Source organism: Maribellus sp. YY47 (genome assembly GCF_023111095.1).
In the GTDB taxonomy this organism is placed as follows: domain Bacteria; phylum Bacteroidota; class Bacteroidia; order Bacteroidales; family Prolixibacteraceae; genus Draconibacterium.
The window spans coordinates 124,843-182,513 of the sequence record NZ_JALGYW010000010.1 but is presented as its reverse complement, the minus strand read 5'-3'; the positions used below and the strand labels follow the sequence as shown (position 1 = coordinate 182,513).

The 57,671-nt window shown below is 43.7% G+C and carries 45 protein-coding genes, 2 tRNA genes and 1 other RNA gene (1 of these 48 running past the window's edge); 32 read left to right on the top strand and 16 right to left on the bottom strand.

The window, feature by feature from the left end; translation table 11 throughout:
* Positions 1 to 209 precede the first annotated feature (209 nt).
* The 3 genes from MR764_RS10390 to MR764_RS10380 all read right to left on the bottom strand — a co-directional run bounded on the left by MR764_RS10390 (position 210) and on the right by MR764_RS10380 (position 5,076).
* A complete protein-coding gene (locus MR764_RS10390) occupies positions 210 to 1,865 on the bottom strand; it encodes an AMP-binding protein (protein WP_247979348.1) in 1,656 nt (551 codons plus the stop codon).
* Positions 1,866 to 1,880: 15 nt separating this feature from the next.
* Positions 1,881 to 2,435 carry a cupin domain-containing protein gene (locus tag MR764_RS10385; RefSeq protein ID WP_247979347.1) on the bottom strand — a complete coding sequence of 185 codons (555 nt, stop codon included), beginning with the start codon at positions 2,433 to 2,435 and terminating at the stop codon, positions 1,881 to 1,883.
* Between the two features lie 1,096 nt (positions 2,436 to 3,531).
* Positions 3,532 to 5,076, bottom strand: coding sequence for an ADP-ribosylglycohydrolase family protein (locus tag MR764_RS10380; protein WP_247979346.1), 1,545 nt, complete (start codon positions 5,074 to 5,076; stop codon positions 3,532 to 3,534).
* A gap of 1,105 nt (positions 5,077 to 6,181) precedes the next feature.
* Between MR764_RS10380 and MR764_RS10375 the strand changes: the two genes are divergently transcribed.
* The 15 genes from MR764_RS10375 to MR764_RS10305 all read left to right on the top strand — a co-directional run bounded on the left by MR764_RS10375 (position 6,182) and on the right by MR764_RS10305 (position 21,638).
* Positions 6,182 to 6,598, top strand: coding sequence for a PaaI family thioesterase (locus MR764_RS10375; RefSeq protein WP_247979345.1), 417 nt, complete (start codon positions 6,182 to 6,184; stop codon positions 6,596 to 6,598).
* Positions 6,598 to 7,728 carry a chorismate-binding protein gene (locus tag MR764_RS10370; protein ID WP_247979344.1) on the top strand — a complete coding sequence of 377 codons (1,131 nt, stop codon included), beginning with the start codon at positions 6,598 to 6,600 and terminating at the stop codon, positions 7,726 to 7,728. The genes MR764_RS10375 and MR764_RS10370 overlap by 1 nt, the downstream gene beginning before the upstream one ends.
* Entirely contained in the window at positions 7,729 to 9,393 is a 1,665-nt protein-coding gene (gene menD, locus MR764_RS10365; RefSeq protein ID WP_247979343.1) for a 2-succinyl-5-enolpyruvyl-6-hydroxy-3-cyclohexene-1-carboxylic-acid synthase, read from the top strand.
* A gap of 15 nt (positions 9,394 to 9,408) precedes the next feature.
* Positions 9,409 to 10,230, top strand: coding sequence for a 1,4-dihydroxy-2-naphthoyl-CoA synthase (gene menB / locus MR764_RS10360; protein ID WP_247979342.1), 822 nt, complete (start codon positions 9,409 to 9,411; stop codon positions 10,228 to 10,230).
* A 5-nt stretch (positions 10,231 to 10,235) separates the two neighbouring features.
* Positions 10,236 to 11,129 (top strand): 1,4-dihydroxy-2-naphthoate polyprenyltransferase, encoded by an 894-nt coding sequence (locus MR764_RS10355; protein WP_247979341.1) that lies wholly within the window; start codon positions 10,236 to 10,238, stop codon positions 11,127 to 11,129.
* Positions 11,129 to 12,184, top strand: coding sequence for an o-succinylbenzoate synthase (locus MR764_RS10350; RefSeq protein WP_247979340.1), 1,056 nt, complete (start codon positions 11,129 to 11,131; stop codon positions 12,182 to 12,184). The genes MR764_RS10355 and MR764_RS10350 overlap by 1 nt, the downstream gene beginning before the upstream one ends.
* A 164-nt stretch (positions 12,185 to 12,348) precedes the next feature.
* Positions 12,349 to 13,422 carry an AMP-binding protein gene (locus MR764_RS10345; protein ID WP_247979339.1) on the top strand — a complete coding sequence of 358 codons (1,074 nt, stop codon included), beginning with the start codon at positions 12,349 to 12,351 and terminating at the stop codon, positions 13,420 to 13,422.
* 589 nt (positions 13,423 to 14,011) lie between these two features.
* Positions 14,012 to 14,662, top strand: a complete 651-nt coding sequence (locus MR764_RS10340; RefSeq protein ID WP_247979338.1) for a DUF1080 domain-containing protein — start codon at positions 14,012 to 14,014, stop codon at positions 14,660 to 14,662.
* 560 nt (positions 14,663 to 15,222) lie between these two features.
* Positions 15,223 to 16,125 carry an EamA family transporter gene (locus MR764_RS10335; RefSeq protein WP_247979337.1) on the top strand — a complete coding sequence of 301 codons (903 nt, stop codon included), beginning with the start codon at positions 15,223 to 15,225 and terminating at the stop codon, positions 16,123 to 16,125.
* Positions 16,126 to 16,256: 131 nt separating this feature from the next.
* A complete protein-coding gene (locus MR764_RS10330) occupies positions 16,257 to 17,564 on the top strand; it encodes an alpha-L-fucosidase (RefSeq protein ID WP_247979336.1) in 1,308 nt (435 codons plus the stop codon).
* A 542-nt stretch (positions 17,565 to 18,106) separates the two neighbouring features.
* Entirely contained in the window at positions 18,107 to 18,667 is a 561-nt protein-coding gene (locus MR764_RS10325) for a sigma-70 family RNA polymerase sigma factor (protein ID WP_247979335.1), read from the top strand.
* Between the two features lie 26 nt (positions 18,668 to 18,693).
* Entirely contained in the window at positions 18,694 to 19,227 is a 534-nt protein-coding gene (locus tag MR764_RS10320; protein ID WP_247979334.1) for a hypothetical protein, read from the top strand.
* A 76-nt stretch (positions 19,228 to 19,303) separates the two neighbouring features.
* Positions 19,304 to 19,807 carry a DUF4252 domain-containing protein gene (locus MR764_RS10315; protein WP_247979333.1) on the top strand — a complete coding sequence of 168 codons (504 nt, stop codon included), beginning with the start codon at positions 19,304 to 19,306 and terminating at the stop codon, positions 19,805 to 19,807.
* Between the two features lie 106 nt (positions 19,808 to 19,913).
* Positions 19,914 to 20,684, top strand: coding sequence for a DUF432 domain-containing protein (locus MR764_RS10310; RefSeq protein WP_247979332.1), 771 nt, complete (start codon positions 19,914 to 19,916; stop codon positions 20,682 to 20,684).
* Between the two features lie 108 nt (positions 20,685 to 20,792).
* The gene (locus MR764_RS10305) at positions 20,793 to 21,638 is read left to right on the top strand and encodes a mechanosensitive ion channel family protein (protein WP_247979331.1); all 846 of its coding nucleotides are present in this window, start codon (positions 20,793 to 20,795) and stop codon (positions 21,636 to 21,638) included.
* Between the two features lie 548 nt (positions 21,639 to 22,186).
* On the opposite strand, the gene MR764_RS10300 is transcribed toward MR764_RS10305, so the two are convergent.
* On the bottom strand, positions 22,187 to 24,307 hold the full coding sequence (locus MR764_RS10300; RefSeq protein ID WP_247979330.1) for a M3 family metallopeptidase: 2,121 nt from the start codon (positions 24,305 to 24,307) through the stop codon (positions 22,187 to 22,189).
* Positions 24,308 to 24,530: 223 nt separating this feature from the next.
* Here MR764_RS10300 and pheT point away from each other — a divergent pair, with 223 nt between their 5' ends.
* The 14 genes from pheT to MR764_RS10230 all read left to right on the top strand — a co-directional run bounded on the left by pheT (position 24,531) and on the right by MR764_RS10230 (position 39,371).
* Complete coding sequence (gene pheT, locus MR764_RS10295) at positions 24,531 to 26,981, top strand: phenylalanine--tRNA ligase subunit beta (protein WP_247979329.1); 2,451 nt, start codon at positions 24,531 to 24,533, stop codon at positions 26,979 to 26,981.
* Positions 26,982 to 27,010: 29 nt separating this feature from the next.
* Entirely contained in the window at positions 27,011 to 27,241 is a 231-nt protein-coding gene (locus MR764_RS10290; RefSeq protein ID WP_247979328.1) for a hypothetical protein, read from the top strand.
* Positions 27,242 to 27,287: 46 nt separating this feature from the next.
* A complete protein-coding gene (locus tag MR764_RS10285) occupies positions 27,288 to 27,608 on the top strand; it encodes a type II toxin-antitoxin system PemK/MazF family toxin (RefSeq protein WP_247979327.1) in 321 nt (106 codons plus the stop codon).
* A 2-nt stretch (positions 27,609 to 27,610) separates the two neighbouring features.
* Positions 27,611 to 28,540: a DMT family transporter gene (locus tag MR764_RS10280; protein ID WP_247979326.1), complete on the top strand. Its 930-nt coding sequence runs from the start codon at positions 27,611 to 27,613 to the stop codon at positions 28,538 to 28,540.
* Positions 28,541 to 28,579: 39 nt separating this feature from the next.
* Positions 28,580 to 29,590, top strand: a complete 1,011-nt coding sequence (locus MR764_RS10275) for a phosphotriesterase (protein ID WP_247979325.1) — start codon at positions 28,580 to 28,582, stop codon at positions 29,588 to 29,590.
* Positions 29,591 to 29,763: 173 nt separating this feature from the next.
* Positions 29,764 to 30,633 carry a universal stress protein gene (locus MR764_RS10270; RefSeq protein ID WP_247979324.1) on the top strand — a complete coding sequence of 290 codons (870 nt, stop codon included), beginning with the start codon at positions 29,764 to 29,766 and terminating at the stop codon, positions 30,631 to 30,633.
* A gap of 22 nt (positions 30,634 to 30,655) precedes the next feature.
* The gene (locus tag MR764_RS10265) at positions 30,656 to 31,324 is read left to right on the top strand and encodes a V-type ATP synthase subunit E (protein ID WP_247979323.1); all 669 of its coding nucleotides are present in this window, start codon (positions 30,656 to 30,658) and stop codon (positions 31,322 to 31,324) included.
* A gap of 41 nt (positions 31,325 to 31,365) precedes the next feature.
* On the top strand, positions 31,366 to 32,220 hold the full coding sequence (locus tag MR764_RS10260) for a DUF2764 family protein (protein ID WP_247979322.1): 855 nt from the start codon (positions 31,366 to 31,368) through the stop codon (positions 32,218 to 32,220).
* Between the two features lie 6 nt (positions 32,221 to 32,226).
* Positions 32,227 to 33,999: a V-type ATP synthase subunit A gene (locus MR764_RS10255; RefSeq protein ID WP_247979321.1), complete on the top strand. Its 1,773-nt coding sequence runs from the start codon at positions 32,227 to 32,229 to the stop codon at positions 33,997 to 33,999.
* Positions 34,000 to 34,008: 9 nt separating this feature from the next.
* Positions 34,009 to 35,343, top strand: coding sequence for a V-type ATP synthase subunit B (locus tag MR764_RS10250; RefSeq protein WP_247979320.1), 1,335 nt, complete (start codon positions 34,009 to 34,011; stop codon positions 35,341 to 35,343).
* A 5-nt stretch (positions 35,344 to 35,348) separates the two neighbouring features.
* Positions 35,349 to 36,467, top strand: coding sequence for a universal stress protein (locus tag MR764_RS10245; protein ID WP_247979319.1), 1,119 nt, complete (start codon positions 35,349 to 35,351; stop codon positions 36,465 to 36,467).
* Between the two features lie 18 nt (positions 36,468 to 36,485).
* On the top strand, positions 36,486 to 37,091 hold the full coding sequence (locus tag MR764_RS10240; protein ID WP_247979318.1) for a V-type ATP synthase subunit D: 606 nt from the start codon (positions 36,486 to 36,488) through the stop codon (positions 37,089 to 37,091).
* Positions 37,088 to 38,878, top strand: coding sequence for a V-type ATPase 116kDa subunit family protein (locus tag MR764_RS10235; protein WP_247979317.1), 1,791 nt, complete (start codon positions 37,088 to 37,090; stop codon positions 38,876 to 38,878). The genes MR764_RS10240 and MR764_RS10235 overlap by 4 nt, the downstream gene beginning before the upstream one ends.
* Before the next feature lie 37 nt (positions 38,879 to 38,915).
* Entirely contained in the window at positions 38,916 to 39,371 is a 456-nt protein-coding gene (locus tag MR764_RS10230; protein ID WP_247979316.1) for a V-type ATP synthase subunit K, read from the top strand.
* A 141-nt stretch (positions 39,372 to 39,512) separates the two neighbouring features.
* On the opposite strand, the gene MR764_RS10225 is transcribed toward MR764_RS10230, so the two are convergent.
* The 8 genes from MR764_RS10225 to MR764_RS10190 form a co-directional block, all read right to left on the bottom strand.
* A complete protein-coding gene (locus MR764_RS10225) occupies positions 39,513 to 39,764 on the bottom strand; it encodes a GIY-YIG nuclease family protein (protein ID WP_247979356.1) in 252 nt (83 codons plus the stop codon).
* 41 nt (positions 39,765 to 39,805) lie between these two features.
* Positions 39,806 to 39,879: transfer RNA gene (locus tag MR764_RS10220), tRNA-Asp, on the bottom strand.
* Positions 39,880 to 39,909: 30 nt separating this feature from the next.
* A tRNA-Asp gene (locus tag MR764_RS10215) sits at positions 39,910 to 39,983 on the bottom strand.
* A 141-nt stretch (positions 39,984 to 40,124) separates the two neighbouring features.
* Positions 40,125 to 41,042 carry a metallophosphoesterase gene (locus MR764_RS10210; protein WP_247979315.1) on the bottom strand — a complete coding sequence of 306 codons (918 nt, stop codon included), beginning with the start codon at positions 41,040 to 41,042 and terminating at the stop codon, positions 40,125 to 40,127.
* 90 nt (positions 41,043 to 41,132) lie between these two features.
* Complete coding sequence (locus MR764_RS10205; protein WP_247979314.1) at positions 41,133 to 42,815, bottom strand: sodium:solute symporter; 1,683 nt, start codon at positions 42,813 to 42,815, stop codon at positions 41,133 to 41,135.
* Positions 42,816 to 43,175: 360 nt separating this feature from the next.
* Positions 43,176 to 44,429: an MFS transporter gene (locus MR764_RS10200; protein ID WP_247979313.1), complete on the bottom strand. Its 1,254-nt coding sequence runs from the start codon at positions 44,427 to 44,429 to the stop codon at positions 43,176 to 43,178.
* Positions 44,430 to 44,862: 433 nt separating this feature from the next.
* Complete coding sequence (locus tag MR764_RS10195) at positions 44,863 to 46,152, bottom strand: galactokinase family protein (RefSeq protein WP_247979312.1); 1,290 nt, start codon at positions 46,150 to 46,152, stop codon at positions 44,863 to 44,865.
* Positions 46,153 to 46,200: 48 nt separating this feature from the next.
* Positions 46,201 to 47,208, bottom strand: a complete 1,008-nt coding sequence (locus tag MR764_RS10190) for a GntR family transcriptional regulator (protein ID WP_282189190.1) — start codon at positions 47,206 to 47,208, stop codon at positions 46,201 to 46,203.
* A gap of 162 nt (positions 47,209 to 47,370) precedes the next feature.
* On the opposite strand from MR764_RS10190, the gene MR764_RS10185 reads away from it, so the two are divergent.
* The 3 genes from MR764_RS10185 (at position 47,371) to ssrA (ending at position 50,894) form a co-directional block, all read left to right on the top strand.
* Positions 47,371 to 48,411, top strand: coding sequence for an aldose epimerase family protein (locus MR764_RS10185; RefSeq protein WP_247979310.1), 1,041 nt, complete (start codon positions 47,371 to 47,373; stop codon positions 48,409 to 48,411).
* Between the two features lie 93 nt (positions 48,412 to 48,504).
* Complete coding sequence (locus tag MR764_RS10180) at positions 48,505 to 50,409, top strand: AMP-binding protein (protein ID WP_247979309.1); 1,905 nt, start codon at positions 48,505 to 48,507, stop codon at positions 50,407 to 50,409.
* A gap of 90 nt (positions 50,410 to 50,499) precedes the next feature.
* Positions 50,500 to 50,894: a transfer-messenger RNA gene (ssrA, locus tag MR764_RS10175) on the top strand.
* Between the two features lie 505 nt (positions 50,895 to 51,399).
* On the opposite strand, the gene MR764_RS10170 is transcribed toward ssrA, so the two are convergent.
* The 4 genes in view from MR764_RS10170 to MR764_RS10155 are tightly spaced (at most 37 nt apart) and all read right to left on the bottom strand, a layout consistent with a single transcriptional unit that may run on beyond the window.
* Positions 51,400 to 53,211: a hypothetical protein gene (locus MR764_RS10170; RefSeq protein ID WP_247979308.1), complete on the bottom strand. Its 1,812-nt coding sequence runs from the start codon at positions 53,209 to 53,211 to the stop codon at positions 51,400 to 51,402.
* A gap of 19 nt (positions 53,212 to 53,230) precedes the next feature.
* Positions 53,231 to 55,126: a DUF4998 domain-containing protein gene (locus tag MR764_RS10165; RefSeq protein WP_247979307.1), complete on the bottom strand. Its 1,896-nt coding sequence runs from the start codon at positions 55,124 to 55,126 to the stop codon at positions 53,231 to 53,233.
* A 20-nt stretch (positions 55,127 to 55,146) separates the two neighbouring features.
* Positions 55,147 to 56,469: a DUF4959 domain-containing protein gene (locus tag MR764_RS10160; protein ID WP_247979306.1), complete on the bottom strand. Its 1,323-nt coding sequence runs from the start codon at positions 56,467 to 56,469 to the stop codon at positions 55,147 to 55,149.
* Positions 56,470 to 56,506: 37 nt separating this feature from the next.
* Positions 56,507 to 57,671: the 3' portion of a RagB/SusD family nutrient uptake outer membrane protein gene (locus tag MR764_RS10155; protein ID WP_247979305.1), read on the bottom strand. It continues 830 nt past the right edge of the window; 1,165 of the gene's 1,995 nt are visible here — the last part of the coding sequence; its start codon lies off the right edge, out of view; its stop codon occupies positions 56,507 to 56,509.

Sequence of the window (57,671 nt, the reverse complement as noted above, 5' to 3'; positions counted from 1 at the left end):
TGTGCGGGCTGGTCAAAAATCCGTCAGTCGGGCTAAGCCGCAACTTTGAAAACACGCCAAGGTTATTTTTGACAAGATTTTTGCTTTCTTTTCATCGACTGGAAAAGAAAGAGCCCGTCTGGCTTGAAGACAAAAACGACACTTCAGGGATAGTTTCCACCGAAATGTCGTTTTGAATATTTTGCGTTGGTGTTACAACACCGTCGTTTCTATTTATGATCGCGTGCGCGGATTTCCACCCGGCGGATCTTGCCGCTGATGGTTTTGGGCAGCTCGTCGACAAATTCAATTACCCGCGGGTATTTGTAGGGCGCTGTCACCTGTTTTACATGGTCCTGCAGTTCCTGTGCCAGCGCGTCGCCAGCCTGGTCCTTGTATTCCTTGGCGAGCACCACGGTAGCTTTTACCACCTGTCCGCGAATTTCGTCGGGAACACCGGTAATGGCACATTCCACCACGGCAGGGTGAGTCATCAGGGCGCTTTCTACTTCAAACGGCCCGATGCGGTAGCCCGAGCTTTTGATCACATCGTCGGCACGGCCCACAAACCAGAAATAGCCGTCCTCGTCTTTCCAGGCCAGGTCGCCGGTATAGTAAATCCCTTCTAACATGGCTTCGTTGGTAAGTTGCTGGTTCCGGTAATAGCCGTTAAACAGCCCGGCCGGGTATTTTTTGTCGTAGCGGATCACAATCTGCCCCTGCTCGCCGGCTTCTGCCTCACGTCCGTCGGGCGTAAGCAGTTCGACCTCGTAATGCGGATTGGGCAAGCCCATCGAACCGGGTTTGGGTTCCACCCACGGCGATGTAAACACCGACAGCGTGGTTTCGCTTTGTCCGTAGCCTTCGCGCAGTTTGATGCCCGTTAACTGGAAAAAGCGGTTGTACACCTCAGGATTCAGCGCCTCCCCGGCAATGGTGCACCATTCGAGCGCCGATAAATCGTAATGACTCAGGTCTTCGCGGATCAGAAAGCGGAATATGGTTGGCGGCGCACACAACGAAGTCACCTGGTGTTTCGAAAGCACTTCGAGGATCGCCGAGGGTGTAAATTTCTCGTGGTCGTACACAAAAACCGTCGCTCCCACCAGCCACTGACCATAGAGTTTTCCCCAGACAGCTTTGAGCCAGCCCGTGTCGGCAATGGTAAGGTGGATACTGTTTTCGTGCAGGTTTTGCCAGTATTTTGCGGTAACAATGTGCGCCAGCGGATAAACACTGTCGAGCAGCACCATTTTCGGATCGCCGGTGGTTCCCGAAGTAAAACTCACAATAATCGGGTCACTGTTTTTGGTGGGTTCTGCCGGACGTTCAAAAGGTTGGGCCTTTTTAATTCCCTGCTGAAAATCGTCCCAGCCTTCGGGAACAATCGGGCCAATTGAAATCCGGTGTTTCACCGAGGGCGATTGCGGCATGGCATCGTCTACATGACCGAGAATGAGTTCGTCTCCGTCGCAAACAATGGCTTTTATGGTAGCCGCGTTGGTCCGGTAAACCATGTCTTTTTTAGTGAGCAGGTGCGTGGCCGGAATAATTACCGCCCCGATCTTGTGCAGCGCAATAATGGTAAACCAGAACTCCACCCTGCGTTTCAGAATGGCCATTACCATGTCGCCTTTGCCGATTCCGAGCGACGAAAAATACCCCGCCGTACAGTCGGTAATTTCCTTTAGTTCGCCAAAGGTAAAACTGCGGCATTCGCCCTGATCGTTGGTCCAGAGCAGCGCCCTTTTGTGCGGGTTCTGTGCCGCCCATCCGTCGACCACATCGTATGCAAAATTGAAATCTTCGGGGATAATCAGTTCATAATTGGCCTTAAAGTCTTCAAAATCCTTAAAGGTCGTCTGTTTTAAATACTTCTCAATCATGTAGCATCCTTTTATTTAAAAAATAGTGGCGAGAAACCGCACTGTTTTTCCGTCAAGCGCCTTCATTCCATGAGGCTGGGTGGCATCGAAATACAAACTGTCGCCTTCGTTCAGCACCAGCTCGTGCCCGCCCACACTCAGGAGCATTCTTCCCTCCAGCACAAAATCCAGTTCCTGTCCGTTATGGCTGTTCAAATGCATCGGTTTTTCCTCCTCCTCCGGTTCGACGGTAACAATAAAAGGATCGGCTTTTCGCCCTATAAAACCGGCAGCAAGCGCCTGGTATTTATAGGCTTTCGAGCGTTCAATGGCCGGCCCCTGCCCCGCCCGGGTCAGAAAATACGATTTCATATTGGGCTCGTCGCCAAACAACAAAGCCGTTAACCCTACGCGGTATTTTTTCGACACATTTTGCAGCACGCCAATCGGAATATCGGTCTTCCCACTTTCGTACCCCAGGTAGTCTTCCACCGAAATATTACAGGTGGCAGCCATTTCTTCCACCGGGATATCCAGCACTTCGCGCAAGCCACTTAAGCGTAATGCGATCTCGCGAATCTGTTCGTTCATAATGGTTTTTTGTATTTGATTCGTTTCGGGCAAAGGTACTTGTTTTGCCCAAAAAAGGGACGTTCAGCCCTGAAGATATCTCCTGTTTTTGCAAAATTATGAAACGACCATGACGAAGATTAGCCACAAACAAGTATAATTAAAATCAGGGGAGTTACATCGAATGCAAATGAACTAAACAATTTTGATGAGATGAAAAGAAGCGGGGAGCAGGGAGCGGGGAGCGGAGAGCGGAGAGCACAGAGCGAAGAGCGGAGAGCGGAGAGCAGGGAGCAGGGAGCGAAGAGTCACTGATCATTGGTCAGCAGGTGGCAATCTATATCAATCTAATTCAATCCTCTCAATCCTTCTTCTCCAATGCCGAAATGCTTTAATGCGAAAATGCGAGAATGGGCTTCGGGCGGCGAGTCATTGGGCATTGGTCATTAGTCAGCAGGTGTCAATCTGTATCAATCTAATTCAATCCTCTCAATCCTTCTTCTCTGAACTCTGAAGTTTGAACTTTGAACAATCAATCCTTCAGAAACAATGCAGAAATGCTTTAATGCGAAAATGCGAGAATGGGCTTCGGGCGGCGAGTCATTGGTCAATAGTCATTGGTCACTGGAAATTCAATCTGCTCTGTCTATCCAATCTTTCTGTCCTTCAATCCTTCAGTCCCTCAATCTCATCATTCCTTCCATCCTTCTTCTCCAATGCGAAAATGCGAGAATGGGCTTCAAGCCGCGGGCAATTATGAAACAGCAAGAATGTCATCTCCATAAAACTCCATTCACATGACTAAGAAAAACCAACCGAATCGGGAGGATTCAAATGTTTGTAGCCGAATCATGAAACTAGCAAATTCGACTCCAGCCGGAGTCGTATGACAGCCATATATTTAAAACTATAAACATTTGATACCGCCGGTATCCGAAAACAATTCTCCTTTTCTTTTCGTGAAAAATTTGAAAATGCTCCCCCCTAAATAAAACCGAGCTTTAACCACCTCCCCTTCCCATCGGTTGACGAGTCAGGGTCGCACACCTCGTCGAAGCCGGATTGAGCCGGATTGCTTCTCCCGAGTGCTCGGGATCGCAATGACTGTTACCTTCTATTATTTACCTGTTTCGGCTGCTGGCGTTGAAGAATAGACGATCAGATCGTTCACATCTACACGGTAGTCGTCAGCAGGATTTTTCAGCGTGATCGACACCGTATGTTTTCCTTCCGGAAGCTGGTATTTCCAGGCTACTTCGTGGCGGCGTTTCGAGAAATTGGTGGGCATCACAAAGCTTTCGGCTTCTCCCCCGTCGATACGCATTTCCAGTTCCAGCACCTGGTCTTCCCGGTCTTTCTCTTTTTGTGCCGATCCGGTCAGTGCAAAACCATTGCCGCTGAATTCAATTTCCACTTCCGTATTGCCGCCGGTAAGTTGTTTCCCTATCCATTCGCGCGATACCGGGAAATGACCTTCAAAACCGGTTTCCAGCTGTACCGGTTTTATTTCCTGAAAAGCAACAGTAATGTTCTCGCCGTCTACTTTTCCGCCGTTTTCGGCCAGCACCTGTAACGCGTGTTTGGTTCCTATTTCATACACATCGTTTAGCGACATGGTGGTGTATTTGAAATCCATATCCTCCACCGGAGCAAGCGCCTTTTTCCATTCGTCAGGAATGTTGGCATACCCGATCATCGTGCCAAGAATACCGCCTGCACTGGCCGGGTTACAATCCGAGTCCTGTCCGCAGCGCGTTGAAACGTCGAGCGTTTTTGTATAATCGCCTTCACCGTACAGCAGGCCAACCACGATGTAAGCCGCATTGATCTTCGCGTCGATGTTAAACGGACGAAACACACCATCGGGGCAGCCAATGTCTGTCGACCATTTTTTCTCCACCTCGTTCCAGGTTTGGTGCCAGTCGTCGGGAAACTGCGCGTGCCACTGGATTACATCGTTAATACATTGGTAAAACTGCGACTGCTCGGGTATTGCTTTTAAAGCTTCGTTCACCACGTAATTCACATCGTCCGAAACAAATGCGAGCGAATACATGGCCGCCACATACACACCACCGTACCAGCCATCGCCGTAATTCATAATGTGCCCTATCTTATCGCAGATCTCCGAAGCCGTGTTCACCATTCCCGGCGCCATTAACCCGGCAAAATCGGCCTCAATCTGGAAATCGATATCATCGGAATGCGGATTGTTCAACCAATGACCCGACTCGGGTGGCATAATTCCGTTAAGAATATTGTAACGGGCAGCCTGATTGGCATGCCACAGCATATAATCAGCATTGGCAAAGGCCTCCGCATGCGAGGCAGCAGGAGCATCGAGCCCTTCCTTTTCAAACACATCCACAAACGTAAGGTCCATGTACACATCGTCGTACAAACCGGGGACGTTTTCGTAATACCACAAACAACGGTTCTCATCCCATGGAATAGAAACCGTGTCGTCGATCAATCTCCCCAGATAACGAAACTCGGTAGGCCCGCCATAAGTGCAACCAATCACCTGCCCGGCCCAGCCTCCCTTAATTTTGTCCTGAAGTTCGGCTTTTGTGAGTGTGGTTTTTAACTGTGTTTTAGATGAGTTTTGGGACGTGCATGATGCCAGTACGAGGATCAGCACTAAAAAAGTCAGGTTCTTCATATTTTCAGGTTGATGTTGGTGTAAAAACTCTTTTTTTGAAGGTGAAAAATTACCGTTCATGAAACATCTGCTAAGTTACCCGATAGAACGGAAAAACAAACACTGCTACCCGATAAAATAAGATAAACAGATTGCTTCTCCCGAGTGCCCGGGATCGCAATGACTGTCAACGCGTATTATTCGCCGGCAGCGGACAATGATGAACTTCAATAAAAGGATATTCTCACCTGTCCGCTGCATTGTACCCATATGCTATCGTGTCATTGCGATCCCGATGAGTCAAACGAATCGGGAGAAGCAATCTACCTACAATGGTAAAGTATGACAGATTCAGCTTCCACCACCTCTCCTTCCCGTCGGTTGACAAACCAGGGTGCTCCTCCTTCAAGGAAGAGAAATGGTTGCGAATGGGCTCTCGATAAAAACAACGTTCCTATATTTAAGAAAAACCAACCGAATCCGGAGGATTCAAATGTTTGTAACCGAATCATGAAATTAGCAAATTCGACTCCCGCCGGAGTCGTATGACAGCCATATATTTAAAACTACAAACATTTGATACCGCCGGTATCCGAAAACAATTCTCCTTTTTTTTTTCGTGAATAATTAGAGAATGCTCTCCCCTCTAAATAAAATTTACCCTCCACCACCTCCCCCTGATCGTCGAATGACGGATCAGGGTACTCCTCCTTCATGGAGGAGAAACGGTCGCGAAAGTCATCAGATGATTGTTAAATATTATATCAGAAAACCAACTGCGGGCATGACAAAATTCCGTCAGTCGGGCTAAGCCACCACTTTGAAAAAATGCCAAGGTTAATTTTGTCTTGATTTTTCTTTGTTTCGTTTCTTTTTATCAAGAAAAAGAAATGAAAGGAAGTTAAAGGCAAAGCCTCATCATCCTGAATAAAAGATTGCTTCTCCCGAGTGCTCGGGATCGCAATGACTGTAGCCGTGCACAGTTAACTGCAGCAAACCATCCATTCCCCTTTACTTTCAGCGACAAAACAGGCAACAGGGAAACAAAGCATGAAGCCTGCAAATATTCAGTTTTTCAATTTCAGGGTTTTGCTATCTTTGACGATTAATTTTTGACAAGCTGCAAATGACGATTGAAGAAATAAACAAGCTTTGCAAAAATACCCTCATCGGGCATTTGGACATTGAGTTTCTGAGTTACGGAGAGGATTTTGTGGAAGCCCGCATGTTGGTCGATCAGAAGAAATGGCAACCGGCAGGTTTGCTCCACGGCGGCGCATCGCTGGCTTTGGCGGAGACCGTTGCCAGCGGCGGCTCGATGCTGCTCGTCGATCCGGCTCAATTCAATGTGGTCGGAATGCAGGTGAGCGGAAATCATATTTCATCGGTAAGCGGAGGTTTTGTGCTTGCCCGTGCAGAAATCATCCACCGCGGAAGCAAAACACATGTTTGGGATGTAAAAATTACCTCCGGTGAAGGAAAACTTATTTCGGTGGCGCGTGTTACCAATATGATCATCGAAAAAAAACAGAAGAGGGATTAATGGAGCAGGTGACAAAAAAAGCATATTCAGTTTTCGATGCTTTAAAAACAGCTTTACAAAAAAAACTCACATTTGCCATTTACCGGTTACCCGGTGAAGAGGACGTATCGATGGTGGTACAAAAAGACCACCACTTGCAGCAGTTGGATAATTTATCGGAAATACCCGACAAGGGAGGTTTTCTGATTTCGCCTTTTGACAAGGACAACGGGCAAAAATCGTATTTGATACGCCCCGATTATGTGATTCGTAATATTCTTGATAAAGAAACTTTCAACCAAATAGAGGCGTTGTCGCCAAGCGGATTAAACGGCATGGATTGCATTCCGCCGGCCGAAACATCGCACGACGAATACATCGATCTGCTCAACCGCACGATCGGCGCCATTCAGGAGGGCGAATACGACAAAGTGGTATTGTCGCACGTGAAGATCCATCCCGGCCAATATTTTCCGGAACTAAAAAAGATCTTTCACATTTTGTGCGCAACCTATCCCAATGCCTTTGTTTATTTGTTCCGCATTCAGGGACATTGCTGGATGGGAGCTACTCCCGAGCCTTTGCTTTGTTCGCTCGACAACGAACTTTACACCGTTTCACTGGCGGGTACGCGTCCATATTCGCTTGAAAATAGCAACATCGCCAACTGGAACAACAAAGAGCGAATGGAACAGGAGTACGTAACGCGATATATCGAAGATGTACTGAAACGACACAACATTCAGCAATTCCGGAAAAACGGCCCGTACACCAAGCGTGCAGGAAAGTTGCTGCATTTACGTACCGACTTTTACATTCCGATGGAAGAAGTGGGCAAAAAGATCCCTTCGCTGATCGACTCGCTTCATCCGACTTCTGCCGTGTGCGGAATGCCGATGAAAAAATCGCTTCAGTTCATCAAATCGATGGAAAAGCACCACCGCGAATATTACGCAGGATATCTTGGCCCGGTGGGCATCGATAAGGAACTCCGGCTTTTTGTCAACCTGCGATGCATGAAAGTTTTAGAGAACCAGCTTGCCTTATACGTGGGAGGTGGCATTACTTCCGATTCGGTGGCCGAAGAGGAATGGGAAGAAACCGAGATCAAGGCAGATACCCTTTTGTCAATTCTTCATCAGATTCAGTAAATGATCCAGCGTCATCAGCATATTACCGATTTAAGCGTGCTTTGCAAAGAAGCCGGAATCGAACAAATTATTATTTCACCCGGCTCGCGGAACGCACCGCTTACCAATGCGTTTTTTGCCACTTTTGGCAAAGGCTGCCACAGCATTGTGGATGAACGAAGCGCAGCGTATGTGGGGCTGGGGATGGCGCGTAACCTGCAAAAACCGGTAGTGATTATCTCAACTTCAGGAACTGCGGTTTTGAATTACAGTCCGGCCATTGCAGAAGCCTACTACCAGCGCATCCCGTTGGTGGTGATCACTGCCGATCGGCCTTCGAAATGGATCGACCAGCAGGACAATCAAACGATTCGCCAACAAGAGGTGTACCGGAATTTCATTGTGAAAAGCCTGTCGCTTCCGGAAGAATACACGGCTGAAACATTGCAGCAAACCCACCGCGATATTACTGAAATTATCGAATTGGCCAAAACGATGGGTGGACCGGTTCATATTAACGTTCCGCTTGACGAACCGCTTTACGGAGAATTTCCGGCACCATCTGAAACACTGGTCAATGCATTTGAAAATTCAGAAGAACCGATGCCTATTCCTGCTGAACTAAAAGAACAGTGGAATAACGCGGAAAGCATTCTGTTGATCCACGGTCAGGATTTTCCAAATAAGAAATTACAGCAAGCCATTAACGCACTGGCCAGCGACAAACGGGTGGTGGTCGTTGCAGAAAATATATCCAACCTTTCCGGTGAATCCATTATCGATCAGCCGGAGTTGATGATCTGGCACAGCGATAAAGAAAATCTGCCGGCACCCGAACTGTTGATTTATGCGGGTGGTCAGGTGGTTTCCAAACAGCTGAAAGTACTGATCCGGAAATGGAAGATCAAAAATACCTGGCGCGTTGGCGTCGATCTATTTGAAATGGACACCTTCACGCAGCAAAATAAGTTTGCCAAAATAAGTGCTGCCGATGTTTACGCCCAACTCGCAGAAAATATACAAACCGGAGCTAGTAGTGAATTCAAACAAACCTGGCAGAATTCTTATAAAAATGCCTGTGAAGAAGCTGTGAAGATCAGTTCCGGCTTATCGTTTTCCGATCCTGCGGCATTACAGATCCTTTTAAACCATCTACCGGAAGAAACGATTCTGGAACTGGGAAACAGTAGCGTGATTCGCTATTCGCAACTTTTACCGGGAGTAAAAAATCATATTCAGTATGCCAATCGCGGTGTTTCTGGCATCGATGGTTGTTTATCCTCTGCTGTAGGAACTGCATTGACTACCAAGCAAACGACATTCGCCATTTTGGGTGACCTAAGTTTTGTGTACGACAGCAACGCACTCTGGAACCGCGAATTGCCGGGTAATCTTAAAATCGTTGTTTTTAATAACGAGGGCGGCGGCTTGTTTGGATTAATTCCCGGACCATCGTCGCAAGCGGCTTTTAACGATTTTTTTGTCGCACATCATCCCGTGGAGCTGCAAAAATTGGCAGAAGCATTCCATTTGAACTATTTTTGTGCTGACGATCCGGAATCATTAAGCAAGCAGTTAAAACCCTTCTTTGAAAACTCAGAAAGGCCAGCCCTGCTTGAAATAAAAACCGATCAGAATATAAACAAAGAGGCCTTCTTTCGCCTTATTGGAAAGAATAACAGCTAAAAACATTACACAGATATGACAACAAGAAATTGGGAAACCATCAGGGAATTTGAAGAAATCAAGTTTGAATACTGGGAAGGCATTGCCAAAATAACCATTAACCGTCCGCGTTACCGCAACGCTTTTACACCCGACACAACGCGTGAAATGTGTGAAGCCATGGTAATTTGCCGCGAAAGTCAGGACATTTCGGTAGTGGTATTCACCGGCGAAGGCGACAAAGCTTTTTGCAGCGGTGGCGACCAGAATGTAAAAAGTACTGCCGGGTACATCGGGAAAGACGGTGTTCCGCGTTTGAACGTTCTGGACCTTCAGAAACTCATTCGGTCCATTCCCAAGCCGGTAATTGCCATGGTGAACGGTTATGCGATCGGTGGCGGCCACGTGCTGCATGTGGTTTGCGATTTATCGATCGCATCTGAAAACGCCATTTTCGGGCAAACCGGGCCAAAAGTGGGCAGCTTCGATGCCGGTTTTGGCTCGTCGTACCTCGCTCGGGTGGTCGGTCAGAAAAAAGCCCGGGAGATCTGGTTCCTTTGCGAACAGTATTCGGCACAGGAAGCGCTTGAAATGGGTCTTGTTAACAAAGTGGTTCCTTTTGAGGAACTCGAAAACGAAACCGTTCGCTGGGCACAACGCATCATGCAACACAGTCCGCTGGCACTTCGCATGATCAAAGCCGGGTTGAATGCCGAACTCGATGGTCAGGCCGGAATTCAGGAGTTAGCCGGAAACGCCACCATGTTGTACTACATGACCGAAGAAGCGCAGGAAGGGAAAAAAGCATTCCTGGAAAAACGCAAACCCGATTTTTCGAAATATCCTAAAATGCCATAACGCCCGTGAAATTACGTGTCTGGATCAGTGCATTTCGTTTGCGAACCCTCCCGCTGGCGCTTTCGTGCTCGGTGTTGGGGAGTTTGCTGGCTTTGTCGCAGGATAAATTCAGGTGGATTATTTTTGTGCTGACCGTGTCAACCACGCTGTTTTTGCAAATTTTATCGAACCTGGCCAACGACTACGGCGACACCGTTAATGGGGTGGACAACGAAAACCGCCTGGGGCCGCAACGGGCAACACAATCCGGTAAAGTAAGCCGGAAGGAAATGCGCATAGCCATTGGCGTTTTTGCATTTCTTTCGCTGGTTTCCGGTTCTCTGTTGATTTTTCTGGGTTTGAAAGACATCACGCAAATCATATTGTTTTACGTGTTTGGGATCGCTTCCATTATTGCCGCCATCAAATATACCGTTGGGAAAAATCCCTACGGATACGCCGGTTTTGGCGATCTCTTCGTATTTATCTTTTTTGGATTGATCGGCGTTGTGGGAACTTACTACCTGCACACACACGAGTTTTCAGCATGGATTTTATTGCCCGCTTCCACGATCGGCCTCTTTAGTTCGGGGGTTTTAAACCTGAACAACATGCGCGATATCGAAAACGATTCGGAAAGTGGAAAACATACGTTGGTGGTTCGCCTCGGACAAAAAAGGGCTAAAGCTTATCACTTTGCATTGATCGTGGTAGCTATCATTCTGAGTGTGATTTATACGTTACACTTTTACAACTCGGCGATACAGTGGCTTTTCCTGCTTACCGTTCCGCTATTTTTCTGGAACCTGGCCGTTGTAGCCGGGAACTCAGAGCCACAGGCATTAAACAGCGAACTTAAAAAGTTGTCGCTGAGTACTTTTCTTTTCTCCATCGTTTTCGGACTTGCAATGGTGTTGTAATGCTCAAAGCTGAACTCAGATACAAAGAATTTATTTACCGGCGACCGGCAACCACTTCGCGAGGCACTTACACGCAAAAGAATGTCTGGTTTATTTTGTTGTTTGATGAAGACCAGCCACAGGTAAAAGGGATCGGCGAGTGCTCTTTATTTCCCGGATTAAGCATCGACGACCGCGAGGATTTTGAGCCGACACTGAAAACAGTGGTAGATTCAATCAACCGGGGAACGTTTGATTTTGCCACTCCCCTTTTGGAGTTTCCATCCATCCAATTTGCGCTGGAAACGGCACAAAAAGATCTGCAGGCAAACGGTTCAAAACTGCTTTTCCCATCGGCATTTACACGAGGTGAAGATTTTATACGTATCAACGGACTCATCTGGATGGGTGACCGCCGCGATATGGAAAATCAGATCGATCAAAAGCTTTCACAGGGTTTTAGCTGTGTGAAAATGAAGATCGGAGCCATCGGCTTTGAGGATGAATTCGAAGTACTGACTCAACTTCGCAAACGATACCCTGCAACTGATTTGGAAATCAGGCTGGATGCCAACGGAGCCTTTTCACCGGCAGAAGCGCCCGAGAAATTAAAACGGTTGTCAGATTTAACCGTTCACAGCATTGAACAACCCATCCGGCAGAAACAAACCGAAGAAATGGCAAAGCTCTGTGCCGAAACACCCATCCCGATTGCATTGGACGAGGAACTTTTGGGTGTTTTTCAGATGGAGAAAAAAGAACAGTTACTAAACGAAATCCAGCCACAATACATCATTCTGAAACCGGGACTACTGGGAGGAACTGAGCTCAGTGAAGAATGGATCAAAGCAGCTGACCAGCGAAATATAGGTTGGTGGATCACTTCAGCGCTGGAAACCAACATCGGACTAAACGCCATTGCGCAGTGGACCTACACCCTGAAAAAAGATATGCCGCACGGTCTGAGTACCGGGGCCTTGTTTGGAAACAACATCGAATCGCCTTTAAATTTGCAGGGAGAACGGCTTTCCTATTCTCCGGAGCAACATTGGAGGTTAGAAGGACTGAAGGATTGAAGGAATGAGGTCGAGTTACAGCATACTATGCGTCGTTGGATCAAATGCGTAAATGCAGAAATGCTTAAATGATTTAATAAATGAACACCGTGGTCCTCTGTGCCTTCTCTGTGTTTTCTGTGGTAAAAAGTTTGTAAAGCGAAGAATTGAAAGAATAAGCTGATTTGAAGGAAGAAATTGAAATAACAATTGATGGTCGGCAGCTGGTTGGCGAAGAGCTGGAGCAATACTGCCATTTTCAGCTGCAAGACGCCATGATTCAGGAATGGGAAAAGAAGATTTATTCTTTCATCCTCGACTGGACCAGCGATGCTCCCTTCATTGTTCAAACATCTTCGGGAACAACCGGGCAAAAAAAAGAGTTTCATCTTCCCAAAGAAGTAATGACGGCATCGGCCCGAAAAACCTGTGAAATTTTGGGAATCACATCCGAACAGACCGGATTGCTTTGCTTACCCGTTGACTACATCGCCGGGAAAATGATGATCGTTCGCGCCTTTGAAAGCGGGATGAACCTCTTACTGGCCGATCCGAAGGGTACTCCCGATTTAAGTCCGTTCGAAAAAATCGGATTCACCGCCCTGGTTCCCCTGCAGGTTTTTAATCTGCTTAACTCCGGAAATTCACTCGAAAAAATAGAACGGCTTATCATTGGCGGCGGCGAAATAAACACCGAACTGGAAAGGAGTTTGAGTCAGCTTCCCAACGCCATTTATGCCACTTACGGCATGGCAGAAACCTCTTCGCACGTAGCTTTGCGCAGGGTAAACGGTCCGGATAAAAGCAAGTTTTTTACCGCGATCCCGGGAGCTCAGTTTGAGGTGGATGAACGAAGCTGCCTGGTGATTCATGCCGACTACCTCGAAAATCCAATCGTTACCAACGACCTTGTTGAGTTTATCGATTCCTGCACTTTCCGATGGCTGGGACGCTTTGATAACCTCATCAATTCGGGTGGGGTTAAGATTGTACCCGAAGAACTGGAAGCGCTCCTTTCAAAAATAACCGGTTTAAGCGGCGCTTTTATCGGAATTCCCGATGCCAAACTGGGATCGAGGCTGGTACTGGTACTGGAGAAAAAAGATAAAACAGCTGCGCAGTCAGGTATTTTAGAGGAATTGAAAGGAACCCTGCCCAAACATCATCTGCCGAAAGAAATTTTCTTTGTAGAAGAACTGCCGCGTAATGCATCCTTCAAACTCGACCGGAATAAAATCAGAAGTTTAGTACTGCAATGAAACTCTTTATTTTATCAGTCCGTTTACGATTTCACCTTTCCGGTAGCAATATGACACACCTACCATAATATTTGTCTTTCCAGACGGAAAATACTTTTTCCTTCAGCTGAAAAAGTATTCAAAAAAGCCGCCGCTGACAGGAAAATTGCTAAAATCAAATTCACTCCGCGAAAAGAAAAGAAACTCATCCCGATTTTAGCATCGGGATTCAAACAGCTTTTCTTTTTAACGCTACATGCCTTTTGATTTTTAACGCATTTTCCTGTAGGCGGAGCTCTGCTGCTAAAAAACGTTTCCCCATCGAACAGCCTTCTCTGCCAAATCGCCTAAGTAAAGAACGGACAATTTTGCATAGTAAAGCCAAAAAATGAAGTGGGATATGGGGCAAAGCCCCTATCACTTTATTCGAATATCGAGTGAATGATTAGTTTCATACATTCACAAACAAGTAAAAAGCAAACAAGACCAACGTAAAAGTGAATTCAGGCAAGAATAGCCACCTCATTTGCCATATAGGTAAATTCCCTTTATATTTGGTTAGCCACGACCGTGGTAAAGTTCTGTCAACTAATAATTAAACCGACGAAGTATGCAAACCAAAAGTATTTTAGCAGTATTTATGCTGGGCCTGCTCTGCAGTTGCCAGCCCAAATGGCAACCCCTGTTCAGCGACGATCTTTCAAATGCACTCAATGTTAACGGCGCATGGTCTTTCCAGGGAGATGTTCTCACCGCATCAGAAGACGCTTCTTTATTCACAAACGCGGAATATGAAAACTTTGAGCTCGATCTGGAATTTAAAAATGAAAAAGGAACAAACAGCGGGGTGATCGTATATTGCACCAACCGCGAAGACTGGATTCCCAATTCGGTGGAAATACAAATCAGCGACGATCAGCATTTTGGCGACGAAGGCTTAAAACCCATTTTTATGTGTGGCGGAATATTTGGTCACCTGGGACCAACTTCCTCATCGGTGAAGCCGACCGGAGAATGGAACCATATGAACATCCGGTGCGAAGGGCAGCACATCACGGTTACCCTGAACGGGCAGGTTTCTGCCGACATGGACATGGCACTTTGGACCAGCGGTACCAAAAATCCTGACGGAACAGACATCCCTTCGTGGCTGCCGAAACCATTTGCGGAACTCCCCACCAAAGGCTACATCGGGTTTCAGGGAAAACACGGAGACGCAAATATCTACTTCAGGAACATCAAAATATCTCCGATAAAATAAGTAAACAACCACGCTCAGACAAGCCCAGTGAATGTGAATTACATGTAAAAACACTATTGTTATTCATTCTCGAATTAGTCTGACTTATACTTTAATTCCGCAAGCGGAATTTAGCGGCTCGCAGATAACGCAGATTTACGCAGAAAATAATTTGCGGGAATCAGCGCAATCAGCGCGAAAAAAAAATACTTGAGAGAAAGCTGAAAGCCGGAGCAGAATACGTTCCGGCTTCTTCTTTAAAAACATTGAAATCCTGAGCACTTAACACTCTCCATACTTACTGGGGGCATGCCAAATTTCCTTCACTGCTATATCTCTGTGGTACTCTGTGTTTTTTTCTCTGTGGTGCTCTGTGGTTTCCTTGATCTTTAACCACAGAGAACACGAAGTCTTTCACAGAGGTTTGCCGAGTTTTTTCTATTTCTTTTATTCTGACACAAAAAGAAAATCTCTCGTGCACCCGATTCACTTCTTATGTAAAGATTAAGCTTTGGTTTCATTTTGCCAACGAAGGAATACGTTCGCCGGAACATCGATAGCTTTGCGCAAAAATTCGACACATGTGGGTTGCGCTTGCACTAATCTCGGCGGTATTACTGGGCCTGTACGACGTACTTAAAAAACTCTCGTTAAACGGGAACGCGGTTTTGCCGGTGCTTTTTCTGTCCACCATTACGGCAGCTGTTACCGTTGCCCCTTTTGTTGGTGGATCGGTTTTCTTTCCCGATTTTTTTCAATCCATCCAAATGTACGTTCCGCCGGTAAACGCGCACGAGCATCTGCTCATCTTTATAAAATCGGTGATCGTGGTCGGCAGTTGGATTTTTGCGTTCCATGCGATGAAACATCTGCCCATTACCATCATCTCTCCCATTCGGGCCACCGGCCCCATCTGGACCTTGATCGGAGCCATCCTAATTTTTCAGGAACACCTCAACCTTCTTCAATGGATGGGTGTTGCCATTACACTCGTTTTCTTTTACCTGCTTTCTACGGCAGGAAAACTCGAGGGAATCAATTTCAAACGAAACATTTGGATATTTTGCATCATTGCCGCTACGCTTTTGGGCGCTGCCAGCGGTTTGTTCGACAAATACATCCTTCGCCGCATCGACCGTTTGGCGGTTCAATCGTGGTTTTCGTTTTACCAGGTGGTAGTCATGTTACCCGCTATCGCCCTGTTTCGCTGGCGAAACCCCAAACAGGAACGCCCTCCGTTCGAGTGGCGCTGGAGCATTCCGCTGATTGCCATTTTCCTGTTGTTTGCCGATTACATGTATTTCTATGCCCTAAGTATCCCCGATTCGATGATTTCCATTGTTTCCGCGTTGCGCCGCGGTGGTGTAGTTGTAGCTTTTTCAGTGGGAGCCATTCTTTTCCGTGAACACAACATCAAGCGAAAAGGAATTTACCTGTTCGGAATACTTTTGGGAATACTGATCATTAGTTACGGTTCGCGGTGATTTCCGCCCCCTTAAGTTCAAGCCTTTTATTTAACTGTCCTGACCCTGTCCTTGCCACGCAACATATTTTATGGCAAGGCAATAATTTGTATTTTGGTGCAATATTTTTCACCTAAATCAAATTAATTCACATGAAAAAATTAAGCAGCTTACTCCTGTTACTTCTGATTTCAGGAAGCGTTTTATTCGCGCAATCCGGCTACCAGCCCAGCGAAAAAAATCTCGAAAACCGGGAATGGTTTCAGAATGCCAAATTCGGTTTGTTTATTCACTGGGGCGTTTATTCCATTTTGGGTGATGGCGAATGGGTAATGAACCAGCAACAAATCCCCGTCCACCAATACGAAAAGCTGCCCGCGTTCTTCTATCCGGTCGATTTTAATCCGGCGGAATGGGTATCGATGGTCAAAAAAGCCGGAATGAAATACATTACCATCACCAGCAAACACCACGATGGTTTTGCGATGTACGACTCAAAAATCAGCAATTACGATATTATGGACCGCACACCTTACGGAAAAGATGTGCTGAAAATGCTGAAGGAGGAATGCGACAAACAGGGAATCAAGCTTTTCCTTTATCATTCGCAACTCGACTGGCACCACCCCGATTATTTTCCACGTGGCGGAACCGGCCAGAACTATACCGGCCGACCCGAAAGCGGAAACTGGGAAAACTACATCGAATACATGAATACACAACTTTCGGAGTTGCTGACCAATTACGGCGAGATTGGCGGAATCTGGTTTGACGGAATGTGGGACAAGAAAGATGAAAACTGGCACCTCGATAAAACCTATTCTTTGATTCACCAACTGCAACCCGGTACCTTAATCGGCAGCAACCATCATATTGACCCAATCCCGGGCGAAGATTTCCAGATGTTCGAACGCGATCTGCCGGGCGAAAATACCATGGGCTTTAACCAAACCGGAACCATTTCAGAGCTTCCGCTCGAAATGTGTGAAACGATGAACGGTTCATGGGGTTTTAACCTGAAAGATCAAAATTACAAGTCATCGAAAACACTCATTCAAACCATGGTAAAAGCAGCAGGTTTTGGCGCCAACTTCCTGTTGAACACCGGCCCGATGCCCAACGGCAAAATTCAACCCGAAAATATTGATACCTTAATGGTGATGGGTCAGTGGCTTGAAAAATACGGTGAAACCATTTACGACTCTCGTAAAGGCCCGATTCGCCCGCAGGAATGGGGAGCCACCACAGTTGGCAAAGACGGCAATGTGTATATTCACGTACTGGAAATGAAAGACGAAACCCTTCTGATTCCCGCGTTACCGGGTAAAATTAAATCGGCCGTTTATTTTGATGGTGGCGAAAAAGTGAATTTCAAGAAAACAGACGATGGAATACTGCTCACAATTCCAAAAGAAAAAAGAGACGAAATCGATACCATCTTGGTTTTGAAACTAAGCTGATTTTCATCAATACATATAGCGAATACAGATGATAAATCCGGGCAGTGTCCCGGATTTTTTCTTTTCACCTTTCATAAAACATATTTTATCATTAGTGCCACGTAAATCATTAAGATTTCTTCTCCACCATTTAGCGGATCGCAATGACCTGCATAGAAATTTCTTAAAACGGGGAGGTGTTGCGGCTATCCAAAAAATCAGTAAAATCAGGTTCACGCAAAGAAACATAAGAAGCGCAAAGGTTGCAGATTACTCATAATCAGCTCCTCTCTTTGCGTACTTTTGTGTAAATCTTAGCGCGCTTTGCGTGACATTTACTTTTTGGGACAAGCCCAACACCTCCGGCCAAGATCGCAGCCTTTCAGTGTCGTCGTTGCGAGCCAGATGATTCGGGAGAAGCAATCTCTTTGTCTCGAAATAGTTAAAAATGAAACTAGTACTCTTTTATCAAAAAATTCTTTATTCCGATGTAATGCTTTCCGAAGGCCGACGTCTTAACTTTGAAAACAAGAAACAAAAAGCAGAAAAGCAAACAAAAAAGCATGGTTGCCCGAGATTTTAAAACGAGTGTATTACCGGTAAGCAAAAAACTGCTGCGCTTTGCCACCCACTTTCTGAAGGACGAGGATCTGGCACGCGACGTTGTTCAGGACGTGTTCCTGAAGCTCTGGCAAAAAAGGGAAACACTCTCTGAAATTGATAACATTGAGGCCTTTGCCATGCGAATGACACGCAACCACTGCATCGATTTTGTAAGAGCCAACCGGGTTGTACCGATCGATGCAGACACTGACCGGAAAATGAAGGAAGAAACGGTCGATGTTCATTCAAAAGTTGAATTAAGCGAATCAGCCGGACAAATCCGGAGGCTGATCGACCGGCTGCCCGACCTGCAGCGCAACGTTATGCACATGCGCGACATTGAGCAGCTGAGTTACGACGAAATCGCGGATGTGACCGGATTACAGGTGAATGCAATCAGAGTAAACCTGTCGAGAGCCCGAAAAAAAGTGCGGGATGAATTTTTAAAAATGAATGACAATGAAACGAGCATATATACAACCAGCGCAAAGGGAGGAAAAAACCATGCGAGTTACATATGATACCAATGAAATAAACAATTAATCATATGAAAACCGAAGAAGTAAAAATTTTATTACAACGCTACTTTGATGGCGACAGTACCGATGCCGAAGAAAGAATGCTGGAAGCCTATTTTCAGTCGGGAGAGGTAGCCGCCGAAGTAGCTGAATATGCCGGGTTCTTTGGAGGAATTTCAGCGTTGGCCAACTTAGCCGACGACCCTACGATTGAAGACGATGTAATGGATTACATCCTGGAACACGAACACCGCGAGAAAACACGCTACCGTTCGATGTGGAAAGTGGTAACCGGTATTGCAGCTTCAGTAATCATTGTTTTGGCGGGCTTCCTGTTTTACCAGGAACAAAAGAAACCATTTGACGACACGTTCAAGAATCCGGATGAAGCGTATGCCTATGCTACCAAAACGCTGGAGTTTGTATCGGGAAAATACAACAAGGGACTGGCACAGCTTTCCAACTTCGAAATGCTGCACAAAGCTTCCGAGCCGATTACAAAAGGAACAGAACCCGTAGTTAAATTCTACGACGAGATAAATAAAACAGAAAACCAACAATAAAAAATATAAACCAACCGGCAGCTAGCAGCCGGCAAGTGAAGCAACAAAAGAATAATAACAAGAAAAATAAAACGTGATGAAGAAGTTAATATTACTGTTGGCAATTATACTGCCGCTCGCAGTGTTTGCACAAAAAGACCCGGTTGACAAGCTATTTTCAAAATACGCCAACCAAAAGGGATTTACTACGGTTAACATTTCAGGGAAACTACTGGGCTTTGCCGCCCAGATCGACACCGGCGATGAAACCACCAAAGATGTACTATCGGGCTTAAAAGGCATTCGAGTTCTTTCGGTAGATGACGACGAGCTCAATAAAAAGATTGATTTCTACAAAGAACTGGAAGCCGACGGTTTTTTCAAAAACAACGATTTTGAAGTACTGATGGAAGTTACCGAAGAAAACGAAGTAGTTCGCTTTCTGGCACGGGATGCCGGCAACGGAAAAATCTCGGACCTGCTCCTGGTTGTGGGTGGCGACGACAATGCGCTGATCAGCATCAGCGGGATAATCGATCCACAGAACATCGGGAAAATTACCAAAGCCGTAAACATTGATGTTGGAGACAAATTTGAATAAGCCGTAAAAGCAGAATATTTAAGAATCCGGGAACTCTCCCGGATTTTTTTTGCCCTGTAGCCTTCTGTTTTCAAATTTTTGTACATTTATTTTTCAATTCACATTCATGGAGAAAGAAACAATTTTTCGAAAACACAGCATACACCCGGGCGAAACGGCGCTCCTGCCCTGCAACGATATTATTCTGGGAATAAAAAGAGAAAAAGAAGGCTGGTATCTCCGGGTATTTGATAAAAACACCGGGCCCGAATCGATGACTCCTGAAGACATTACAGCGGGAGAATATTTTCAGTCGGGAAAATCAAACAGCATAATTATCAGCCCCGCACTTCACTATAAACCACTGGTTTTTAAAGGCAATAAAATGAAAATTGCCCCGCATCAGCGCATGTCCTTTTTTATAAAAATCCCGATTGTTCTTCTGGTGTATTTTTCAAAAATAGAGGAAGGAAACCGGTTAAAAGAAGTTCCTTCGCGCCGTTTGTCCGATACCTGGTTTGGAGAGCCCGACTCCGGAGTACCGGCTTTTGCGATAGGCAGTGATTATTCGCTTTCGTTTTCGGACATGAAAGTGAACGAATACGAAGCCATTTGCCCGGTCAGCATTTTTAATAACTGCGACGAAACACTCGAAGTACAGCGTCTGATTATAAAAGCGGATAACATGACGCTCTACAAAAACAATAAATTACTGGTGACAAGTGTGGTAAAACTGGAATATAAAGGCCAGTCAAGCATCAGTTCGGTTGACTACGGAACTTCGAAGGCGTTCCACGGAGACAATCCCGAAACGGTTGCCAAACCAAGAACGAACGACTTGAAAGGTTTATTAAAGGCAAACTTTCATTTTATCCGGAACATGTACCGGTTTGACTAACAAAACGAGCACGAACAGGTAAAGCTTTTGGGCGGTATTTGTTCCGCTAAACTTGAAAATAATACCACTCGCCGATTAAAAATATCACATTAAACAAAAGGAATACGAATGAAATTTGACTGGTCGAAATACATTAATGCCGAAAACCTCGAACGCCTGGTGATAGCCCTGATCATTGTTGCCATTGGCACAGGGCTGATCTACCTGATCAGATCACTGGTGAAACGGGTGCTTCCCAACTCCATGTCGAAACAGCGGCAGATGATCGTAACCCGCTTCATCAATTACACGGGTTATGCGATCCTGGTTTTTGTTGTTTTGGATGAAATGAACATCGATCTCACTCCCTTTTTCGGGGCAGCCGGGATCATCGGTATTGTACTTGGCGTAGCCTCGCAAACCAGTATTGGCAATATTGTCAGCGGTTTTTTCCTGGTGTCTGAAAAATCATTCGAAATTGGCGATGTGATACGAATCGGTGATAAATCGGGATCGGTGTACAGCATCGACCTATTATCCATTAAAATCAGAACATTCGACGGACTTCTGTTGCGTATTCCCAACCAAACAGTAATCAGCTCCGAAGTGATAAACGTTACCCGTTTCCCGATCAGAAGACTGGACATTAACGTAGGGGTAGCGTACAAAGAAAACCTGAAACGGGTTAAAGAACTGTTGGAACAAATAGTGAGGCAAAACCCGCTGTGCCTCGACGAACCTGAACCCGTGATCCTTTTTAAGGAATTTGGCGCCAGCAGTATCGATATCCTGGTTGGCGTGTGGTTTGAAAGGACCAATTACCAGGCCGTTAAAAACTCTCTTTTCCAGGATATAAAAGAGACATTCGACCGCGAAGGTATTGAAATTCCGTTCCCGCATGTAACGCTTTACACCGGAGAAGCCACCAAGCCTTTCCCCGTTGTGAAAAAGGAAGATACCGAAGCCAAAGGATAAACAAAGCCGCGATACGCGGAAATGCAGCAATAAGCTGCGAGCCGCGGGCTGCAAGCCATTTGTCACTTGTCATTAGTCAATTTTCCAGAGATGAAGCAGTCATTTCCTGAGTCGGAGTGCTTATTTCTCAAGTTGTAGTGGTCGTTTCTTGAGTTAGAGTGGTTATTTCTCAAGTTGCAGCAGTTATTTCTCAAGTTAAAGATGTTATTTCCTGACTTGCAGCAGTCATTTCTTTAGTTGAAGTGGTTTCTTCTCAAGTTGAAGCATTCATTTCTTGAATTGAAATGATGATTTCCCGACTTAAAACAGTCGTTTCCTGAGGTAAAACGATTATTATTTAAGTGACAGCGTGCTGCTGCGATTACTTGAAGCCCACAGCTCATTCTACAATTTAACGTTTTACAATTTAGCAATGGATTGCTGTTCGATGTTGCCGTCCTGCTTTATTTTACTTGTAGCTTAAAGCTCGTGGTTCGTGGCTCAGAGCTTTCAAAAAAAAACGTCGTGCCTGCAAAAGACACGACGTTTTTTCTAGTTCAAGTTGATCACTAAATCAATCCGCGTTTACGCAAAAGTGGTTCTTTGGAAGGATCCTGTCCGCGGAAGTTGCGGTAAATGGTCATACCATCGTCCGATCCGCATTTTTCGAGCAGGGTACGGAACTTAGCCGCATACTCCTTGTTAAAAATATCGCCGCTTTGTTTGAAGGCATCAAAAGCATCGCTGTCGAGAACAGCTGCCCAGATGTATACATAGTAACCTGCCGAATAACCATCGCCTGAGAAAATATGCGAGAAGTAGGTACTCCGGTAACGGGGCAAAAACTCCGGAATCAAACCAATTCCATTCAGGGCTTCGTTTTCAAAAGCATTTACATCTGAAATCTCCGGATTTTTTGTGGTATGGTAATCCATATCCAGCAACGATGCAGCCACGTATTCACCGGTAATAAATCCCTGGTTGAAGGTACCTGCTTTGATCAATTTCGCCAGTAAAGCATCGGGGATGGTTTCGCCGGTTTGGTAATGTTTGGCATAAACCTTAATTACTTCAGGTTCTGCGGCCCAGTTTTCCATAATCTGCGAGGGCAGCTCAACAAAATCGCGTGGCACGCTACCTGCTGTGCGGTCGTATGGGCCATCGGCGAACAAACCGTGCAACGCATGTCCAAACTCGTGGAACAAGGTAGAAACTTCGTCGAAGCTCAACAAAGCCGGTGCATCGCCTGCAGGACGCGTAAAATTCATAACGATAGAACCGATGCGCGAAACGCGTTCACCATTCACATAACTTGCCGGACGGAAGCTGGTCGACCAGGCGCCCACTTTTTTACCGTCGCGCGGATGGAAATCCATGTACAAAACACCCAGGTGCGATCCATCGGCTTCCTGTACTTCGTAGGCTTCCGCCTCCTCGTTGTAAGTCGGCAAATCATCACGCTTAACGAACTTCAAACCATACAGCTGATCGGCTACATAGAAAATACCATTCTTTGCATTTTCAAGGCTGAAATAAGGTTTTACTTCCGCTTCATCCAGATCGTATTTCTCTTTACGCAGTTTTTCGGAATAATACCACCAATCCCACGATTGCAGGTTGAATTTTCCCCCTTCACGATCGATAATCTTCTGCATGTCTTTTACATCCTGCTTCGCCATCTTCAGCGCGGGTTCCCAAAGTTCCATCAGGAAACTGGTGATGTTCTCCGGAGTCTTGGCCATGTTTACATCTGCCTTGTACGCCGCAAAATTTTCAAAACCCAGAAGTTTGGCTTTCTGATCGCGCAAGGGAACAATTTTCTTAATGATCTCTTTATTGTCGTTTTCGTTATCGTTATCGCCGCGCATAAAATAACCACGGTATAACTTTTCCCTCAAATCGCGGTTTTCAGCAAAAGTAAGAAACGGGATCCAGCTGGGTTTAGCCAAGGTAAATACCCATTTTCCTGAATCACCTGTTTTTTGGGCAGCTGCAGCAGCACCTGCAATCACGTCTTCGGGCAAACCGGCCAGGTCTTCTTCCCTGTCGATTACCAGTTTGAAACTCTTATTGGTTTCGGCTAACAGATTTTCACCAAATTGAAGGTACAAATCAGATAGCTGAAGATTGATTTCTTTCAATTTAGCCTGATCTTCTTCGGCAAGATTAGCGCCGCCACGAACAAAATCCTCGTAATATTTCTCAACCACGCGCATTTGTTCCTGGTCGAAGTTCAATTCATTCCTTTGATCATAAATGGCTTTAATTCGTTTAAACAGGCCGGCATTCATCGAAATATTGTTGTGATGAGCGGTGCTCAGCGGCGATAATTCGCGGGCTACCGCCTGCATTTCGTCGTTGGTATTGGCGCTGCTTAAAGGGCCAAACACACCATTCACTTTTTGCAGCAACGCACCCGACTTATCGAATGCCAGGATGGTATTTTCAAAGGTTGGCTCCTCAGGATTGGCAACAATAGCTTCAATTTCAGCTTCCTGTTGCTGAATCCCTTCTTTTACCGCCGGAACGTAATGTTCCACTTTTATTTCGTCGAATGGCGGAACGCCAAAAGGAGTTTTCCACTCAGTAAAAAACGGGTTTTCCATGTCTGTTTTACTTTCAGTTTTCTGGTTCTGGCACGAAACAATTCCCAGGCCAGCCCATGCAAAAATTAAGAGCAGTTTTTTCATTATATAACTTTCAGATTTATTTCAAGGGCCGAAGATAAACATAAATCAGACAAGTGTTTATGACAGAATTCAAGGTTTATCTGTACGTTGTTCGGATTATTCCTTTGAATCAAGCTTTAAGAAATGCCGGAGAAAGCTTACATTCAGCGCCCCACTTTTCCCTTCATCGAATAAAATCCTTACTTTTGTCGCGTTTAAAAATCGACAGAAAAAATCATTCAAAATGAAGATATCGTATTCCTGGTTAAAAGATTACATCAAACTGGAGCAAACACCGCAGGAAATTTGTGACATTCTCACTCAAACGGGACTGGAAGTAGGTAGCATGGAAGAGGTGGAAACCGTAAAAGGCGGTTTACAGGGACTCGTCATCGGCGAAGTTCTGACCTGCGAAAAACATCCGAATTCGGATCATTTGAGCGTTACTACCGTGAATGTAGGTACAGGCGAAGTTTTACCGATTGTTTGTGGCGCTCCGAATGTGGCTGCCGGTCAAAAAGTGGTGGTAGCTACGGTTGGTACGGTGCTTTATGACGGCGACCAGGAGTTTACGATCAAAAAATCAAAAATCAGGGGCGAAGTTTCCATGGGGATGATTTGTGCCGAAGATGAAATCGGCCTGGGAACCGATCATGCCGGGATTATGGTTTTGGATGAAAACGCAAAAGTAGGAACGGCAGCCAAAGATTATTTTAAGATTGAGTCGGATTATGTCATTGAGGTGGACCTGACTCCCAACCGGATCGACGGCGGTTCGCACATTGGCGTGGCACGCGATCTGGCTGCATTTTTAAGCAAAACACAGAAAATACAATACACCAAACCATCGGTTGCCGAATTTAAAGTGGATAACCACGATCTGGAAATCCCGGTGGAAGTGCGTAATCCGGAAGCTTGTCCGCGATATGCCGGTGTTACCATAAAAGGAGTAGAAATCAAGCCATCGCCCGAATGGTTGCAGAACCGTTTGAAAATGATTGGCCTTTCGCCCATCAACAACGTAGTGGATATTACCAACTATGTTCTTTTTGAAACCGGCCAGCCACTGCATGCTTTCGACGCTGATGAAATTACAGGCGGAAAAGTGATTGTACAAACGTTGCCCAACGGTACTAAATTCACCACACTCGACGAAACAGAACGTGAGTTGAACGAAAACGACCTGATGATTTGCAACGCAGAAGGCGGAATGTGTATCGGTGGTGTTTTTGGGGGAATTAAGTCTGGAGTAAAAGAAAGCACCCGCAATATTTTCCTTGAAAGTGCTTATTTCGACCCGGTTTATATTCGTAAAACGGCGCGTCGCCACGGATTAAATACCGACGCTTCGTTCCGTTTCGAACGCGGTGTGGATCCCAACAATACCATTTACGTTTTGAAACGTGCGGCCATGTTGATCAAAGAAATCGCCGGAGGTACGATTTCTTCTGAAATAGTAGACATCTATCCGCAGCCGATCGAAGATTTCAAAGTGGATATCACGTACGCCAACGTTACCCGACTGATCGGGAAAGATCTGGGCGCTGATACCATCAAAAATATACTCACTTCGCTGGAAATAAAAATAACAGAAGAAAGCGAAACCGGGCTTTCGTTGCTGGTTCCGCCTTACCGTGTGGATGTAAAACGCGAAGCCGATGTTATTGAGGATATCCTGAGAATATACGGATACAACAACGTTGAAATTCCCACACAGGTAAATGCATCGCTGCAAACTGCCGAAAAACCAAGCCCCGATGGTGTTAAAAACCTCGTTTCTGAAATGCTGACGGCACGTGGGTTTAACGAAATATGGTCGAATTCGCTGACCAAAGCATCGCATTATGACGATCTGAAAGATTACAAAGCTGAGCAAACCGTAATGATACTGAATCCGCTAAGCGCCGATTTGAACGGCATGAGACAGACTTTGTTGTTTGGCGGACTGGAAACCATTGCTTACAATGCCAACCGGCAGAATAAAAATCTGAAATTCTACGAATTCGGGAACTGCTATTTCTACAAAGGAACACAGCTAAAAGATCAGCCGGCCAACAATTACTGGGAAGAAAATCACCTGGGTATATTTATCACGGGAAATAAAGAAGCTGAAAGCTGGACTGCAAAAGAGCAAGCCACTTCTTTCTTCGAACTAAAGAGTTATGCCGAAAATATTCTGAAACGTCTTGGGTTACTGAATCAGAATCTGGATGTAAAAGATTCGGAAAGCGAGCTTTTCTCGGATGGTCTGACCTACAGTTACAACAACAAAACCGTATTGGAATTAGGCGTTGTGGCACGTTCGTTCCAAAAGAAATTTGATATTGAACTTCCGGTTTATTATGCCGATTTCAACTGGGACAATACTTTCGCGGCCCATAAAAAACATACCGTTCTTTTTGAGGAATTACCAAAATTCCAGGCTGTTCGCCGCGACCTGGCTTTGCTGATCGACAAATCGGTTAAATTCGACCAGATCAAACAAGTGGCTATGAAAACCGAGCGTCAGCTATTGCGTCAGGTTGACTTGTTCGATGTTTACGAAGGCAAAGGCGTTCCGGAAGGGAAGAAATCGTATGCGGTTAGCTTTATTCTGCGCGACGACAACAAAACGTTAAACGACAAACAGATCGACAAAACCATGCAACGTCTGATTGCCGCGTTTGACCGTGAACTGGGAGCTGAATTGCGATAATCACAAATTGGTGCTACCTTTGTTTCAGAATGATAAACAGAGATTTAACCATAAAAAACACGATTCAGAAACTGAATCGTTTACCGGATGAAAAACTTCCGGAGGTGGAAGATTTTGTCGATTTTCTTCTGACTAAAATGGATGATGCACTGCTAACGGAAGGAATACAGCAATTAACTTCGGAGGCAAAAGCATTTAACTATTTAATACACGAAGAAAACCTGTACTCTGTTGAAGATCTGAAAGAAAAATATAAATGATCGCCCAAATCAGGGACTAGATCCGATTAAAAAAACATAAAGAAACATGCAAAAGGGTGACATAGTATTAGTGCCTTTCCCGTTTTCCGATTTATCCGGAAAGAAACTACGACCGGCATTAATACTGTGTTCCTCTCCGCTTGACATCACGGTTTGTTTTATCACCACTCAATTTCAGTGGAGAGAAAAACACGACATTGAACTACTCCCCTCTTCCTCTAATGGCATAAAAAAGACTTCCATAATCAGAGTTGGTAAATTTGCCACCATCGACAAAGACCTTGTGATTGGGAAATTGGGTGAACTCGAATTCAATTACGTCCGGCAATTGAATAAAAACCTAAAGGAGATTCTCCAGCTAGCCTGAATATGCAAAACCACACCAAAGGAATTATATACGCGTCGATAACCGCTTTTTTTTGGGGTTTCCTCGCCATCGCTTTAAAAATTGCCGTTCGGAAGGTAGATCCGCCAACGATCGTTTGGTTCCGGTTTGTGATTGCATTTATCATGCTTTCGGCGTGGCTGATGTACAAAAACCGGGCGTCGTTTCGGATTCTGACAAAACCACCTCTGCTGTTAATATTTGCAGCAATAGCGCTGTCGTGGAATTACATGGGTTATATGCTCGGAATTCACCGGACAACGCCCAGCAATGCCCAACTGTTTATTCAAACCGGCCCGCTTATCCTGGCTATGGCCGGAATTGTGCTGTTTAAAGAAAAACTGAGCAGAAACCAGGTTATCGGTTTTATCATTGCGCTGGCTGGATTTTCGTTTTTCTACCGCGATCAGTTAAGCGCATTTTTCGACAGCCGCGGGGATTATCAAGTCGGAATACTCCTGACCATCTCCGGCGCCGTAGCTTGGTCGGTCTACGCCATTCTACAGAAAAAACTGGTAGCGTTTCATCCGGTTGATGCGCTTAATCTTTTTCTCTTTGGTTTTCCGGCCATTGCATATCTCCCGTTTGTAAACTTCGATTCACTCTTGCATCTTCACTGGACCTGGTGGCTCCTGCTTGTATTTTTAGGGATGAACACTTTTATTGCCTACACCTGTGTGGCGAATGCATTAAAGTACACCGAAGCAAACAAAGTCAGTATTATTTTGATTCTTAACCCGATGATCACCTTCATCACCATGGGGATTTTAACCGAATTAAATGTCTCATGGGTTGAACACGAGCGTTTTTCTCTCATTACCGTTGCAGGCGTTTTGCTTGTTTTTGCCGGGGCAATTCTGGTGGTGCGAAAAAGCAAAAAACGCATCAAAGAGAAGAATCCGCTTAAACCCTGACCCACTTATTTTGTTTACCTTGGGAGAAAACTATAACAGATGACCAGAGCTTCTTCCTTCATTCTTATTGTGCTTTTTATCTCCCTCATTTCCTGTCGCCCGGAACCGCCGGATTTTATGACCGTTACGGGTCCTGTTTCAGTAAAAAAGATGGGAAAAACGCTTCATCACGAACATATTTTGGTTGACTTTATCGGTGCCGATAGTACCGGTTATCATCGCTGGAACCGTGAGGAAGTGGTGAAAAAAGTACTGCCCTACCTGTTGGAAGCGCGTGATCTGGGGTATAAAACCATTATGGAATGTACTCCGGCTTTCCTGGGACGCGATCCGGAGCTGTTAAAAATGCTTTCCGAAAAAACCGGGATGTATTTTGTTACCAATACCGGACTGTATTCAGCTTACGATGGGAAATATATTCCGGAGGAACTGCAAAAGAAAACAGCCGAAGAACTCGCTGCCCTGTGGATCGACGAGGCCAAAAACGGAATTGAAGGAACCGGTGTTTATCCGGGTTTTATAAAAATATCCGTGAATCCAGGTCCGTTGAGTGAACTCAACCGAAAAGTTGTGGAAGCATCCTGTATTACCCACAAAGCAACCGGATTGGTAATTATGTCGCACACAGGCCCGGCAATTCCGGCATTTGAGCAGCTTGAAATTTTAAAGAAATATGGCGTAGATCCTTCTGCGTTTATCTGGACACACGCCAACAACGAAAAAGACCGGGAAAAACTACTCGAAGCGGCGAGAATGGGCGTTTTCATCGCATTCGATGGCTTCGCGCCCGACAAAGTGGATGAATACCTTGATTTCATTTTGTACATAAAAAAACATGGACAGCTTCCTCAGGTTTTACTTTCGCACGATGCCGGTTGGTACTCTCCCGGAGAACCCGATGGTGGCGATTTCCGCGGGTACAGCGATATCGAAACTTACCTCGTACCGGCCATGGAAAAAGCGGGCATTGCTCAGTTCGATCTGTTCCAGCTTTTCTTCCGCACTCCTGCTGATGCATTTCGGATACGCGAGCTTCCCGTTCAACAATAAAATATCATTCCCTGCCCCACACCAACAGTAAAATGCCATTCCATCATTTTACATTCTTTCCTAATATGTTTTATGAAGGCTTGTGAAACCTATTCTTCTTTTTGAGGTATATACAATTACTCAAATCAGCTGTTAAGTACAGTCAACGATGTGCTACCTTTAGATTTATTGTCATGCAATACAGATCGAACTGCATTTTGGCGCATATTCCTCAAACCCCGGCTGGTATCAATATTTTAAAACAAGCTCTTATCTTTAAAGAAACGCTCGAAATGAGAATATTCCTGCTGGATATTATCAGGTCGGGATCTATCTTCCCCACCCGGATACAGTCCAAAAAGAATCAGCTCAGGCATAAAAATGAACTCAACAAATTCACTGAATTCATAGGGAAAGCGATGGAAAATAAAATTCCGTCGGATGTTGTTCCGCGCATGGGTTGGGGAAAAGTGGTGAACACGCTGATTACCGAATCGGAACGGGGTGGTTACGAATTTGTAATGCTCGACAAAAGCGAGAGAAAGAATGCCGAAGGACTTACCCGTGCTGAAGTTGACCGCTACGTAAGCAAATCGTTTTGCCCGGTTCTTCTGATCGACAAGGACCATCCGGTTGATCGTATCGATAAAATTGTAATTCCGATCGACATTTCACAACGAACCCAAAAAAGGCTTTACTGGGCCACTTTCTTCGCCAAAAAGTTCGATGCAAAAATTCAAATCGTTTCAGCGCTGAACATCGGTATCAAAGAAACCAAAAGCCTGGCCTACAAAAATGCGGAAAACCTAAAAAAAATGCTGATGGACAGAGGTGTATCCTGCGAAGTGAAAATTATAAAAGCAATTGGCAAAGAGATCCACACCGCGGTGTTAGAGTACATCGAAGAGGAAAAACCAGGTTTGGTAATCATCCGGACACATCAGGAGATTCGTTTTTCGGGAAGAAAAATCGGAAAGTTTGTTTCGGGGATCATACACGGCTGCCCGGTACCTGTATTTACAGTGGGCGGAGTTACCCAGAATTTTGACATTCATTCTATTTGACATTCAATTATTCCACACAGCCATGGCCGACCGAATTGAAGAAATAACGCAGAAAATTTATAATGAAGGTGTCGTAAAAGCCAGAGAAGACGCCCGGATAATCATTTCTGAAGCCACTTCAAAAGCGGCGGAGATGGTAAATGAGGCCAAAAGACAGGAAGCAGAAATCATCGGAAAAGCACAACAGAATGCCGAAGAAATAAAAAAGAAAACCGAGGTAGAGTTACAACTTGCGGCACGGCAGTTCATCAGCGCGTTGAAACAAAAAATAAACGGACTTATTACTACCCAACAGACAGAAAACCAAATAAAAGAAGCTTTTAAAGACCAGGCATTCATAAAGGAAATCATCCTGACCACTGTACAAAACTGGAAGCAGGACGATGGCGCCGACTTGCTGGTTCTACTTCCTGAAAAGAAAAGAAAGGAACTCGCTGCTTTTTTTGATGCCAAAGCCATGGAAGTGATGAATAAAAGCGTGGAGGTTCGGGTTGATCCGCAGATAGAATCCGGGTTTAGAATTAGCCCCAAAAACGGAAGCTACTTTATCAGCTTCACCGACACGGATTTTATAAATTATTTCAAACGCTATCTGAGAGAACGTACACAGCGCTTACTTTTCGATTCATTTGAAAAAGGCGGAGATAAAATACCTGATAAGAGTAGTGATAAAGACATAAAGCTGCATTAGTTACGCCGGGTTGTAGGATGTTTCACCTGTAAATTTCGGACATGCTAAAAAGAGAATATCATTGTTTGGTAGCAGGATTACCCGATTTGTTTTTTAACGAAAATAAACTCGTAACGGACAGTGTTGATCTGCTAATTCAATTGAAAATGGAGCTTTCTCCGTCGGATTATGAACTGGTGAAACTGATTTATCTGCAAGCTGACAACGAAAATCTGCAGAACCTTCTCCTCCGCAAAAAAGCGTCTTTCAATCCAAAGGGCATTTTCTCCGAATCCTATTTGCAACTGCAGCTTTCCCCCGAGAATGAGTTGCCAGAATTACCGGAATACATGCTGCAATTTCTGGAATGGATAAAAGAAACCGAGCAAAAAGAGCTCAATCTCAATGCAGAAATCATATTGCAACAACTTTATTACGAGTACATCCTGCAAACCAATAATGAGTTTCTCAAAAACTGGTTTCTTTTTCAGCTTAACCTGAAAAATATCCTGACAGCTGTGAATTGCATCCAATTCGATTACTCCACCGAAGAACACCTCATCCGGGTGAATGAGAATAAAAATGTGTGTTTACTACTGACAAACAGAAAATTTAAACCTGAATGGTTCGAGGATGAAATCCCCTACCATCGCGAAATCTTTAAAATAACCGAATCATCCCGGAGTTGGATGGAGCGGGAAACAGCGCTCGATAAATTAAAATGGGACTACCTCGACGAGTATACGTTTTTCTACTATTTCACCATCGAAAAGATTTTGGGTTATATCCTCAAGCTACAAATGGTGGAACGATGGACAAAACTCAATAAAAAAAGTGGTGAAGAATTACTGAAAAAACTAATCGACGACTTTGCAAAGACCGATGAGTTAGCAGTGGACTTAAGTCAAACGAAATAGCAACTTATGGCAACAACAGGTAAAGTGGCGGGTATTATTTCCAACCTCGTAATGGTAAAGGTTGACGGACCGGTTTCTCAAAACGAGATCTGTTACATCCACTTTGCCGGGGTCAAACTCATGGCCGAGGTCATTCGCATTGGTGCCCTTTATGCGTACCTCCAGGTGTTTGAAAGCACCCGTGGTCTGAAAACAGGAACCGAAGTCGAATTTACCGGTCACCTCCTCGAAGCAACACTTGGCCCTGGAATTCTGTCGAAGAATTTCGATGGTTTGCAAAACGACCTCAATAAAATGGAAGGCATTTTTCTTCGGAAAGGCGAATACACACACCCGCTTGAACCTTACAAATTGTGGGAATTCAAGCCGCTTGCAAAAGAAGGAGACACAGTAGTTGCCGGATCGTGGCTGGGTGAAGTGACCGAAAACTGGATTCCTCACAAAATTATGGTCCCTTTTATACTGGATGGTCGATACAAAGTTTCAAAAATCAATAGCGAAGGAAGCTACAAAATTGATGATATCATTGCCCTACTGATAGATGGCAAAGGCGATGAATATCGGGTAACGATGGTGCAAAAATGGCCCATTAAAATCCCGATAAAAGCTTACAGAGAAAAACCCCGGCCCTTCAATTTTATGGAAACCGGAATCCGTGTGATCGACTGCATCAATCCGATTGTGGAAGGAGGAACAGGCTTTATCCCCGGGCCTTTTGGAACCGGAAAAACGGTATTGCAGCACGCGCTTTCAAAACAGGCGGAGGCCGATATGATCGTTGTGGCAGCCTGCGGAGAACGCGCCAACGAAGTGGTTGAACTGTTTTCTGAATTCCCGGAACTGGACGACCCGCGAACTGGACGAAAACTGATGGAGCGAACCACCATCATTGCCAACACATCGAATATGCCTGTAGCTGCGCGCGAAGCTTCGGTTTACACTGCCATGACCATAGCTGAATATTACCGGCAAATGGGCTTAAAAATTCTCCTCCTGGCCGATTCTACTTCACGCTGGGCGCAGGCTTTGCGCGAAATGTCGAACCGGATGGAAGAGCTTCCCGGCCCCGATGCTTTCCCCATGGATTTACCGGCCATTATTTCCAATTTTTATGCGCGCGCCGGCTATGTTCGCCTGCACAACGAAAAGACCGGATCCGTCACATTTATTGGGACCGTTTCGCCTGCCGGCGGCAACTTAAAAGAACCCGTAACCGAAGCCACCAAAAAAGCCGCGCGTTGTTTTTATTCCCTTTCGCAAAACCGGGCCGACAGTAAACGCTATCCCGCCATCGATGCGGTGGACAGTTATTCCAAATACCTGGAATATCCCGAATTTATTGAATTCGTTTCCCAAACGATCGCCGGCAACTGGATCGACCAGATACTTGAAGTCAAAAATATTCTGATCCGCGGAAACGAAGCTTACGAACAGATCAACATTCTTGGAGATGACGGAGTCCCGATTCATTATCACGAAATATTCTGGAAATCAGAGGTGATCGACTTTGTCATTTTGCAACAGGATGCATTTGACAAGATCGACGCTTCCACGCCCATTCCACGTCAGAAATACATGATGGATAAAGTATTGGAAGTATGCAATACCGCTTTCACTTTTAACAAGTTTGAGGAAGTGAATCCCTATTTCAAGCGGATCATCAATGTGTTCAAACAAATGAATTATTCAGAGTTTCAATCTGAACCGTTCAGTAACTATGAAGAAGAGCTGAAAAGCATCATTAACGAAAAAAGAAAAACTGAAGAGCAAGCTGTATAAATCAACAAAATGGAACCGATAGCTTTTCAAAAAATATATACGCACATCAGTCAGGTCACCAAAGCAACCTGTTCGTTGCATGCCACAGGTGTAGGAAACGAAGAAATGGCGCTGGTAAACGATCGTTTGGCCCAGGTTGTGAAAATTGAAGGCGACCTTGTGACCTTGCAGATCTTTTCAGGAACGGAGGGAATTCCAACCGATTCAGAAGTTGTTTTCCTGGGCCATGCGCCGCAGTTGCCGGTGAGCGAAGAATTGTGCGGAAGGTTTTTCAATGCTTACGGACATCCCATCGACGGAGGACCGGAAGTAGAGGGGCAATTGGTTGAAATTGGCGGTCCCTCGGTAAATCCGGTTCGACGGAAACAACCTTCGGAATTAATTGCCACCGGTATAGCAGGAATCGACCTGAACAACACGATTGTAACCGGTCAGAAAATTCCGTTTTTTGCCGATCCCGACCAACCTTACAACCAGGTAATGGCCATGGTAGCACTTCGGGCCCAGGCCGATAAAATTATTCTGGGGGGCATGGGAATCACCAACGACGACTACCTGTTTTTCAAAAATGTATTTGAAAATGCCGGAGCAATCGACCGTATCATCAGCTTTGTGAATACCACCGAAGATCCTCCTGTAGAGCGGTTGCTGGTACCCGATATGGCGCTCACTGCTGCCGAATATTTTGCCGTCGAAAAAAAACAAAAGGTGCTGGTCCTCCTTACCGACATGACCTTGTACGCCGATGCCCTGAGCATTGTATCGAACCGCATGGATCAGATTCCGTCGAAAGACAGCATGCCCGGTTCGTTATACAGCGACCTGGCGAAACTGTACGAAAAAGCGGTTCAGTTTCCCGACGGAGGTTCGATAACCATCATTGCTGTTACAACGCTATCGGGAGGCGATATTACGCATGCCATTCCCGACAACACCGGTTACATCACCGAAGGTCAGTTATTCCTGAGAAAAGACACGGATATAGGGAAAGTCATTGTCGATCCGTTCCGCAGTCTTTCCCGGCTCAGACAACTCGTAATTGGCAAAAAAACGCGGGAAGACCACCCGCAGGTCATGAATACGGCCGTGCGGCTTTATGCAGACGCCGCCAATGCCAAAACAAAAATTGAAAATGGTTTCGACCTCACCGATTACGACAAAAGAGCCATGAGTTTTGCCCGCGAATACTCGGAAAAACTACTGGCGATTGACATAAATATTGAAATTGATACGATGATCGACACGGCCTGGAAACTTTTCGGTAAATATTTCTCGTATGCAGAAATAGGGATTAAAGCCGAATTGGTAGAAAAATACGGCACCATCAATCAGCATAAAAACTAACCGTCATGGAAAATCAACTGATTACATTATTACGGATTAAAACAGCCTATTTAGGCAGTTTTGTGAAAGATAAACTCGAAGAACACGGATTCGAGGTATTCTTTACAAATGAAGGTCTGACACTTGGCGAAAAGTACGATCCGAGGGAGGTTTTATTAAAAGTCAAAGCCGGGCAGTCGGAAAAAGCCATTGCTACGCTCCTGCAATTACACAAGGAGTTCGATCTCGATGAAATACGGGATATGGGGGAAATAAAGCAACTCAAAAAAATTTTGGTTCCCGTAAAAATAAGCGACTGTTGTTTCGATTTGTGTGAGTATGCCATTGGATTGGCAAGCAGACAAAATGCGGAAGTTAAAATCCTGTATGTCTACCCCGATCCGACGTTCGCCGATTCGCAAAAAAGCACCACGTCGTGGGAGAAAATCGTCAACATGCAGCTAAAGGAAGCTTTTGACAAGGCACAGTTAAAGCTGGTTGAATTCAGCAAAGAATTGAAAGCCCGTATTCCGAAAGAGCTGATGCGTTCGGTAAAAGTTCACTACCGCATGCTGAAGGGAACACCGGTGAATGTGATTACGGAATCGTGCAAAAGGTATAAACCCGATGTCGTGGTGATGGGAACAAGACAGGATAAAGAAGGAAATGGAGAATTTTGCGGAAAAACTTTGATGAAAGTAATAGAAAACACGCAGTATCCGGTACTTGGAGTTCCCGAAGGTGCCAAATTTAAAAGCAAAGCGAAAATCAATGTAATGTATGCCACCGACTTTTATGAGTCGGACAATTCTTCGCTTAATAAACTACTGGAGATACTTAAATCGTACGACAAAAAAATCTACTGTGTCCACATTGCAACAAAAAACGATCTAAGCCTCCAGAAAAAAATTGACGAGCTCAATACGTTCCTGAAAAGCGATTATCCGGATGTGGACATTACGTGTGTTTCAACCGAAAGCGAAAGTGTACCAAAAGGTCTGGACGATTTTATAGAATCGCACGACATCGATCTCATTTCATTATCGAAACAGAAACATTCGGCCTTTTACAGAATGTTTCACAGCGACCTGGTTGAGGCCATGGTTTCAAGTAAAAAGATTCCGATGCTGATCTTTCCGGTGTAAAACATTAAAAACAAACGATTGGCCATCAGCTTTCAATACAACAAAACGGAGCTTCAGCGCCTGAATAAACAACTGAAGATCCGGACCAAAGCGCTTCCTACCTTAAAAAACAAGGAGTCGGCCTTACGTTTGGAAGTAAAAAAGGCAAAAGACAAAGTGCTTGAAGCTGAGAATGAACTGAATTCCTTAATTGAACGTCACAGCAACTCGGTGAATCTTTGGAATGAATTCATGCCCGAATTACTCTCCATCGCCGAAGTAAAAACGGCAACCACAAAGATCGCAGGGGTTTCAATACCAGTGTTGGAAGGGATTCTTTTTAACGAAATGAAATTCAGCTTATTTGAACGCCCCAAGTGGTTTCCTGAAGGTTTGACGTTCCTGAAAAAAGTTGCGCTGATTGTAAACCGCCTTAATTTCGGTAAGCAAAAAATGATATTGCTGGACCATGCCCGGAGAAAGACAACCCAAAAAGTGAATCTCTACGAGAAAGTACAAATACCGGGTTACGAAGATGCGATTCGTAAAATTAAACGCTTCCTCGAAGACGAAGAAAATCTTTCGAAATCGGCTCAGAAGATTGTCAAAAAACGACAGCAAAAACAAAAAGAAATGCAGGTATGATTGTTCCGATGATCAAATATTCATTTCTGGTATTTTACAAAGAATACAACACGTTTCTCGAAGAAATTCAAAAACTTGGAGTGTTGCACATTATTGAGAAAGAAGCCGATTTCACCAAAGAATTAAAGGATAAATTTGATGAAATAAAAACGTATGAAAAGGCCATTCGGGTACTGAAAAAAAGGAATATTCCGGAACAAAACGTGGAACAAATTGTGAAGGCTGAGAAGCTCCCTGAAGCCATCCTCGATACCGAAGTAAGAATTGGAAACTTTGAAAGCAAACTTGAAGAATTAAACGCAGCTTACGAAAAAGCCCGTTCATGGGGCAAGTTTTCGCCTGAATTGCGTCAAAAGTTAAAAGCTGAAAATATCTGTCTTGAATTTTATTCAGCACCTTCTCAAAAATTTCATGAACTCAATAGTGCCGGAGTTCCCGTTGTTTTCATATCGGGAAAAGGCACCCGGATATTTTTTGTGTTGATCCGAACTAACAACAGGGAATTTGATCTCGATTTAGAACCTGTGAATTTGCCCGAGATTCCCGCTTCTGAATTGGAAAAACAAATAGAAAGAACAAACGCAGAAATTGATCAGCTTAATAAAAAGCTCGATGAATATGCAACGTTTTCACTTTCGCTGCTGGAGCAAAAAATGGCAGACTTAATCAACAAACTGGAATTTGAAAAGGTAAAATTAACCACCGAAAAAAATGCCGACGATAAACTAATGCTGCTCGAAGGTTGGATCCCCCGATCGAAATCAGATCTTTTTAATTTGTATCTTGAAGACATCGGAGTTCTTTACGTCAGACGCTGGGGAACTCCGAAAGATAAAATACCGGTGTTACTAAAAAATAACCGGTTTAGCAGCTTGTTCGAACCGATCGGTTCGCTGTTCTCGCTACCCGATTATGCTGAAATCGATCTGACGGTATTTTTCGCCCCCTTTTTTATGCTGTTCTTTGGTTTTTGCCTGGGCGATGCAGGTTATGGTTTATTATTCCTTGTAGGTGGCGGTATTTACAAACCTTTTGCCGATAAAAAGTTTTTGCCTTACCTGAGTCTTTTACAGTTTCTTGGTGTGGCTACCTTCCTGTTCGGGATGGTGTCCGGCACTTTCTTTGGCATCAATTTAATTGAAGCGGAATTTTCTTTCACCCAAAATTTCAGAAACCTTTTTCTCGATCCCAACAAAATGTTTCAGCTTTCGCTCGCATTGGGCAGCGTACAGATTATTTTCGGATTGTTTCTGAAAGCCGCCAACCAGATGAAACAATTCGGGTACCGCTATGCATTATCGACCTGCGGCTGGCTGATCATTGTTTTAGGAGGGCTCTTGTATGCGCTTCTATCAAGACTGAGTGTGATCCCAAGTAACACCGCCATTTTGTACGCCCTCATTTTTGTCGGTGGCTTTTTGGTTCTTTTTTTCAGCGATCCGCAAGTCAATGTTTTTGCGCGTGTCGGTAAAGGAATCTGGGATGTATATTCCACGGTTACCGGCATTTTTGGAGATCTGTTGTCCTACATTCGTTTGTTTGCACTTGGTTTGTCAAGCGCCATTCTCGGCTTTGTAATTAACGACATTGGGCTGCAAATATTGGGTTCTTCCAAAATTCTGGGGCCGGTATTCTTTGTTATTTTCCTGATTCTGGGACATACGCTGAATATTCTGATCTCATCGCTTGGATCGTTTGTTCATCCGATGCGTTTGACTTTTGTGGAGTTTTACAAAAATGCCGGATTTAAAGGCGGAGGACGGGCATATAAACCTTTTTGCAAATGATTGAAATCTGAAAAACAAAACATTAAAATAAATCATCATGACAACTGCAGTAATTTTAGCTTATATCGGACTGGCCATTATGCTTATTTTCTCTGGTGTTGGCAGTGCCATCGGTGTTTCGAAAGGCGGGAATGCCACGGTTGGCGCACTCAAGAAAGAACCGGAGAAATTCGGAAGTTACCTGCTTTTAAGTGCTTTGCCCGGAACGCAGGGACTTTACGGATTTGCAGGGTTTTTCATCATTAACAACCAGGGAATCATCTCCGCTGAGATGACCATGCTTCAGGGAGTAGCCATACTCGCAGCAGGCCTTACTTTGGGGATAGTCGGCTTTTTTTCAGCGCTCAACCAGGGTTCAGTTACTTCAAATGGAATTGCAGGCATTGGATCTGGTCACGATATTTTTGGGAAAACCATGGTGCTGGCAGTATTCCCCGAACTGTACGCCATTATTGCCTTCGCAGCCACCTTCCTGATTAGCATGAGTTTGTAGAATAATTTACTTTCATTTATAGCCATAGTATTCAGGGCCATCTTGCAGTAAGTAGTTGAAATTTCATAAAACAAAAAAAGCAGCTCATTTATTGAACTGCCTTTTGCGGTGCGGATCCCGAGCACTCGAGAAACCCGCGATCTATTTATCGTTTTTTATTAATCGCTCATAAAACGTACGATTGCGTTGTTGCTTTAGAAATTTCTCGCGTTTCAGCGCATCCGATTTGGTTGCATAACTTTCACTGTAAACTACCTTCCAAGGCATTTTTAGCGAGGTATATCGTGATTTCCCTGAGTTATGGAAGGACAAACGAATATCCAGATCGGAAGTAAAACCAATGTAATAACTTCTATCTTTTTCGCTTTGCAATATATAAACAACATAGGTCATCAGAAACAAAAAAAGCAGCCCTTTTTTGGAACTGCTTTTTGCGGTGCGGACGGGACTCGAACCCGCGACCCCCGGCGTGACAGGCCGATATTCTAACCAACTGAACTACCGCACCAAATGTGATGTATAAATTTGAATAAAAATGCGGTGCGGACGGGACTCGAACCCGCGACCCCCGGCGTGACAGGCCGATATTCTAACCAACTGAACTACCGCACCATTTTTAATCAAATTCTTTAAAGAACTCCCTTTGTCAAAGGTGTTGCAAATATATACTTTCTTTTTTTTCCGACAATACAAAATAATATTTTTTTGAAAAATTATTTAAAACATTGATTGCCTTATTGTTACGCGCACAAATCACTTCACGTGCACCACATTTTCTATATCCAGTTGCTTTTCGCCGCTCCAACGGTATGCCGTTAATACTCCGCTTCCATTCACGCAAGAGTCAACACAACATATGTTTGGCCTTATCACAACGGGGCCTCTCCCCCTGCAGTAATGTCCAAAGAACACGATAGGCGCGTCTTCCGGATAACCCTCACTATCAGTCAGTATCTGCGGCGGAACGGTATAATCGGGCATTGAAAATTTGCTTTCGAACGAGAGATTTCGAAAGGTTATTCCGGCCGTTTTCTCCCACCATCGCATCCTGAAAGAGCGGGGTGCCACACCTTTGTTGCTTACGACGTGTAAATCGGACGGCATTTTCAGCAAATTCCCTTTTGTAAGCAACCAAACGCTTTTTGTAATGTCGGCATCGGCCTTTTTGTGGATAATCCGGAAGGTTTTCTTTCTGATCCTCCCCTCTTCGTATGCCGATGCGGCAATGGCAACGGCCTCGTCGGACCAGCAAGCATGAACAACTCTGATATCACCAAAATCAAGAAATAAGGGCAAGGTACGCATCCAGGTCAGATGATCTTTCCATTCCTGTGAGTTTAATGAAAATTCGTTGATGGTTTTAAACAGCGCTAAACCATATTTATTAGGCTTTTTTACCAGCAAGGAGCCCTGTTTATCATTCAAATGGTATATAATTGCGTTGATCTCGTGGTTTCCAAGAATCGCATAGGCATTCCCGCTCTCCACCATCGAACGTATAATTTTTATGGTTTTCCGTATTTCAGAGCCTCTGTTAATAAAGTCTCCTACAAAAATTGCTTTGCGTTCGGGATGCGTGTAACTACCGTTTGTCTTCTCGTATCCCAGTTTTTGCAACAACTTTTTTAACAAAGCTGCCTGCCCGTGAACGTCTCCAATAATATCGTACATATGACTTTGGTCTAGAAAAGCGAATTTAAAAAAAATAGCTGTCGGCCTTAAGCAAACAGCTATTTTCTTAAAATAAAATACCGCTATGTATTACCAGAAATAGGCATAGAAAACCAGGATAATGGTAATGATAATAATCGAATTGATCACATCCCAATGATTGTAGGAAGCCCGGGTTTCAGCGCGCTGTTCCGCCGTTGCCGACCCCATGGTAAGTCCAATAATGGAAAGCGGATCTTTGGGCTTGGTAAAGTAACTAATGATAACCATTGAGATAATCACCAAAATAAATAAGTAAATCTCGTAATGCAACCAGTTGTGCGACAAGATCAATTTATAGATAAAGGAAGTTTCTTCAATTGAGCCGGAGAAAATATTCAGTCCCAAACGAAGCATGCCCAACGTAAATCCGATGATCAATCCCCACAAACCGGCAGCGGGTGTCGTCTTTTTTGAGAGTACTCCGAGGAGAAAAACGGCAGCAATACCAGGTGCCAGCAATGACTGCACATCCTGCAGGTACTCGTAAAGCACTTTTCCAATTCCTTTCATTACCGGAATCCAGAGAATTCCGAGTATAACAATAACTACTGTCGCAATGCGGCCAACAAACACATAGTGTTTTTCCGAAGCCTGCGGTTTGTATTTCTTGTAAAAATCGATGGTAAACAACATCGCCGATGAGTTAAACAGTGAAGCCAGCGAACTCATAAGCGCCGCCAGGATTCCCCCAACCACAATTCCTGTAAAACCTTTAGGAAGTAATACTTTCACCAGGGTCGAAAAAGCAGCATCGTTACTGGCCAGGTTAAGCATGGGTTGTCCGGTTGCAGGATCGATTTTTTGCGTTAAAGCGTAAGCAATCATCCCGGGTATCAGAAAAATAAACACCGGGGTAAGTTTTAAGTAAGCGCCAAAAATGGCACCGCGCCTGGCCTGGGTCATATCGCGGCCTGACAAAACACGCTGAACGATGAACTGGTCGGTACACCAGTACCAGAAACCGATGATCGCTGAGCCAAGTATTACACCTGTCCATGGGAAATCGGGATCGTGATGTGACCGCATCAAACTGGTCATCGAATCTCCATGAACCGTGACGTTCGCTCGTGTAATTTCCATCAGTTCATTCCATCCCCCAACTTTAACAATACCCAGTATCAAGATCGCGATTGACCCGATCAATAGAATCGGAGTTTGAAGTACCGAGGTATAGAGAACGGCTTTCATTCCTCCAAACGTTGTATAAAGTCCGGTTAACACAACAAGCCCGATTGCACTTATCCAAAAGAAATCGATATCATAACCAAAGAAAGTGACGTAATCAATATTGAAAACATCTTTAAAAACCACACCGCCAGCGTAAACCGTCACTGCAACTTTTGTAAGTACATAACTTACAATCGATATTATGGATAAAAAAGATCTTGCCTGCGGATTGTATCGTCTTTCCAGGAATTCAGGCATGGTAAATACTCTACTTCGGGCATAAAACGGGACAAACAACCATCCCAGCATTAAAATCATCCAGCCGTGCATTTCCCAATGGGCCATAGCCATGCCGCTTTCGGCCCCGGCTCCGGCCAGCCCAACAAGATGCTCAGATCCTATGTTCGAAGCAAAAATAGATGCGCCGATTGCAATCCAGGTTGCATCGCGTCCGGCAAGAAAATAATCGGAAGTGTCTTTTTCCTTTTGTTTTAAAACCCAAAATATGATTCCGATAAGGCCCAGAAAAAAGAGGCCCAGAATAATCCAGTCGAGAATGCTCATTCTTTCACGTTTATGGTTTGAACTTAGTTTTAATTAAGCGTAAAAATAACATTTATATCAATACATCTGCACCGGCAAATAAATATTTTGCTTCTATCTGAGGTATTTTCAATGAGATTAAACCCAAGCCTCATGTATGCCCGAAAACAAAAAATTCATAAACTCCAGAAATCGCCTACAGATGTATCGCAGGCACAATCAGGGTGCATATGACAACTTTTAAACATATTCTACTGCTGTTTTTTGATAGACTTTCGAAAAAAAAGCCATTCTGTCGCAAGGACAAAATGGCTCCCGGAAAATTCCGAATGAATTTAGATTCATTACCGGACACGGCAATGAAAATATTTTAGAATAATTTTAGACAGCTTTACCGTCGGCACGTTTTGTTACTTTACTACCAATTAATGCATAGAAAAGCAAATATGCCAAACCACCAATAATTACCCAATATGAAGTAATATATCCCATGCTATCGGCAATTGCATTCTGCACCAGTGGAAGTATTCCCCCTCCTACAACCATTGTCATAAAGATACCGGAAGCAACGGCTACGTATTTACCTAAACCTTCTACTGCAAGGTTAAAAATACCACCCCACATAATAGATGTACACAGACCAACCAGTACAAGGTACATCGCATTGACTGGAACTTCAGCCTGGCCAAGACTCAAACCGCTTGTAGAACTCTGGAAAACAGGAATATTAACTGTATTCTCAGGTGAAGCAATAATAGCCATGGCTACCAACAACAAACCAACAGCAGATACAACAGTTAACATGGCGCGGCTAGAGACTTTACCACCTATCGAAGCCCCGACAAATCGTCCAATCAGCATCAAAAACCAATAAGTACCTGCCACCACACCTGCAGTAGAAGCTGCTGTTGCAGGATCGAGACCACTTGCAGCAGCATCGGCCAGCCACAACATCATGGTACCGGGAACACCAATCTCAATACCTACATAGATGAAAATACCAACGGCACCTAATACAAAGTGACGAAATGACCAAACACTTTCATTCCCGTCAATATCATGTCCATCAACCTGAGGCTGAGGAATCTTAACTGTCCACAAAACAATACCAACCAAAGCGAAAATCCCCATTGCAATAAACAACACCGGATTTACATCTTTAATAGCTGTATTTTTGGTTACTTCACCAACCAACATACCAACAAGGATCGGCACTGAAGTTCCCATCAGCGAATTGAAAGAACCACCAATTTGAATTAACTGGTTGCCTTTTTTACCTCCTCCGCCAAGGGTATTCAACATAGGATTTACCACTGTATTTAACATGGTCATTGAACCACCTGCCACGAATGCTCCGAGCAAGTAAATCGCGAAACTCTCAGCAATACCTGACAGGTACTGAATTAATACTCCCACAAAACCAATCAGGATAGCGAGCAATGCAGTATTCTTGTATCCTACTTTTTCAAGCAGTTTTCCTGCCGGAATACCCATCACGGCGTATGCCAGGAAGTTCATAAAGTTACCCAACATGCCCAGGAAGTTAGAAGCATCGAATTGTGCTTTCACAACCACTCCCATTGGCGCTGCCAGGTTGGTCACAAATGAAATCATACCAAACAATAGTACCATCATAATGATTGGTATTGTTCGATTTTGCTTTTTAGTCTCCATAATAAATGTAATGATTTTAAGTAGTTATAGATTCTTTTTTGTTCTTGATCATTTTATGTTGAAAATACCGGGAAATTCAGATGGGCGACAACAACCGCTAAACACGTTCAGTTTAAGCTGAATGCGTTTAAAACATGATTTGCTTTGTACATCGAAAGTCATAAAATCTGCTAAAGTCAATTTAGGTTGAAAAACAAATTCTCAGAACCGTGAAGGCTTGAAAATTCTTCTTTCGCCCCCAAAGATAAAATAACATCCGATTCTTCGAACTTTTCAATTGCTTTTTTTCACCTCATTACTACACATTTCGCCCCCTCGGTAAAGCAATAATTCAACGTTCAATCCAATGTACCGAGCATTTCACCAACTAAATCAGCTCCCAATAAAAAATCGGTTAAAGCTCCAGTTTTATCGATCCTTTTGAACGAATAAACAGCTTGTGGCATGATCCTTCTCCGTATACATGCTCCAGAGTTTTTACATACTCTTCCAGTTTATCCTGTGGAACAAACGCCTGAATAGTACCACCAAAACCACCACCGTGAACTCGCCATGCACCTGAGCCTTTCAGCACCATTTCGCTTAATGCCAGCGCCACCGAAACGACCTGCTCGTCTTTATGCACTATATCGTAAATATTCTGGTTGTACATGTAAGAACTGTACCCCGATTCAACCACCATTTTCAGGAACGAATGGAAATCGTTGTTCTCGAGTGCAGCAACCTGATCAACCACACGCTGATTGTCGCCCTGGAAGTGATAAGCACGAAGAATGGCGCGATCTCCTGTTTTGCTGCGAATAGCCGGAATTTTCTCAACAATTTGTTCCAGTGTAACTTCACGTAACACTTTTGCGCCCAGTTCAGCAGCTACCGATTTCATTTCGGTTGGCAGCGAAGCATATTCTGCCTGAGATGCAGGATCATCGTGACCACCACCGACATCGGTAATTACCAGCGCAAAACCCGTAGAAACAAAGTCGAAATCAACTTCCTTTACGATTGGGTTTGCCGGATCTTTAAAATCGATTGTAATCAAACCTCCAACCGAACAAGCAGTTTGGTCCATTAAACCACAAGGTTTTCCAAAGTAATTGTTTTCAGACCATTGGCCAATGATTGCGTTTTCAACAGCCGGCATTTTACCGTCGTTGAATAATTCGTTGATGATGGCACCGATCAACACTTCAAACGAGGCAGAGGAACTAAGCCCTGAACCTTTTGGTACACGACCTTCGATACAGGCGTCGAAACCGCCAATGGTATACCCGTTTTCCTTCATTTTCGCGCAGATACCTTTTACCAATGCGCCTGAAGTATAAAATTTTGATTCGTCGATAGTTAAATCAGAAAGATCAACCTGAAATTCAGGATAGCCTGCAGATTTGATGCGAATGGTTTCTGTTCCGTTTGCTGCAGCAACCGCAATGTTGTCGAGGTTTACAGCACCGGCCAAAACGCGTCCGTAGTTATGGTCGGTATGATTACCGCCAATTTCAGTACGCCCGGGTGAACTAAACAAGCTTAAATCGTCTGTTCCGTAAACTGTTACAAACTCATTCATCAAAGCCGCGTATCTGTCGGCCTGAGCTTTTAAAACACTGGAATCGGTTCCGTATAATTCCTGAAAAACAGGATTATTTCCACCGTTGATCTTCTCTAATAATGTGCTAACTTTTGCCATAATTTTATGCGTTAATTACTTTTATAGATATTCTTAATGTATTTCCGTTTACAGACTATGTCTTACAATCAGCTTGGCCGGGTTGCGGATCTGTCCGGCCTTTTTGGTCAATACCATTTGAGCGAGGCTTTTCCCCATTTCGGTAAAATCGGTCGAAATGGTGGTAATCCCTCCTGATACCACTTCTTTTAACGTGGTATCGTTAAACGAAACAATCCCGAATCGTTTACCCAATTTATATTTATACTTTTTAGCCATTTTTACTACTTCCACCAAATCGCGGTCAGAAATAAGAAAATAGGCTTCGTACATCGACGGATTCACTCCGTGTAACGATTTGATTACTTCGTGTTCAATATCGCGCTCGGTACAGTATTTTACAAATCCGGCAACCCGTTCAACCGGTTCTTTTCCCCCGGGATTTACAAAAACCAGTTTGCGGTATTTTTTTAACAGCGCGCTTCCTTCCACCATTGCATCGTACAAATCCCGCTCAAAATCCTGGTACACCACCGGGTAAGCTTTCAAGTCCTTTTTCAGGCGGTCCAAAATGTAAACCTTATCTTGAGGAAGTTTCGAAACCAAATGACTAATATTATCAAAAGTGGCAGGCATAATTATATACGATGTGTAATTCCCGACACACTCGGTAATCAGGTTTTTGAAAACCTTATAATTAAAATGATGAAAATAAACTTCAACCGTAGCCCTGCCTTTCAGCGAATTAATCAACGAGTTATAAAGGTCTTCCTTAAAGGCGTTCAATTCATCAAAAAGAACAAATACCTTTTCTTCAATCTGAACCTCGGTGGTAGCAATATAATACCCTTTACCGGGCTGGCTGCGAATAACTCCTTTTGATTTCAGTTCGTTGAAAGCCACCAGCACAGTGTCGCGGCTCAGGTTGAAATCGGCACAAATTTCATTGATCGACGGAATTTTATCCCCCTTCTTTACCATTTTCTTTTCAATGGCCTGATATATAGAATCTATTATCTGTCTGTACTTTGGCCGAGACGACCTTGAATCAATTCGAATTACACGTTTGCTAGCCATTGGTTGTAATTATGAGTGCAAAAATAGAAGTTTTTTCGTATAAAAACATGCTATAAAACACCACCAGTACCTACCAGTTAAAAAGCTTTTTTCGCAATTTTGTCGATTAACACGATTATCCATAAAAAAACGAATATAATTATTCCAGTTAAAACCTTATAAATGATGATGATTACAACAAAAAAATTCGGAACGCTAAAAGACGGAACCGAAGCACTTCTTTTTACGCTTGAGAACAATTCGATTACAATAAAAATAACCAACTATGGTGGAATTATTACTTCCATCGACATGCCCAACAAAAACGGCAGCATTGAAAATGTGGTTTGTGGTTTCGACGATCTGGAAACCTATTACAGCGAAAAATATCTGGGAAACTACCCCTACTTTGGAGCCATCATTGGCAGATGTGGCAACCGCATTGCCAAAGGTCATCTCGAAATTGAAGGAGCCACCTATGATTTAGCCATCAACAACGGCCCTAACCATTTACACGGCGGTATTACGGGTTTCGATCGTCGTCTTTTTGACGCCGAAGTAATCGAAGAAGAATCGCAGGTAGGTGTAAAACTGACTTATTTAAGTCCCGACGGCGAAGAAAACTACCCGGGAAATCTGAAGGTAACCTGTATTTACACCTTAAATAAAGAAAACGAGCTGGGTATTCAGTATTATGCTGAAACCGACAAAACCACTGTGGTTAATTTAACCAATCACACCTATTTCAACCTTACCGGATTTAAGGAAAACATTTTGAACCACGAACTGGAACTTACTGCCACCACTATGACCGAGATGATTGAGCAGATTCCGACAGGCAAAATAGTGCCGGTGGTTGGTACTGCATTTGATTTTAATACACCCAAAAAATTGGGCGCTGCCGGACTTGAAATGGGCTACGACGACAATTTTGTGTTCGATGAACAAGATGGCGAATTAAATTACATCGGATGCCTGAGCGAAGCTAACAGCGGCCGAAAAGTAGAAGTTCACACCACTCAGCCGGGAATGCAGCTGTACACAGGCTACTGGATTCCGGAGTTAACCATCAATGATAAAACGAAATTTGGAAGTTTCGCGGGTGTTGCGCTCGAAACACAACACTATCCCGATTCGGTTCATCATCCCAAATTTCCGACAGTAATGCTCAAACCCGGAGAGCAATACAACGAAAAAACCGTTTACAAGTTTATTACCGAATAAGAAATGCCCGAAAGGGCATTTTTCTTTTACCCCCTTTTTCAGAAGAACATTTTTTCTATTTTTGACTTCCATGAACAAAAACTGTCCAACGTTATGAAAACCATCATCGAACTTTTTGAAACTGCTGTTGCCAATTATCCAGATAACATTTACCTCTGGGAAAAGAAAAATGGGAAGTACGAAGGTACAACCTACAAAGAAACCCACGATAAAGTTTTGGACCTGGCTGCCGGCCTGATTCAGATGGGATTCAAAAAAGGCGATCGTGCTGCCTTACTGGCTGACGGTCGTAACGACTGGATTATCAGCGAACTTGGAATGCTGTATGCAGGAGGCATTAACGTTCCGTTGTCGGTTCGTCTGCAGGAAAATGAACTAACCTTTCGACTGAAACACAGTGGCGCCAAATATATTTTTGTTTCGAAACAACATCAGATCAAGGTAGAAGACATCAGAAATGAGCTACCTGACCTGGAAAAAATAGTTTACCTCGACGGGAAAGAAAATCCGGGAGAACAGGAAATTGACTATAGCAAGATCTTAAGTTCCGGAGCAATATTCAGACAAGAAAGTCCGGAGCAGGTAGAAGCTGTTTGGACGGGAGTTGAACCCAATGATGTGGCTAATATTTCCTATACATCGGGAACAACGGCCGATCCAAAGGGAATTATGCTTTCGCATTTAAACTATGCAGCAAACGTTGTACAATCGAACTCTCTCCTCGATCTGAAACAAGAGTGGACAACTTTAGCGATTTTGCCATGGGACCATGCTTTTGCACACACTACCTGCCTGTATGTTTTCATGTACAAGGGAGCAAGCATCGCCTCGGTTGAAGTGGGCAATACTCCGCTTGAAACCCTGAAAAACATTCCCAAAAATATTCAGGAAATAAAACCCAAGCTTATGATGAGCGTGCCTGCCTATTCCAAAACGTTCAGAAAAAATATTGAATCAGGAATTCGCAAAAAAGGAGAAGGCCTGTTTAAACTTTACAACTTTGCGTTAAAAGTTGCCTATGCCCACAATGGTTACGGGAATAACCGCGGAAAAGGATATCGCTTTTTCCTGAAGCCTCTATACTGGATTTTTGATCAGATTATTTTTAGCAAGGTCAGAGATGGTTTTGGAGGAAATCTGAAGTTCTTTATCGGCGGAGGCGCCCTTCTCGATGTAGAACTTCAAAAATATTTTTATGCTATAGGTATGCCGATATGCCAGGGATACGGGTTAACGGAAGCAGCTCCGGTTATCTCATCCAATATTCCGAATGATGTAAAATTCGGGTCATCGGGCAAACTGGTAAAAAACCTGGAGCTAAAAATTGTGGATGAGGATGGAAAAGAACTTCCGGTGGGACAGAAAGGTGAAATCTGTATAAAAGGCGACAACGTTATGCTGGGGTACTGGAACAATCCTACTGCAAGCGCTGAAGCCTTGAAAAATGGGTGGTTACATACCGGCGACATGGGCTACATGGGCAAAGATAATTTTCTGTATGTACTTGGTCGTTTTAAAAGTCTCCTTATCAGTAACGACGGAGAGAAATACAGTCCTGAAGGTATTGAAGAAGCAGTTGTTGACCAATCGCCCTACATTCAGCAAATCATGCTCTACAACAATCAAAATCCGTATACTGTCGGAATGGTAGTTCCCGATATGGAAGCCATCAATCGTGAATTAAAAAACCGCAATATCGAAAAAGGAACTCCCCAAGGTAATCGGGAAGCTATTCGAATCATTCAGGCAGAAATTAACGACTACAAAAAAGGCGGAAAATACGAAGGGATGTTCCCTGAACGCTGGCTACCCACTACAGTTGCGGTTCTCCCCTATGCGTTTACTGCCGATAATAAAATGCTGAATGCGACGATGAAAATGGTACGCGGACAAGTGGTGGAACAATTCGCGAAAGAGCTGGATTTTCTTTACACTCCTGCCGCCAAAAACATCGAAAACGAAATAAACATGGCGGCTATTGAGCAGTGGTACAAATAGTTCCCTCATTGGCGTTTTAAGTCTTTAATTCATCTTTACAAAGGAGCAAAATAAGAACATAAATATTTCTTATCTTTGCAGCGTTTCTACGGGGCTGACTGGTTTTGACAGCGGGTAGAAGTGGCAGGTAAGCATGCAGGGTTTTGGTTGTTGACCTTTTAAAATAATGATCAAACCATAATTGGCGAAAATAATTACGCTCTTGCTGCGTAACCGAATTAAGTAGGTTACCTTTATCCCGAAACTAGGTTTTGGGACGAGACATCGCCCGGGTGCTAATGCTTTGAAGCGGCCCGATCAGGCGGTGCAAGTAAATCGAAGCTAGCAGAAACGAAGCTCTGGCGTTTCTGCGAAAATTAAAGAGCTAAGGTAAACGTTGGTGGCCTTGATCCGGCGTTTATTCGAAAATCAAGTCGGGGATAAGCATGTAGAAAGCTTGTGGCTTCCTCGTTTGGACGCGGGTTCGACTCCCGCCAGCTCCACAATAAAAACTAACTGACTGAAAAACAGTTGTTTGTATTTAAAAAATGTCTGTTTTGAATGATTACAATTCTTAACAGACAAAATGCAGACATGAAAAGAACCAAAATTTGCATATTGCCCAAGCTGAATGATTGCGGCGGAGACGCTAAAAAGCAATGGTTTATCTATTATTCTTACCGAAATCCGGCAGACAATAAAATGGTAAGGTTTAGAATCATTGAGGGTTAAGAGACTCTTTACAATGAAAAAAGATTGCTATTCTCATGCAGAAAAGCTTATCCAAATTTTGGCAGACCAATTGGTTCAGGCAAAATCCTTTCGGGATGGAGCAGAAAAGCAAAATTTATGAAGATTCGTTGTAGCATGGGCCTCTGCCTGTAAAAAATTCCGTTATATAACAGAACAAGGTTTTGTATGCTAGAATCTAACCAACAGCCAGATAAAAACATCCAAAACCTTGTCTATTCTATTTCTTTAACTAACTTCTTACATCATACTAATGCTAGTTTAAAAAGTTACTTTTAACCATGTGCTGGAACGCATATCCTCACAGAGTGCTAATAATTCCGTTTTTCCTTGTTCAGGTGTGACATAATCTGTTAAACCAACACCAAAACGAATAACGCTGGTACTAAAATTGACCAACTTATTTTTGGGTAATGTAATTGCCAGTTTATAACCCGAATCTGTCGTTGTTTCAATTACGTCAATCCCATCAGAAGAAGCAACTATCCAAACACCTTCTTTTCCGTCCCAACGAAGTACTTCGCCTGTTGAGGAAATCCAGAATTTCGAAATTCCTGTATCTACATCAAGTAATGATCGGTTTGCCGCATCAATATACAGGTAGATACCATCTCCACTCTCAGTGCCTGTTTCCGCGCTAACCGGAGTCTGATCATTGGCTATAACCTCAAAATAGAGATTGTTTTCATCTATACCAAGTCCTACCCTAATATTTGCGTCAGACTGTCCACCTACAAAAATCGGGTGGTCTTCAATTTCTCTCTTATTTATCGTGAGTTCATCAATCAAATATCCCTTAATCATCCAAGGAGCTAAAACTTCATTATTTTGAAAATCTGATGAAGTTAGCGCAACAACAGAACTATCATTAAAATTCAGTAACGAATTCCCTATCGCTTCTACATCCTGAGTAAAAGGGAAAGGACGTGTACGATGTTTGAAATCCATCGCATTCTCATTACTTATTGCTACTTCCATTATTTTCTTATCACTGGTTCTTCCTGCATCGGTTTCATACGACAAAACAGACTCTCCCTGCGGGAGTGAAATCAAATCCGGAACTCCCATATTGTACTTTTCCGGCAAAATTTCATAAAGGGCATAATCGCGATCAGGAGTATCCCCGGTAATCGCGTATGACCAATTATCAGCGACAGTGCTGCGAACGATATACGGTTTATAGGTAACAGTATTGTTATCACCAAAAGCAACCACAATATTGTTGTTTACAATAGACGCAGCGGGGCAATTATTATTCTTATTTAAACGAGATGCAATAACCTTACTTCCCGTCCAGGCAGAATAAATGCCATCCGGGCCATATTCTTCAAGAGAACTGGACCAAGTTTCTCCACCATCCTCAGAACTTAACATTTCGATTCTTTGTGCTATCGTCTCTACTACTAAAGCAGTGGAACTCATCATTTCAATATTAACAGAAGAAGAACCGTTTGAAAAGTAAAGTTGAACAACACCGCTAGGAAGTTCTAAAAAGTCGGGATACTCACATCCCAAATTTGAATATACTTCCTGAACTGGCTCCATCACTGTCCCATTTCCCGATATGCGCCTTACCAGGATGGAGGCCGGAAAGTTAATTTCAGTGTCAGAAACCGTATAACTGTATCTAACCCCACAGGCAGCCAATAAGTCACCATCGCTTAAAAGTATGATGGTTGGCTGAACCATCAGATCAGTATAAGTAAGGTCATAATCGCCATCGATACCTTTATGTGTCGATTTTGGAAATAAAACAGAAGGATTATCCCACGAAAGCCCATTATTCCAACTTTTTTTCTGATAAATGCTTCCTTCTGATGCGTATACCATCACTAACGACGAGTCGGAAAGACGTATCATTTCCGGAGTATTACCTTTTTCAGCCAACTGCTGCATAGAGCTATAGTCCCACGCGATACGGAGGCCACTTACAGGAGTCATCTCTACCGGTGTATAAACATCCTCTTCAATCACCGGAATATCATCATCATTATCACGATCACAAGCAATAAAAAGAGTGGTTGTTGCAATCGCAAAATATATAATCGACTTGTAAATTCTAAATATATTCATGAGTCTAAATTGAATGTTATTAATCATTAGGGGTTTTACACAAACGGACGTCAGCAATATAAATAACAACCTGATTATTTGCATCATAAGTCCATGTCACTCCATCTTCATGCCCGATATTTACAACATAAACACGATTACGCCGATTGGAGTTATCTCCCCCGTCATTGTTGCTCATATTTATTGTATACTCATGCCACGAGTTCTGGATCTCGTCATCAGTCATGGATTCATTACGACCGGAATCCCAATTTTCCTGCCCGTAGTCACTATTTTGACTAAACGACCATAATCTGTTCATCGGACGTATCCATGGCGCCCGGTATACATTACGTTTATTTCCTCCAACGTTTGATACCAAAGACTTATCACAACCAATGAACATTTTAAACTTCAGGTAGGGGTATCGTGCATTATCAAAACGCCACTGCCGGGGCAGAGCAAAAAAGAATGAGGGTCTGTAATTTTCGACAATTCCCCGATAAATATTTTCACCATCGCTCTGAATCAGTTGTTCCAAATGCAAATCAACCGCCTGCCCATTTACAATATCGCTCTGTGGATTAAATTTACCGATATCAGCTAATCCTCCCCTGGGTAAAAAATCACCGGAATAAGCTAATTTCATCTTCCAATTATTGTCCTGTACCGTTCCATTCGCAAAAAATTGCGGATCGACAAATACATGATCAGGAAAAAACGGATTATCATTTGTAAGTAATTCCACCACACCTGACTGAACATAAGGCTCCAAAAACCTATCAAAATCCAATCCCATAGATTTTGGAATGTACTTAATGTGTGTAATTTGTCCCGCATCCAACATGTCTTTCAGGGTTTGCAAACTTTCTGGCCCTTTTATCTTGGATGGCTGATCAACCGGCATCATGAATTCCTGCCATGCTCCACCACCAACAATACTATATTCATTGTTTCTTGCATAGGTCAGCGACTCCAGGGTTCCGGGCAATCCCTTCCCCGTAAGGTTAAGATATGAAACGCCTGGGAAGAAAAATAAATCCGCAAACGTAGTCATATTCATCGGGTATGTTAATTCAGTAATATCCTTTACGGCCTCTGTTGTGAATGTATTAATGCCGTTCGCTAACAGAATCTTTAATTCCTGAGGAATAAACTGCTGTTCGGGAGTTGGCATTTGAACAATGTACGGTTTTTCTATTTCCAGCGTATCAAGAAGTTTTGAACCACCATCAAGTATAGGAAGTACCTTATATTTCATGTTGAAGGTCATTTCCTGTCCAGCAGGGAGATTGCCGCAATAAATACGTGGCTCTTTTGAACGTATACCATGCTGGGATTCTCCACTTTGATCTTCATATTGATATTGCAAACCGTGATATTCCATCATTATGGTGTTTAGGCCGGTAGGCCATTCCATAATCAGAGCATTTGGAGCAACCGAAACGGTAGGATCTAAAATCCCTAATTTCAACACATCGCGATCGTATGACGTATACGGAATCAGCGATATTTCCTGAGGGATTGATCTGTCTCCATATTCATCTTCGGTATAGATATTAAAACGATACAGTCTAGGTTCTGTTAATCCTGTAATGTTTACGTACGAACAAACACTGTCAATTTCAATTACCTTTGGGTCGGGGGTATTTTCATCATAAACTACAACCGTTTTTTTAGCTTTTCCCATTGTAATTTTACTGGCAGGTATACGTCCGTCTTTTCTTAAATCGATTTCTACTCTCTCGTAGCCAATGGTGCCAAAACAGGTATCAAATGCAGCAGGATAAACGATCTCTTCGGTTGAAAACTCTTTAATATTATCGTAAATACCATTGACACAAGAACTATATATCAGTGATATCAGGAATATACCTATAAATACGCCAACAAGACGAACAAGCGTATTTTGTTTATTTAAAAATATTTTCATCATTTTTAGTCTTAATAAGTAAGTTAATAACCTTCAGCCTTTCTTCCGTAAAGAGTGATTTCAGATAAACAGTTTGCATTGAGCGACTCATAGTTATCATTAAAACCAGCAATAGCTTCGTAGCGGAACCAGCGTGTTGGTTTGGTGAATTTTGGAGCCTCGGGATACATATAGGCCATGTCGCCCTGCCGACCCAATATTCTGTATTGACGATCAGGCAAATCGACCGGGAAAGTGATTTTATTCGTAGTAATAGAGTCCCACTGTTGTGTGTCTTCATCCCAACGCCACATTGCATAAATTCCAACATTCTCTGCCCTGTAATAGTCTTCGCGCCCACTGTACTCGGTAGCACCGGTGTGCCTGTACCTTTGGTGTGTAACAATACGGCTCAACTCGTAATAGTCGCCTAAATCTATTATGTAATTCCAGGGCATATTACCGTCTCTTGAATTGCCGGTTCGTCCCCATCCGTAGGTATGGGTAAAATTGACAAAAGTACCGTCGCTTATTATATCGTCAATTACCATATAATCACGCCCTTCCAGTCCGTTGAAAAATCCCATTGGAACTCCAGTATTAACGACTTCACCGTTTCTGTTGACTATTGTAGAATCATTCGTCCCGGGGATTTGCCACGCATCTTTGGGGATCTTTTCATCGCCCAGCAAAGCTAAGGTTCCAATTTCCAGGGTATTGCTTGTATTCCCAAATTCATCCTCTACCCGGACTGTTACATTAACCGGTGTTGACTCTGAAAGTCCGGGATCGCGGATAAATCTGCGCTCTTCGGCTTCACGAGAGGTATAGATTACATGATTTTCCACCAATTGATTCTCTGCGTTTTTATAAGAGTAATCAAGGAAAATATTCATACTCTGCATTAACCCATTTTCCCAGTTTATATAAAAAGAACTAAATCCCGCAATGCAATATATTGTACTGGCCACTTGCTGAACTGCCGGCTCTAAAGGTTCAACTGTAACTGGTATCTTCTCAGATTGATTACCTGCCCGGTCTACTGCAAACAATTGAATTGTATACGGTTTTTCTGTATCAAATCCGTAAACATCTATATAGTCCTCAAAATAAGATACAGAAAACCACATCTCTTTCCCTTTTGAACTCAAATAAGTAGCATCAATAGAAAGAAGATCTTTATCTACTGGCTTATTATAGTAAATTCGTGCCCCTCCGTAAGTCGGTTTATACCTCAGAAACTCCGGGGCAGATGGAGGAGTATCGTCACTATATCCAAGTTCGAAACGTTCATTTTCTTTACAGGCAGCGAAACTTATTAGAAGAGCTACCAAGAATCCTATGTATATTTTTATTGTTTTTTGCATGAGATGATTCATTTATGCTTTTTAACTCTTTTAACGATTACCATCCGGGATTTTGAATAAGGTTAGCATTGGTATTCATTTCATTCAAAGAAAGTGGCCATAAATAATTTCGGTTAAGAAATTGACGGCGCTGCTTGACCTCTAAACGGAAAAAATTCTGCTGACCATAAGCATTTCCTGTCCATCCCGTAACCGGGGTATTAAATTCAGCGGTTGCTTTTTTGTAGCGAACTACATCCCAATAACGGCTTCCTTCAAAGGCAAATTCAATACTACGCTCTCTTAATATAATCTCCCTTAACCCATCTTTATCCTGATGCCAATTTAGATACAAACTATTACACAAGTTAGGATTAGACCAAACGTCCTCAACATTGGGAATCCCTGCGCGCTGGCGGATCTTGTTTATTTCATCATAAACTTCCTGCCCCGGGCCGTTCAGCTCGTTAAGTATTTCTGCCTTCATCAGGTAAAGATCGGCCATACGGATAATCGGATACGGGAAATGTATCTGACGAATCCAACTTCCTGATTTTGACTCGGGATGTACAAATTTCTGAACACCAACGCCTGTCCACATAAAATCTGTCGCACTAACGCTAGGATCATATCCACCGGGGGTACCGCCATACATTTCTGTATCAATCCGGTATTGATGTCCGCGCCAATAGCCTCCTGTTATTCCTAAATTGGCATAAAAACGAGGTTCGCGGTTTAAATACATACTCACTGTCATAAAATCGGGCTGCAGAATTCCACGAAGTGGTTCATATTCCGAAGAATCTTGTGATGGAGTAGATACAAGGCGATACATATTGTTTTTATCAAAAGTCTTATCGACTTCGATGGGCAGACCATTTTTAGAATAATACCTATTTACCATCTGAAAAGTTGCTCCGGCCCAGTTCCACGAATTACCAGTAGTTTCCTGTACTCCATTTGTAAAAGTGCGGGGTAACCGAATGTTACTTGCATCCTGAATGGTTCCACTCTGCCCGGTTCGGTAGGTGCGCCCCCAGATACATTCTTTATTCCATGGATCAACAATCAACAGCCTAAGCGAGTATAAACGTTTCATCGCCTCAGTGTTGTTTTTCCAATCTTCCATATCAAACTTATATGGCTGTTCTTCATATTCGTATAATCCGAATCCTTCTGTTTCACAATTATTTATTGCTTCATTTACAGCAACCAATGCGTCT

What these genes read in the sequence shown, in the direction of transcription:
- MR764_RS10390 (WP_247979348.1), bottom strand. Translation starts at nt 1,865, where the DNA reads ATGATTGAGAAGTATTTAAAACAGACGACCTTTAAGGATTTTGAAGAC.
- MR764_RS10385 (WP_247979347.1), bottom strand. Translation starts at nt 2,435, where the DNA reads ATGAACGAACAGATTCGCGAGATCGCATTACGCTTAAGTGGCTTGCGC.
- MR764_RS10380 (WP_247979346.1), bottom strand. Translation starts at nt 5,076, where the DNA reads ATGAAGAACCTGACTTTTTTAGTGCTGATCCTCGTACTGGCATCATGC.
- MR764_RS10375 (WP_247979345.1), top strand. Translation starts at nt 6,182, where the DNA reads ATGACGATTGAAGAAATAAACAAGCTTTGCAAAAATACCCTCATCGGG.
- MR764_RS10370 (WP_247979344.1), top strand. Translation starts at nt 6,598, where the DNA reads ATGGAGCAGGTGACAAAAAAAGCATATTCAGTTTTCGATGCTTTAAAA.
- menD (WP_247979343.1), top strand. Translation starts at nt 7,729, where the DNA reads ATGATCCAGCGTCATCAGCATATTACCGATTTAAGCGTGCTTTGCAAA.
- menB (WP_247979342.1), top strand. Translation starts at nt 9,409, where the DNA reads ATGACAACAAGAAATTGGGAAACCATCAGGGAATTTGAAGAAATCAAG.
- MR764_RS10350 (WP_247979340.1), top strand. Translation starts at nt 11,129, where the DNA reads ATGCTCAAAGCTGAACTCAGATACAAAGAATTTATTTACCGGCGACCG.
- MR764_RS10340 (WP_247979338.1), top strand. Translation starts at nt 14,012, where the DNA reads ATGCAAACCAAAAGTATTTTAGCAGTATTTATGCTGGGCCTGCTCTGC.
- MR764_RS10335 (WP_247979337.1), top strand. Translation starts at nt 15,223, where the DNA reads ATGTGGGTTGCGCTTGCACTAATCTCGGCGGTATTACTGGGCCTGTAC.
- MR764_RS10330 (WP_247979336.1), top strand. Translation starts at nt 16,257, where the DNA reads ATGAAAAAATTAAGCAGCTTACTCCTGTTACTTCTGATTTCAGGAAGC.
- MR764_RS10325 (WP_247979335.1), top strand. Translation starts at nt 18,107, where the DNA reads ATGGTTGCCCGAGATTTTAAAACGAGTGTATTACCGGTAAGCAAAAAA.
- MR764_RS10320 (WP_247979334.1), top strand. Translation starts at nt 18,694, where the DNA reads ATGAAAACCGAAGAAGTAAAAATTTTATTACAACGCTACTTTGATGGC.
- MR764_RS10315 (WP_247979333.1), top strand. Translation starts at nt 19,304, where the DNA reads ATGAAGAAGTTAATATTACTGTTGGCAATTATACTGCCGCTCGCAGTG.
- MR764_RS10310 (WP_247979332.1), top strand. Translation starts at nt 19,914, where the DNA reads ATGGAGAAAGAAACAATTTTTCGAAAACACAGCATACACCCGGGCGAA.
- MR764_RS10305 (WP_247979331.1), top strand. Translation starts at nt 20,793, where the DNA reads ATGAAATTTGACTGGTCGAAATACATTAATGCCGAAAACCTCGAACGC.
- MR764_RS10300 (WP_247979330.1), bottom strand. Translation starts at nt 24,307, where the DNA reads ATGAAAAAACTGCTCTTAATTTTTGCATGGGCTGGCCTGGGAATTGTT.
- pheT (WP_247979329.1), top strand. Translation starts at nt 24,531, where the DNA reads ATGAAGATATCGTATTCCTGGTTAAAAGATTACATCAAACTGGAGCAA.
- MR764_RS10290 (WP_247979328.1), top strand. Translation starts at nt 27,011, where the DNA reads ATGATAAACAGAGATTTAACCATAAAAAACACGATTCAGAAACTGAAT.
- MR764_RS10285 (WP_247979327.1), top strand. Translation starts at nt 27,288, where the DNA reads ATGCAAAAGGGTGACATAGTATTAGTGCCTTTCCCGTTTTCCGATTTA.
- MR764_RS10280 (WP_247979326.1), top strand. Translation starts at nt 27,611, where the DNA reads ATGCAAAACCACACCAAAGGAATTATATACGCGTCGATAACCGCTTTT.
- MR764_RS10275 (WP_247979325.1), top strand. Translation starts at nt 28,580, where the DNA reads ATGACCAGAGCTTCTTCCTTCATTCTTATTGTGCTTTTTATCTCCCTC.
- MR764_RS10270 (WP_247979324.1), top strand. Translation starts at nt 29,764, where the DNA reads ATGCAATACAGATCGAACTGCATTTTGGCGCATATTCCTCAAACCCCG.
- MR764_RS10265 (WP_247979323.1), top strand. Translation starts at nt 30,656, where the DNA reads ATGGCCGACCGAATTGAAGAAATAACGCAGAAAATTTATAATGAAGGT.
- MR764_RS10260 (WP_247979322.1), top strand. Translation starts at nt 31,366, where the DNA reads ATGCTAAAAAGAGAATATCATTGTTTGGTAGCAGGATTACCCGATTTG.
- MR764_RS10255 (WP_247979321.1), top strand. Translation starts at nt 32,227, where the DNA reads ATGGCAACAACAGGTAAAGTGGCGGGTATTATTTCCAACCTCGTAATG.
- MR764_RS10250 (WP_247979320.1), top strand. Translation starts at nt 34,009, where the DNA reads ATGGAACCGATAGCTTTTCAAAAAATATATACGCACATCAGTCAGGTC.
- MR764_RS10245 (WP_247979319.1), top strand. Translation starts at nt 35,349, where the DNA reads ATGGAAAATCAACTGATTACATTATTACGGATTAAAACAGCCTATTTA.
- MR764_RS10235 (WP_247979317.1), top strand. Translation starts at nt 37,088, where the DNA reads ATGATTGTTCCGATGATCAAATATTCATTTCTGGTATTTTACAAAGAA.
- MR764_RS10230 (WP_247979316.1), top strand. Translation starts at nt 38,916, where the DNA reads ATGACAACTGCAGTAATTTTAGCTTATATCGGACTGGCCATTATGCTT.
- MR764_RS10225 (WP_247979356.1), bottom strand. Translation starts at nt 39,764, where the DNA reads ATGACCTATGTTGTTTATATATTGCAAAGCGAAAAAGATAGAAGTTAT.
- MR764_RS10210 (WP_247979315.1), bottom strand. Translation starts at nt 41,042, where the DNA reads ATGTACGATATTATTGGAGACGTTCACGGGCAGGCAGCTTTGTTAAAA.
- MR764_RS10205 (WP_247979314.1), bottom strand. Translation starts at nt 42,815, where the DNA reads ATGAGCATTCTCGACTGGATTATTCTGGGCCTCTTTTTTCTGGGCCTT.
- MR764_RS10200 (WP_247979313.1), bottom strand. Translation starts at nt 44,429, where the DNA reads ATGATGGTACTATTGTTTGGTATGATTTCATTTGTGACCAACCTGGCA.
- MR764_RS10195 (WP_247979312.1), bottom strand. Translation starts at nt 46,152, where the DNA reads ATGGCAAAAGTTAGCACATTATTAGAGAAGATCAACGGTGGAAATAAT.
- MR764_RS10190 (WP_282189190.1), bottom strand. Translation starts at nt 47,208, where the DNA reads ATGGCTAGCAAACGTGTAATTCGAATTGATTCAAGGTCGTCTCGGCCA.
- MR764_RS10185 (WP_247979310.1), top strand. Translation starts at nt 47,371, where the DNA reads ATGATGATGATTACAACAAAAAAATTCGGAACGCTAAAAGACGGAACC.
- MR764_RS10180 (WP_247979309.1), top strand. Translation starts at nt 48,505, where the DNA reads ATGAAAACCATCATCGAACTTTTTGAAACTGCTGTTGCCAATTATCCA.
- MR764_RS10170 (WP_247979308.1), bottom strand. Translation starts at nt 53,211, where the DNA reads ATGAATATATTTAGAATTTACAAGTCGATTATATATTTTGCGATTGCA.
- MR764_RS10165 (WP_247979307.1), bottom strand. Translation starts at nt 55,126, where the DNA reads ATGATGAAAATATTTTTAAATAAACAAAATACGCTTGTTCGTCTTGTT.
- MR764_RS10160 (WP_247979306.1), bottom strand. Translation starts at nt 56,469, where the DNA reads ATGCAAAAAACAATAAAAATATACATAGGATTCTTGGTAGCTCTTCTA.